This window comes from Streptomyces cyaneofuscatus (genome assembly GCF_000718135.1).
Classification (GTDB): Bacteria; Actinomycetota; Actinomycetes; order Streptomycetales; family Streptomycetaceae; genus Streptomyces; species Streptomyces cyaneofuscatus.
This window is the reverse complement of sequence record NZ_JOEM01000034.1, coordinates 1-41639: the sequence shown is the minus strand read 5'-3', so window position 1 is coordinate 41639 and position 41639 is coordinate 1. Positions and strand designations below refer to the sequence as shown.

Below are 41639 nucleotides of genomic sequence, written 5' to 3'. Positions count from 1 at the left end.
CACCGAGGCGTAGAACTTCAGCGCCCGGCCACCGGTCGTGGTCTCCGGCGAACCGAACATCACGCCGATCTTCACCGCCGAGCTTCTGCGCGTTCGCCACGGCGTGCAGCGTCAGCGTCGTCTTACCGGAGGACTCCGGCCCGTACACCTCCACCACACGGCCACGCGGCAGACCGCCGACGCCGAGCGCGACATCGAGGGCGGTCGATCCCGTCGGGATGACCTCGATGGGCTCGTTGGGCCGCTCACCGAGGCGCATCACCGCGCCCTTGCCGAACTGTCGTTCAATCTGTGCGAGTGCGGCGTCCAGCGCCTTCTCGCGGTCGGTTCCTGCCATGGGTTCCACCCGATTTGCTTGAGTCGATCGCTTCACGTCAAAGACGCTAACCCCTGCCACTGACAATGGGCCTCGACGTCCTCCCGGCCTGTGGACAACTCCACGGTCGGGCCCCGGAAAAACCCGGCCGAAATCCATGAGAATGGATGTTCGATTTTGGTGTCAAGCGCACCACGCGGGGACTGGCAGGCCGGGATGCGGCTCGTCCGTCGCCGGGCAGCGTCGGTGATCAGCCCGGGCAGCACCGGTAGTCAGCCCTGGGCGGTGTCGGTGATCGCCGCCGCCGGCAGCTCGGCCTCCGTCTCCTCGTAGGGGAGGTAGATGCCGAGCTCGTCCTCCAGGAACCGCAGGAACGCCACGTCGCCCGTCCCGGAGTCAGGGGGGACGAAGCCGAGCGACGCGTCCGCCGGGACACCGTCCGCCAGGTGCGGCAGGCCCGGCTCGAACCACGTCACGGCCTTGCCGTGGAGGCCGTAGCCGACGTGGCTGAAGCCCTTCGCGTTGCGATGCACGACGAACGCCCGGCCCCGCTGGGACAGCGCCGGGAGGTAGGTGTCCGTATGGCAGCCGAACTCCTCCAGCGCGTACGCCCAGCCCGCCACCGAGCCCGCTCGCACGATGGTCTCCGGCGGAGCGGGCAGGAAGCCTCCACTCGTCAGCCGGGCCACCTCCGCCTCGTCCTCCCAGTCCAAGAAGTCGAGGTCGCTGAGGTGGCCGTCCTCGTCCCTGACCAGCAGTTCGTACGCCGCGGAGCGGGTCAGCGGGACGATGTGCCGTTCCTCGGCGCCCACGCTGCGCAGCAGTTCCTCCGGTGAGAGTCCCTCGGCGAGCGTGAGGGTGAAGCTGATGTCGTAGGCGTCCGCTATCCAGCGCAGCCCGTTCTCCCCAGGTCCCTGGTTCATGAAGCCCCCTGTCCAGCGGCTCGCCACCATGGCGTCCTCGCGAGCAGAACCTATCCCCACGCCGGGCCCGGACAGCCGGGAACGGTTGGGTACACCTACGCATTGTTCGACCTGCCCCCAGGGATCGATTCTTCCTGAGGCGGCGGTGGCTCCGCCCCTCGTGCATCTGCCGGCCCCCCAAGTTCGGCATCCGCCGTACGAGGCCGACGTCGCAATCGTCCGGAGCCTCCGCCGTGCCCCTTCCTTCCGCCCGTGCCCGGTGTTCGCCGTGCGCGGGCCCAGCCCGGACCGAGCCGGTCCGGGCCAACCCCTCAGGAGGAATCGCATGGTGTCTCAAGCTGCGGTGTGGCGTGTCGCCGCTGCCGCGTGTGCCGTCGGCGCATTGATAGCCGGCGCCGGAACGGCCGGGGCCGCACCCACGCCCCCGCCCTCCGAAGGCCGCATCCTGGGCGCCGACCGGGCCGGCGCGGTGAAGGGCTCGTACATCGTCACGTTCAAGGACTCGGTGGCGCGGACCGACGTCGACAGGACGGCGAAATCCCTCACCGGACGGCACGGCGGCACGATAGGCCACACCTACACCGCCGCCCTGCGCGGCTTCTCCGTGAAGGTGGACGAGGAGCAGGCCCGGAAGCTGGCCGCCGATCCCTCCGTCGCCCGGGTGGAGGCCGACGGAGTCGCGTACGCCCTGGGTACCCAGAACGACCCGACCTGGGGCCTGGACCGCATCGACCAGCGTGACCTGCCGGGCGACCGGAAGTTCACGTACCCGAACACCGCCTCCAACGTGACGGCCTATGTCCTCGACACCGGGATACGCACCTCGCACCAGGAGTTCGGCGGCCGGGCGGTCAGCGGCTACGACTTCATAGACAACGATTCCGTCGCCCAGGACTGCAACGGCCACGGCACCCATGTGGCGGGCACGGTCGGCGGCGCCACGTACGGCGTCGCCAAAGCGGTGAAGCTGGTGGGCGTACGGGTCCTGAACTGCCAGGGCTCCTCCGGCTCCACCTGGGCCCCGGTGCTGGCCGGCATCGACTGGGTGACGAAGAACGCGGTCAAGCCGGCCGTCGCCAACATGAGCATCGGCGGCGGGCGCACCTCCTCGGTCGACGACGCGCTGGCCGCGTCGATCGCCTCCGGCGTCAGCTACGTCGTCGCCGCGGGCAACGACGGGGCCAACGCCTGCAACACCTCCCCGGCGGCCGTGCCGAGCGCGGTGACGGTCGGCGCCACCGACAGCCGTGATGCCCGGTCGATCTGGCCGAGCGGCAAGTCCTCCAACCACGGCACCTGCCTGGACCTGTTCGGCCCCGGCTCCGACATCGTCTCGGCCTCCCACCTCAACGACACCGGCTCCCGCTCCGACGGCGGCACCTCCATGGCCTCCCCGCACGTGGCGGGCGCGGCGGCCCTCATCCTCTCCGCCAACCCGTCCTGGACGCCCAAGCAGGTCCATGACCGGCTGATCGCCGACGCCACCCCGAACAAGGTCACCGACGCGAAGACCGGGTCGCCCAACCGCCTGCTGTACGTCCCGAACGACGGCACCACGCCTCCGCCCACCGGCAAGACCTTCGAGAACACCACCGCCTACCCGATCCGCGACAACGCGACCGTCGAGTCCCCGGTCACCGTGAGCGGCATCACGGGCAACGCGCCCGCGGCGCTCTCCGTCACGGTCGACATCCGGCACACCTTCCGCGGCGACCTGCGGGTCGACCTCGTCGCCCCCGACGGCGGTGTCTTCCGGCTCAAGGACTACAACGCCAACGACAGCGCCGACGACGTACGCGGCACCTTCACCGTGAACGCCGCGTCCAAGCCCGCCAACGGGTCCTGGAAGCTGCGGGTGAGCGACAACTGGGTCAACGACACCGGGACGCTGAACTCCTGGTCGCTGAAGTTCTGACCAGCACCCTTCAACAACGCTGGTAACACCGGTAACACCCCACCGAACTGCCGGTGATCCATGTCCCGAACCCTGCTGGATCCCGGCACACCCGGCCGGTGAGACCTCTCCGCGAACCTCACCGGCCGGACGGGGAGTGATGTCCGCGGCGCCCGCACATGCGCCGCGGGCGTCGCTCCCCTTTTCCAGCACCCTCGCGCCCCTTTTCACCACCCTCACGAGGGGCCATCATGCGCGGAGAGCCATCACGAGGCCGCCGGGCGGCCGGGACGAACCGCCCGTCCGTCAGGCCCATGCTGCCCACGGGTGCGGAAGGAAGCCGTGAACGCCGACCCGCCGATCCCTCTCCCCGCTGCCCTGACCGGGCGTTCCGCGCTCCTGGACGGCCTTCGTCCGGTGCTCGGCCGTCGGCCCTCCGTCGTGGTGATCACCGGTGAGGCGGGGGTGGGAAAGAGCCGACTGGTCCGCGAACTCCTCGCGGGGACGCGATCGTCGGGCACCCTCACCCTGGCCGTCCGCTGTCAGGAGTCGCACGCCGCCTTCCCGTACGCTCCGATCCCGTACGCACCACTCATCGAGGCGCTGAGCCGCTGCCGGCCCCGTCCGGAAGACCTGCCGCCGGTGACCGGGGCGCTGCGCGGGCTGCTGCCCGAGCTCGCGGACCTCCTGCCGCCCGCACCGCCTCGCGCGGACGATCCGCTCGCCGGACAGCACCGCGTTCTGCGGGCCCTGTGCGCGTTGACCGCATCCCTGGGGAGGGTGGTTCTGGCCGTGGAGGACCTCCAGTGGGCCGACGGGTCCACGGCCGCCTTCCTCCATGCGATCGTCGCCGACCCGCCGCCGGAGCTGGGACTCGTGCTCACCGCGCGCCGCCACACCCTTCCTCACACCGGCACGGAGGGAGGCGGCGGGCTCCCCTTCCCGATGCGCCCGCCCGCCCATGTGGTGGTGGCCGAACGGCACCTAGCTCCGCTGTCGGTGGCGGAGACGGGCGTGATGGCCGCCGGGCTGCTCGGTGCGCGGGCGGTGCCGGAGGAGTTCGCCGACCGTCTGCACCGGTGGACGGGCGGACTCCCCTACGTGATCGAAGAGGTGCTGCGGGAGTGGCCGGACTCCACGACGGGGGTGCGTGAGCCTCCTCTGCCCGCGTCCGTACGCCGTGTGGTGGTGGAGCGGCTGCGTCACCTTCCTTCGGACGCGCGGCGGGTGGTCGCCGCGGCAGCGGTTCTCGGTGACCCCGCGCCCGTACACCTGCTGGGGGCGGTCGCGGGGCTGGCCGAGCAGGAGACCCGTCGTGCGCTCGCCGCGGCTCTGAAAGAAGGCGTCGTCCGCGCTGGGGACGGCACCTACGCCTTCCCTTACGAACTGGCGCGCAGAGCCGCGTACGAGGCGGTCACCGAACCGGAGCGGCCCGTACTGCACCTGCGCGCGGCCCGCGCCCTCACCCGATGTACCGGCCCCCTCCCCCTGGTCCGGGTCGCCGAGCACTACCGGTGCGCCGGCCTCGGTACCCAGGCGGTGCGATGTCTGGAGGCGGCTGCGGACCGCGCCGCCCGGGGCGGGGACGCCGGTACGGCCACGGACCGCTACCTCGACGCCCTGCGCGGGGGCCCCTCCGCCGTCGTCCGCGACCGGGTCGCGCTGAAGCTGGCCCGCGTCGCGCTGAACGCCCGCACCGGGCCGCAGGTGCCCGCCGCCCTGCGGGAGGTTCTCGACCGGAGCTCCCTGGGCCCCGGGCCGAGCGGCGAGATCCGGCTCCTCCTGGGTCTGCTGCTGCGCAACCAGTCGGGTTCCGGTCTTGAGGCGCTGGAGGAGATAGCGCGTGCCGTTCCCGATCTTCTCGCCGTCTCGACGGGACAGGCCGCGCGGGCGTTGGCGATCATCGCGATCCCCTCCCTCAAGGGCTGGCCGGTCGGTGAGCACCGGCGGCTGCTGGCCGAGGCGGAACGGCTGCTGCCCCAGGTCGACGAGGAGGACCTGCGCTCGGCCGTGCTGGCCAACCGCGCCACCGCCCTGGCGCTGATGGGCGACCCGTCGGCGTGGGACGCGGTGGCCGATCTGCCCGAGGCCATCACCGTCGAGGCGGCGGCGAGGGTGCACGCCAATCTGGCGGGCGCCGCGACCGCCCTCGGCCATCCGGAACGCGCCCGCGCCTTCCAGGACCGGGCGTGGCAGGCCGTCCGGACGAACCAGGCCCCGTATCTCGAAGCGTTCGTCGAGACCACGGACATGCTCGCCGCCTTCACGAGCGGCCGGTGGGCGGGGCTGCTGGAGCGGGCCGAACGCGCCGAGGAGCAGTACCAGGACGTGCCCGACTTCCACGCGGAGGCCCTCCTGGTCTGCGGCCTGTTGCGCCTGCACACCAAGGGGCAGACCGATGTGGCGCGTCGCCTCCTGGACCGGGCCGTCAGCACGACCGCACTGGACACCGGCATCGTGCTGACCTCCGCCGCGGCCGCCGTGGTGCGGGTCCACCTGGCCGCCGACCGCCCCGCGCAGGCCGTCCAGGCGGTGGAGGGGGTGCTGCACCACGTCCGCCGTACCGGTGCGTGGGTGTGGGCGAGCGCCCTCGCGCCGCCGGCCGTCCAGGCGCTGATCCGGGACGGCCGGGACGGGGAGGCCCACCGCCTCGTCGCGGAGCTGGCCGACGGCATCGCCCGCCGGGACGCGCCGGCCGCCCGGGCCGCCCTGCTGACCTGCCGGGCGCTGCTCACCGCGACCACCGGCCCGCAGACCGGGGCGGGCGGGTCCGACGACCTGCACGTGGCCGCAGCGGACGCCTGGGCGGCCCTGGAGCGGCCCTACGAGGCCGCGTACGTCAGGGAGGCGTGGGGGCTGCGGCTGCTGGCCGCCGGCGCGGCGGGCGGCCGCACGGTGCTGCACGAGGCCATCGCGGCCTACCAGGACATCGACGCCGTCTGGGATGTGCTGCGCTGTCAGCGCGGGCTGCGGGAACACGGCCAGGTCACCGTCCGCAGGCCCGGCGCCCTGGGGTACGGCGACCATCTCTCGCCCCGGGAGCGAGCGGTGGCCCGGCTGGCCTCGCTCGGCCTCTCGAACCGCGAGATCGCCCGCGAGCTGGTCCTCTCGCACCGGACGGTGGAGCACCACGTGGCGCGTGCCCTGCGGAAGCTGGGGCTGTCGTCCCGTACCGAGATCGGCTCGCAGCTCGGGCCCTGACGGAACGGGTGCCCTACATTAAGGCGATATGGGACCCTCTTCGACACCGGAAGCGCCGGACAGTTCCCCTGTACCGGACAGCTCTCCCGTACCGGACAGCGCACCTCTCACGGGCTCCGATCTCGCCGGCCGGGTGGCGCTCGTCGCCGGAGGCACCCGCGGGGCGGGCCGCGGGATCGCCGTACAGCTCGGCGCCGCCGGGGCGACCGTCTACGTCACCGGGCGTACGAGCGGCTCCGAGCGCTCCGAGATGGACCGGCCCGAGACGATCGAGGAGACCGCGGCCCTGGTCGACGCGGCGGGCGGCCGCGGGATCGCCGTCCAGGTCGACCATCTGGTCCCCGACCAGGTCAGCGCGCTCGTCGCCCGTATCTCCGGCGAGCAGGGGGCCCTGCACATCCTGGTGAACGACATCTGGGGCGCCGGGATCGAGTGGAACAAGTCGGTCTGGGAGTCGTCCCTCGACACCGGGCTGCACACCCTGCGGCTGGCCGTCGACACGCACGCGATCACCAGTCACTTCGCGCTGCCGCTGCTGATCGAGACCCCGGGCGGCCTGGTCGTCGAGATGACCGACGGGACGGACGAGTACAACGCGGACAACTACCGCGTCTCCTTCTTCTACGACCTGGCGAAGGCCGCCGTGAACCGGATGGCCTTCGCGCTCGCCCATGAGCTCGCGCCGCACAGTGCGACCGCCGTGGCGCTCACCCCCGGCTGGCTGCGCTCCGAGGCGATGCTCCAGGCCCACGGCGTCACCGAGGCCACCTGGCGCGACGCGATCGCGCACGCGCCGCACTTCGCGATCTCCGAGTCCCCCGCCTATGTGGGCCGGGCCGTCGCCGCCCTCGCCCGCGACCCGGAGGTGGCGCGCTGGAACGGCAGGTCGCTCTCCAGCGGGCAGCTGGCCCAGGTGTACGGCTTCACCGACGTGGACGGCAGCCGCCCCGACGCCTGGCGGTATCTGACCGAGGTCCAGGACCCGGGGCTGCCCGCCGACGTCACGGGCTACCGCTGACCGCTGACCTCCGGCAACCGCCGTGTCGCGCTCCACGCCTATCCTTCCTGACATGTCCCTCCCTTCCGGTCCACGCGGTGGCGGCCTGTCCGCGCGTACGGCCGACATCGGGGTGGCCGCCGCCGTCACGCTGCTGGTGGTCGTCTGGACGCTGCTGACCATGCGGTACGAGAGCGAGCCGCTGAACCGTACGGTGATCGGCTGGGCCCTCATCGCGGTGGGCTGCGGCGCCCTGTACTTCCGCCGCCGCGCACCCGTCGCCGTGGCCGTCGTGACGCTGGCCGTGTGCGTCGTCTATTACCCGCTTTCCGTGTACGACGGTCCTCTTATGGTCACGTTCGCGCTCGCGCTCTATACGGCGGCCGCCGAGGGGCGGTTCACCGCCGCGGTCGCCCTCGGTGTCGTCACCCTGATCGCCGTAGGCTTCGGCGAGGCGCGCCAGCACGACGGCAACCGGCAGATCGACGACATGTCGCTGTTCATGCTCGCGGGCTGGCTGGTCAGCCTCGTCGCCGTGGGCCGGGCCCAGTGGACCCGTAGCGCCTATCTCGGCGAGGTGGAGCAGCGGGCGCTGGCCGCCGAGCGGGAGCAGGAGGCGCGGGCCGAGCAGAGCGCGACCGAGGAGCGGCTGCGGATCGCCCGGGAGCTGCACGACGTCCTGGGGCACAGCATTTCGCTGATCAACGTCCAGTCGGGCGCGGCCCTGCACAAGTTGAGCAAGAAGCCGGAGCCCGCCGCGGCCCTGTCCGCCGCCGAGGAGGCCCTGGAGGCGGTCAAGGCCACCAGCAAGGACGCGCTGCGCGAGCTGCGCTCCACCCTCGGCGCGCTGCGCAAGCCCGACGAGACGGCCCCGACCTCGCCCGTCTCAGGGCTCGACCGGCTGGACGAACTCGTCGCACGCGCCCGCTCCACCGGCATCGAGGTCCGCCTCCGCACCGAGGGCGAACGGCGCCCCCTGCCGCCCCCGGTCGACCTGGCGGCGTACCGGATCGTGCAGGAGTCGCTCACGAACGTCACCCGGCACGCCCGGGCGACCGGCGCGGTGGTGACGGTCGACTACACCGACGAACGAGCCGTACGGGTACGGGTCGACGACGACGGAGAGGGCGCCCCGGAGGGCTCACCGGCCGGCAGCGGCATCCGGGGCATGGCCGAGCGGGCCAGGGCCTTCGGCGGCGAGCTGACGGCGCAGAACACCGCAGAGGGCTTCGGCGTGAGCGCCCGGCTGCCGACCGAGCCGATCGAGGGGACCGGATGATCCGGGTAGTGCTGGCCGACGATCAGACGCTGGTACGGGCGGGCTTCCGCTCGATCCTGTCCGGCGAGGACGACATCGAGGTCGTCGGCGAGGCGGCCGACGGCGAACAGGCCGTCGCGCTGGCCCACGAACAGCGCCCGCACGTGGTCCTGATGGACATCCGGATGCCCGGCACCGACGGCCTGGAGGCCACCCGCCGCATCACCACCGACCCGCGGCTGGCGGCCGTCCGGGTCGTCATCCTGACGACCTTCGACATGGACGACCACGTCTACGGAGCGCTGCGCGCCGGAGCCTCCGGTTTCCTGGTCAAGGACACCGAGCCGATGGAACTCCTGCACGGCGTACGGGTGGTGGCGCGGGGTGACGCCCTGATCGCCCCGGCCGTGACCCGGCGGCTGATCTCGGAGTTCGCGAACCGCCGGAAGCAGCCCTCGCCGAGCCCGCGCCTGAACGCCCTGACCGAGCGGGAGCTGGAGGTCATGGGGCTGGTCGGGTCCGGGCTCTCCAACGACGAGATCGCCGCCCGGCTCGTGCTCAGCCCCGCCACCTCCAAGACCCATGTCAGCCGGATCATGACGAAGCTCGGCGTGCGCGACCGGGCCCAGCTGGTGATCCTTGCCTACGAGTCGGGCATGATCACGCCCGGCTGGATGACCTGAGCGACGTTCCGGGCGTGGTCCTGGGCCCGGCCCGAGGCGTCAACTTCCGTAGCCCGAGGCGTCAACTTCCGTAGTACGCGGACGGCTGCGCCCACAACTCCCGTGGTAGGCCCGTTGTCCTCCCCGGGCCGACGCGCGCCACCGGACCGTGCCCCGAGGCTCCTGGGGTGGATCCGGAGACCCTCGACCTCGCGCGGCTGCAGTTCGCCCTCACGGCGGGCGGCCACTTCCTCTTCGTCGCCCTGACGCTGGGGATGGCGCTCGTCGTGGCCTGCCTCCAGACAGCTGCCACGGTCACCAATGGGGCGCCGCATCAACGTATGGTGCGCTTCTGGGGCCAGCTGTATGTCATCAACTACGCGGTCGGCATCATCACCGGGCTGGTGATGGAGTTCCAGTTCGGACTGAGCTGGAGCGGGTTGACGCACTACGCGGGCAATGTCTTCGGCGCCTCGCTGGCCGTCGAGACGATCGTCGCGTTCTTCGTGGAGTCGACGTTCCTGGGGCTGTGGATCTTCGGCTGGCACCGGTTCAACCGCTGGGTCCATCTGGCGACGATCTGGGTCGTCGCCCTGACCGCCTGCGTGTCCGCGTACTGGATCCTCGTCTCCAACGGCTTCCTCAACAACCCCGTGGGCCACCGCACCGAGGACGGCACGCTGGTCCTCGCGGACGCCGGGGCGCTGCTGACCAACCCCAGCTCCCTGCTGGCCTTCGGGCACATCCTCGGCGGTGCGCTGCTGACGGCCGGCTTCTTCATGGCGGGCGTCAGCGCCTACCACCTCTTCCGGCGCACCGACGAAGTCGCGTTCTTCGTACGGAGTCTGCGCATCGGGGTGTTCGTCTCCTTCCCTGCCCTGTGGGTCACGGCGGGGTTCGGCGGAGTCCAGCTCGCCTCACTGACGGATCTGCAGCCGATGAAATCCGCTGTCTTCAGCGGGAAGAGGGCGGAGATCGCCGAACTCCAGGCGGAGATGGTGACCCGTTTCGGCCCCGGCGACTACGTCCCGTCCGAGGTGTGGACGCGGGGCGGCGCCCTGGTGATGCTGATCGCGTTCGCGCTGATGATGTACCTCAGCCTGGCCGGGGTCGTGCTCGCCTGCTTCCGCAAGGCGGTTCAGCGCTTCCGGCTCTGGCACGTGGTGCTGATGGCCGCCGTGCCGCTGCCCTACCTGGCGATGATCAGCGGCTGGGTCTTCCGGGAGGCCGGCCGCCAGCCCTGGGTGGTGTACGGGCTGCTGAAGACCGAGGACGCCGTCTCCGGCCACTCCCCCGGCACCATGCTCGCCTCGCTGATCACCTTCACCGTGCTGTTCGCGGCGCTGGCCGTCCTCAACGGATGGCTGCTCCTGCGGCACGCGCGTCTCGGGCCGGTGGAGACGGGGCTCGGCCACGACGAGCGGGCCCGTGCGGAACCCGCCACCGCCGGGCCGCCGCCCTTCACCCCCCGCTACTGAGGAGCCGTCGTGGACACCCTGGCCGTCTGCCTGCTCGCCTTCTTCGCCGCCGGCTACTTCGTCCTCGCCGGTGCGGACATCGGCACCGGCATGCTGCTGCCGTACCTGGGCGGGGACGACGGCGAACGACGCCTGGTGATCGCCGCCTTCGCGCCGTTCTTCCTGGGCAACGAGGTCTGGCTGGTCGCCACCGCCGGCGTGCTCGTGGGCTGCTTCCCGGTCCTGGAGGGCGAGCTGCTGAGCGCCCAGCTCACCGTGGTCGTGCCGCTGATCGCCGGGTGGATGGTGCGCGACGCCGGGCTGTGGCTGCGCGGGCGGGGCGGCGGGCGGCGGTGGCGGGCGGGGTGCGACGGCGCGGTGGTGTGCGGGAGCTGGGCGGTGGCGCTGGCCTGGGGCTGGCTGCTGGCCGCGCTCTTCTCGGGTACGCCGGAGCGTACGGCCGCCACCCCGGTCGGGGCCGTGACCGCGCTCGCCGTCGCCGCGCTGTTCGCCGCACACGGTCTGGGCTTCGCGGCCCTGCGGCTGACCGGGCGGCCCTGGGCCCGCGCGCACCGGCTCGTCGGGCGTACCGGCGCGGGCAGGTCCTTCACCCTGACCGCCGTCCTGATGGGCGCCCTGCCGCTGTTCGCGGGTCCGGCACTCCATCCGGCGGCGCACGCGGCGGACCGGGCGACGCTCACCCTGCTCGTCCCCGTCCTGCTCGCGTTCTGCCCGCTGCTGGTCGCCGCCCAGGCGTGGACCTGGCACACCTTCCGACACCGGGTGACGCACCCCTCGTACCTCTGACCCAGGCCGTATCTCTGACCCAGGCCGTGCCTCCGACCTACGCAGCGCCTCCGGCTCAGCTCTGTCCGCCCGCTCCTCCGCCGCCCGTCCGGCCGGACCCGCCCAGCGCCCGGCGTATCCGGGAGAGGGCGGGCCCCCCGCGCCGCGGTCGGTGGCCGCCGTGCACCCGGGGGTCGTCGGTGACGTCGTACCGCTTCACGTAGGCGCCCAGGAACGCCTGGAGCGTGGCGACGGCGGGGATGGCGATCAGCGCGCCGACGGCTCCCAGCAGGGCCGTCCCCGCGACCACAGAACCGAACGCGACCGCCGGGTGGATGTCGACAGTCCTGGCGGTCAGCTTGGGCTGGAGGACGTAGTTCTCGAACTGCTGGTAGACCACGACGAAGCCCAGCACCCACAGTGCGTACCAGGGGTTGACCGTGAAGGCGATCAGCATCGGCAGGGCGCCCGCCAGATACGTACCGATGGTGGGGATGAACTGGGAGACGAGCCCCACCCAGACCGCGAGCGCCGGAGCGTAGGGCACGCCGAGGACGACCAGCAGGATGTAGTGCGCGACGCCGGAGATCAGTGCCATCAGGCCGCGCGAGTAGATGTAGCCGCCGGTCTTGTCGACCGCGATCTCCCAGGCGCGCAGCACCTCGGTCTGGCGGGCCGGCGGCAGTACGGAGCAGAGCGCGCGGCGCAGCCGGGGGCCGTCGGCCGCGAAGTAGAACGAGAACAGGAAGATCGTCAGCAGCCGGAACAGCCCGCCGAGGACCGTGGTGGAGACGTCGAGCACCCCCGTGGCGCTGTTCTGGACGTACTTCTGCAGCCAGTCGGAGTGCAGAAGGCTGTCCTGGACCTGGACCCGGGAGAGCTCGGTGTGGAAGGTCTGGTTGACCCAGTTGATCACCGAGTCGATGTACTCGGGGAAGTCGTCGACCATGTCCACGATCTGGCCGGCCAGCATCGACCCCAGGAGGACGACGAACCCGGCGCTGAAGATCATCAGGCCGATGAAGACGAGGAACGTGGCCAGCCCCCGGCGCATCCCGCGCGCCGACATCCGGCCCACCGCGGGCTCGATGGCGAGCGCGAGGAAGAAGGCGATCAGCACATTGGTCAGCAAACCGATGACCTGGTCGAACGCCCAGCTGCCGAGCTGGAAGCAGGCGTAGAGCGCCAGGGCCAGGACCATCGCGCGCGGCAGCCAGCCCGGCATGCGGGCGGGCCCCGGGCCGGACGGTGGCGCGGGGGGCCCGGCGGGCGGGGCGTCGGGCGGCCGGGGCGGAACGGTCTCGTCTGTCGATGACACGGGACAAGTCTCGCCTACGCCACCGACAGCCGGTCCCCCGGCCGGGAGACGCCCGGGGAACGGCGGAGGTCAGCGCCGGCCGCCGAGGACGTCCGCAGGCCTCAGCGCTTGTCCGCGGGCACGTCCATCGACGTGCAGACCGCGCGCCAGACGTCCTTCGCGTCCCAGCCCGCGTCCAGCGCCTGATGCACCGTACGGCCGCCGAGTTCGGCCATCACATGGTCACGGGCGAAGGAGTCCGCGTACACGGCGCCGAAGTGGTCCGCCATCCGCTCCCAGAAAATCGTCAACCGCATGCCCTCAGTATCGCGCTCCTGAGAGTGCAGCCGGTCCGCGGGGCATGTGCCAGGGCCCCTTTCCCCTCTACGGTCGGTCCATGGCTGGAACCGGAGCACATCCCCTTGTCCGAGCCGAGCACTTCATCTGGCTCACCGCCCGCGTCCTCGAACAGCGGAGGTTCGCCCACCGCTTCCTCGACGGCGACCCGGACCCCGTCGAGACGGCCCTCGCCGCCTACCGCAACGAGGACGGCGGCTACGCCCACGCGCTGGAACCCGATCTTCGCGGTCCGGTCAGCCAGCCGCTGCACGCCGCTCACGCGCTCAGCGTCCTCGACTCCATCGGCCGCTGCGACGGCCTGCGGGTGGAGCGGATCTGCCGCTATCTGAGCGACGTGTCGACCAAAGAAGGGGCGCTTCCCGCGCTGCTCCCCACCCGGCGTGGATATCCCGCCGCCCCGTTCGTCCCCGTGGTCGACGACCCGCCCGCCGAACTGCTCGCGACCGGTCCGATCGTCGGACTGCTGCACCGCAACGAGGTGTGGCACGCCTGGCTGTTCCGGGCGACGGACTTCTGCTGGAGCGCCGTCGACGCACTGGAGCAGTCGCACCCCTACGAGATCGAGGCCGCGATCGCCTTCCTGGACGGGGTGCCGGACCGGGCCCGCGCCGAGCGGGCGGCGGACCGGCTGGGCCGGATGGTGCGCGGGCAGCGGCTCGCGGTGCTCGATCCGGCCCGGCGGGCGGAGTACCCGGTGGCGCCGGGCTACGCACCGGGCGAGCACCACTTCCCGCACGACTACGCCCGTACGCCCGGGTCACTGGCCCGCCGCTGGTTCACCGACGAGGAGCTGGAGTGCTCGCTCGACCATCTGGCGGCCGAGCAGCAGGAGGACGGCGGCTGGCCGGTGAACTGGCGGCAATGGGCACCGGGCACCGCCCTGGAGGGGAGGCCCCTGGTGACGCTCAGAGCCCTGGAGACGTTACGGGCCTACGGCCGCCCCCCGGGCTAGGACCGGAGCCCCGCTCACCCCAGGACGCGGACGCCCGCCGTGACGACCACGGCCGCGCCGACGACCACCAGGAAGGGAGCGCGCAGGACCAGCGCGAGCGCCGCGGCGGCGAGTCCGGCGGCCCGGGCGTCCAGGACGAGCTGCTGCCCGTCGCCGAAGGTCTGCTGGGCGGTGAGGGCCGCCAGCAGCGCCACGGGCAGCAGGACCGCCATCCGCCGCACGAGCGGTCGCTCCAGCACTCCGGCGGGGACCAGCAGGCCCGCGTACTTGGCGAGGTAGCAGCCCGCCGCGGTCAGTCCGATGGCTATCCAGACGTTCATGCGTCCCGTCCGCCCTTCTCTACGGTCTTCTCCCGCGACGTCGTGCCGCTCTCCACGGCCGGTCCCCGCTTGCGCCGTCCCATCAGGAAGAGGACGACGGGGGCCGCGAGCGCGGACAGCAGGACCGGCACGCCGGCCGGCAGGACGGGCAGCAGCGTCAGGGCCAGCAGCACGGCGAGACCGGCGGTGACGCGTTCGGTGGTGCTCCTGAGCATCGGGGCGAGCAGGGCGAGGAAGACGGCGGGACTCGCCGCGTCCAGGCCCCAGGCCTCGGTGTCGCCCAGCGCCTCGGCTCCCATCGCACCCACCAGGGTGGTGAGATTCCACAGCACGTAGAGGGTGAGGCCGGTGACGGTGAATCCCAGGCGCGCGGACCGCCGGTCGGGCTGGGCCACGGTCACCGCGGTCGTCTCGTCGATCACCCAGTGGGCGGCGAAGGGGCGCAGCGCGCGGGGAAGGGCCAGCAGTTGGGAGAGCCGCAGGCCGTAGAAGGCGTTGCGGACGCCCAGAAAGAACGCTCCGGCCGCCGCGGTGTACGGGTTGCCGCCCGCTGCCAGCGCGCCGACCAGGGCGAACTGCGAGGCGCCGGTGAAGACGAAGAGGCTCAGGGCGCAGATCTGGAGCAGGCTGAGCCCGGAGCCGGCGGCGGTGACGCCGAAGGCGAAACCGGAGAGCCCGACGGCGATGCCGACGGCGAGCGCGTCCCGGACGACGGCCGCGTCGGGCTTGCCCGGTGAGGTACCGGGCGGTCCGTCCGGCGGGGCGCCGGGCGCCGTCGAGCCGGGCGGCCCGACGGATATGGCACCGATCGCGCCGGTGCTCTCTGGGGGTGCTGTCTGTTCTGCCACGCGCCGCACGTTACGGGGACGGCTGGGGCGGGGTCTTGTACGTTCTTGCGCCCTCGCACCGCCTGGGGCACGTGCCGCGCTTCTAGGACACGTCCGCACCCCCTAGGACACTTCCCGCACTCCTAGGACACGCCCTGCCCGCGCCGGTACACGCCGCGCTCGCGCTGGTACGCGCCGGGCGGCACCCCCACGATCCGGGTGAAATGCCGGTTGAGGTGCGGCTGGTCGGTGAAGCCGACGGCGACCGCGGCCTCGGCGGGGGCGATGCCCTCGTCGAGGAGGCGGCGGGCGCGCCGCACCCGGGCGTCGGTGAGCCAGGTGTGCGGTGGCATCCCGTACTCCTTCTTGAAGGCCCTCAGGAGCGCGAACGGGCTGGTGCCCAGCTCGGCGGCGAGCGTCTCCAGGGTGGGCGGCGCGTCCATCCGCCCCTCCAGCGCGCGGCGGGCGCGTTCGGCGTCCCGCGCGCCCCCGGCCCGGGGCGTCACGCCGGGGAGCGAGCTGCCGTGCCGGGTGAGCAGGCGGACGACCAGGACCCGCAGCAGGGTGTCGGCGGCCAGCGCGTTGCCCTCCTCCGCGGCCCGGTGCACCTGGGTGATCAGCCGGGCGGCGTACGGGTCGGTCACCCGCGTCTCGCCGAACCCCACCGTGCCGCGCAGGTGCGTCACGTCGGCCGCGATGTCGTTGACGACCTGGGAGGAGGGGTAGAGCGTGTCGTACGTCCAGCCCTCGGGCCGTCCGGGACGGGCGGTGTGCGGCACCTCCGGGTTGATCATCACGACGGTGCCGGGGATCGCGTGCACCATGCCGCCCGGCAGCCCCACGTCCTCCACCCCGCCGGTGACCGCGCCGAACACGTACCCCTCGTGGCTGTGCCGGGGGAAGGTGTGGCGGACGTACCGGGCGCGCAGGAGGTCGAGGTCGGGCAGCTCCGCGTACGTCCAGTGGCGTGCCCACTCCTTCGCCCGATCCGCTCCCGCCATGGCCACATTCTCGCAGGTCCCGGCGGTGCGCCGCAGGGTGAGGGGGCGGCTCCGGGCGGTGTCGCGGGCCCGTTGTCAGTGGCGGGGTGCACGATGGGGGACATGACCGGCTCAGCTCTCGACGCCTTCTCGCCCGCGACCCGCAGCTGGTTCGCCGGCGCCTTCAGCGCGCCCACCGCCGCGCAGGAGGGTGCCTGGCGTGCCATCGGCGAGGGCAGCGATGTGCTGGTGGTCGCGCCGACCGGTTCCGGCAAGACGCTGGCCGCGTTCCTCGCCTCACTGGACCGGCTGGCCTCCGGTCCGCCGCCCGCCGAGGCGAAGAAACGCTGCCGCGTGCTGTACGTGTCCCCGCTCAAGGCGCTCGCCGTCGACGTGGAGCGCAATCTGCGCTCGCCGCTCACCGGCATCCGCCAGGAGTCGGTGCGGCTCGGCCTCCCTGAGCCGGAGGTGCGGGTGGGCATCCGGTCCGGTGACACCCCGCCCGCCGAGCGGCGCTCCCTGGTGACCCGGCCGCCGGACATCCTGATCACCACACCCGAATCGCTGTTCCTGATGCTCACGTCCTCCGCCCGGGACGCGCTCGCGGGCGTCGAGACGGTGATCCTCGACGAGGTGCACGCGGTCGCCGGGACGAAGCGCGGCGCCCATCTCGCGCTCTCCCTGGAGCGCCTGGACGAGCTGCTGCCCCGGCCCGCCCGCCGTATCGGGCTCTCCGCGACGGTCCGGCCGGTCGACGAGGTCGCCCGGTTCCTGTCGCCGCAGCGCAAGGTGGAAATCGTCCAGCCGCCGTCCACCAAGGAGTTCGACCTCTCGGTGGTGGTCCCGGTCGAGGACCTGGGCGAGCTGGGCGGCTCCCCCGCCACCGACGGGGACGCCGCGCAGGCGGAGAAGCCGTCGATCTGGCCGCATGTCGAGGAGCGCATCGCCGACCTCGTCCAGTCGCACCGCTCCACCATCGTCTTCGCCAACTCCCGCCGGCTGGCGGAGCGCCTGTGCAACCGGCTCAACGAGATCGCGTACGAGCGGGCCACCGGCACCGCCTTCGACCCCGACAACCCGGACAACCCCGCTCTCGACCTGCCGGAGGCGCACGCCCCCGCCGAGGTCATGGCCCAGTCCGGCGCGGCCCGGGGCGCCCCCGCCCTGCTGGCCCGCGCCCACCACGGGTCGGTCTCCAAGGAGCAGCGGGCCCAGGTGGAGGAGGACCTGAAGGCGGGGAGACTGCCCGCCGTGGTGGCCACCTCCAGCCTGGAGCTCGGCATCGACATGGGCGCCGTCGACCTGGTGGTCCAGGTCGAGTCCCCGCCCTCCGTCGCCTCCGGCCTCCAGCGGGTCGGCCGGGCCGGGCACCAGGTGGGCGCGGTCTCCACCGGCGTGGTCTTCCCGAAGTACCGCGGCGACCTGGTGCAGGCCGCCGTCGTCACCGAGCGGATGCGGACCGGGGCGATCGAGGCGCTCCGCATCCCGTCCAACCCGCTGGACGTCCTGGCCCAGCAGCTGGTCGCCATGGTGGCGCTGGACAGCTGGCAGGCGGACGACCTGCTGGCCCTGGTCCGCCGGGCCGCCCCGTTCGCCTCGCTTCCCGAGTCGGCGTTCACCGCCGTGCTCGACATGCTCGCCGGCCGCTATCCCTCCGACGCCTTCGCGGAGCTGCGCCCCCGGGTCGTCTGGGACCGGGTCGGCGGTACGGTCACGGGCCGCCCCGGCGCGCAGCGGCTCGCCGTCACCTCGGGCGGCACCATTCCGGACCGCGGCCTCTTCGGGGTCTTCCTGGCCGGCGCGGACCCGAAGAAGGGCGGCGGCCGGGTCGGCGAGCTGGATGAGGAGATGGTCTACGAGTCCCGCGTCGGCGACGTCTTCACCCTGGGCACCACGTCCTGGCGGATCGAGGACATCACCCGGGACCGGGTCCTCGTCTCCCCCGCCCCGGGCGTCCCGGGAAGGCTGCCGTTCTGGAAGGGCGACCAGCTGGGCCGCCCCCTGGAGCTCGGCCGCGCCCTGGGGGCGTTCCTCCGCGAGATCGGCGGCCTCTCCGAGGAGGACGCCCGGCTCCGGCTGCTCGCCGCCGGGCTGGACGCCTGGGCGGCGGACAACATCCTGGCCTACCTGGACGAGCAGCGCCGGGCCTGCGGCCATGTCCCGGACGACCGGACGATCCTGGTCGAGCGGTTCCGCGACGAGCTGGGCGACTGGCGGGTCGTCGTCCACTCCCCCTTCGGCGCCCAGGTGCACGCCCCCTGGGCGCTCGCCCTCTCCGCCCGCCTCGGTGAGCGGTACGGGATGGACGCCCAGGTCATGCACGCCGACGACGGGATCGTGCTGCGGCTCCCCGACGCGGACATGATGGGCCTGGACCTGCTCGACTTCGACGCCCCGCCCGCCGGGGACGCGGCGAACGACGGAGCGACCCCACAGACCTTTTCGTACGACAGCGAGCAGCCCCCGGTCGGTGCCACCGATGTGGTCTTCGACCAGGGCGAGGTGCAGCAGATCGTCACCGACCAGGTCGGCGGGTCCGCGCTGTTCGCCGCCCGTTTCCGGGAGTGCGCCGCCCGCGCCCTGCTGCTGCCCCGCCGCTCCCCCGGCAAGCGCACCCCGCTCTGGCAGCAGCGTCAGCGCGCATCCCAGCTGCTCCAGGTGGCCTCCGAGTTCGGTTCGTTCCCGATCGTCCTGGAGGCCGTCCGCGAGTGCCTCCAGGACGTCTTCGACGTCCCCGGGCTCACCGAGCTGATGGGTGACCTGGAGGCGCGCCGGGTCCGCCTGGTCGAGGTCACCACCCAGGAGCCCTCCCCGTTCGCCCGCTCCCTCCTCTTCGGTTACGTCGCCCAGTTCCTGTACGAGGGCGACTCACCGCTCGCCGAGCGGCGGGCCGCCGCACTCTCCCTGGACTCCCACCTCCTGGCCGAGCTGCTGGGCCAGGCGGAGCTGCGCGAGCTGCTCGACCCCGAGGTCCTCACCGAGCTGGAGCGGGAGCTCCAGTGGCTCACCGAGGAGCGCCGGATCAAGGACGTCGAAGGCGTCGCCGACCTGCTGCGCGTGCTCGGCCCCCTGACCGACGCCGAGCTGGCCGAGCGGGGTGCCGAGCCCTCCTGGGCGCCGGAGCTGGCCACGACCCGCCGGGCCATCCAGGTCCGGATCGCCGGGGCGGACCACTGGGCGGCGATCGAGGACGCCGGGAGGCTGCGCGACGCCCTGGGCACCGCGCTCCCGGTCGGTGTCCCCGAGGCGTTCACCGAGCCGGTGAAGGACCCCCTCGGCGATCTCCTCGCCCGCTTCGCCCGCACCCACGGCCCGTTCACCGCCGCCCGGGCCGCCGAGCGGTTCGGCCTCGGCACCGCCGTCACGGACGGCGCGCTGCAACGGCTCGCCGCCTCCGGCCGGACCGTCCAGGGCGAGTTCCACCCGGCGGGCATCGGCCAGGAGTGGTGCGACGCCACCGTGCTGCGCCGGCTCCGCCGCCGTTCGCTGGCCGCGCTCCGCCAGGAGCTGGAGCCGGTGGAGCCTGCCGCGCTCGCCTCCTTCCTCCCTCAGTGGCAGCACTTCGGCTCCCACCGCCTGCGTGGCATCGACGGGCTGGCCCGCGCCGTCGAACAGCTCCAGGGGGCGCCCGTCCCCGCCTCGGCCCTGGAGAAGCTGATCCTGCCGAGCCGGGTGATGGGCTACACCCCGGCGATGCTCGACGAGCTGACGACCACGGGCGAGGTCGTCTGGGCCGGAGCGGGAGCACTGCCCGGCAAGGACGGCTGGCTCTCCCTCTACCCCGCCGACAGCGCACCCCTGCTCCTGCCCGCCCCGCACCCCTTGGAGCTGTCGGCGCTCCACGAGTCCCTGCTCACCACCCTCTCCGGCGGGTACGGCCTCTTCTTCCGGCAGATCGCCGACCAGGTCCGCGCCACCACCCACCCGGACGCCTCCGACCAGCAGCTCGCCGACGCCCTCTGGGAGCTGGCCTGGTCGGGCAGGCTCACCAACGACACCCTCGCCCCGCTGCGCTCCCTCCTCGGCTCCGGCCGGACAGCGGGCTCCACCGCCCATCGGGCCAGACGCAACGTGCCCCGCGGGCGGTACGGATCCCTCACCGCGGCCGCCCGGCCCGCCTCCCGCACCGGCCCCCCGACGGTCTCGGGCCGCTGGTCCCTGCTGCCCCCGCGCGAGCCGGAGCCGACCCACCGCGCCCACGCCCTGGCCCGCACCCTCCTCGACCGGCACGGCGTGGTCACCCGCGGCGCGGTGCAGGCCGAAGGAGTGGAGGGCGGCTTCTCCGCGACGTACCGCATCCTGGCCGCCTTCGAGGACAGCGGGCAGGCCCGGCGGGGCTACGTGGTGGAGGGCCTCGGGGCCGCCCAGTTCGCGATGGACGGGGCGGTGGACCGGGTGCGGGCAGCAGCCACGGCCCGCGACCGCCGGGACCCGGGCACCGCCCCCCAGGCCCTGGTGCTCGCCGCCGCCGACCCGGCCAACGCGTACGGCGCCGCCCTGCCGTGGCCGGAGTCCCCGGACGGCGCAGGCCATAAGCCGGGGCGCAAGGCGGGGGCCCTGGTGGTCCTCGTCGACGGCGAGCTCACCCTCTACATGGAGCGCGGCGGCAAGTCCCTGCTCGCCTGGCCCACCGACCCCGAGTCCCCGGCGCTCCTGGCGGCGGCCGAGGCCCTGGCCGCGTCCGCCCGCGCCGGAGCACTCGGCACCGTGACGGTGGAGCGGACCAACGGGGCCTCCTCCCTCACCTCCCCGCTGGGCCGGACCCTGGAGGCGGCCGGCTTCCTCGCCACCCCGAGAGGCCTGCGCCTGAGGGCATGAGAGGTCTGAGACATGAGATCTGAGGTCTGAGGTCTGAGGGCCCGAGAGCATGACCCGGCAGGCGGGAGCCCAACCGGCCCGCCGGGCCCATCATGGAGGTATGCCCGAAGGAGACACCGTCCTGCAGACCGCCGCCCGGCTGCACGCAGCGCTGGCAGGGCGGGTCCTGACCCACGCCGACCTGCGCGTCCCCCGGTTCGCCACTGCCGACCTCAGCGGCCGCACCGTCCTCGACGTCACCGCACGCGGCAAGCACCTGCTGACCCGGGTCGAGGGCGGGCTGACCCTGCACAGCCACCTCCGGATGGACGGGGCCTGGCGGATCTACGCACCGGGCGAGCGCTGGCGCGGCGGCCCCGGCCACCAGATCCGCGCGGTCCTGACCAACACCGACCACACCGCCGTCGGCTACCGCCTCCCCGTCCTCGAACTGCTGCGCACCAGCGAGGAGAGCAAGGCCGTCGGCCACCTCGGACCGGACCTGCTGGGCCCGGACTGGGACCCCTACCTCGCCGTGGAACGCCTCCTCGCCGCACCCGACCGCCCCCTCGGCGAGGCCCTCCTGGACCAGCGCAACCTCGCGGGCATCGGCAATGTCTACAAATGCGAGCTGTGCTTCCTGGCCCGCGTCACCCCCTGGCTCCCCGTCGGCGCCCTCCCCGACGGAACCCTCCCCCGGCTGGTCGCCCTGGCCCACCGCCTCCTCGACGCCAACCGCGACCGCCCCACCCGCACCACCACCATCCGAGCCGAGCGCCGCCCCCGCCCGGGCACGCCGCCCCCCGCACCCGCCGGAAGGCCTGTCCGGCCCCTCCGGGTGCCAGAGCCCCTCTACGTCTACGGCCGGGGAGGCCGCCCCTGCCTGCGCTGCGGCACCCCGATCCGGAAGATCGACCAGGAGGACCGGCCCACGTACTGGTGCCCGGCCTGCCAAGCGGGCCCGACGCCCTGAACAGTTCAAGGTCCGCACGCCAGTTGACGACCCGTCAGGTCCAGCCGTACGGTCCCGTCATGCCCCTCTCCGCGTACGACGCGTACGACCTCACGGGCCGCTCCGCGTTCATCACCGGCGCCGCGAGCGGTATCGGCCGGGCCTGCGCCGTACTGCTGGCCGAGGCCGGAGCCACGGTCCACTGCGCCGACCGCGACGAGACCGGCCTGCGGAGGACGTACGAGGTGATCACGAGCGCGGGCGGCTCTGCCCGCACCCACCCGCTCCACGTCACCGACCGGGACGGGGTCCGCGCGGCCGTCCGGGCGGCGGGAGAGGTGGACATCCTGGTCGCCGTGGCCGGGATCATGCACACCAGCAGCGTCCTGGAGACGGAGGACGACGACCTGGACCGGGTGCTGGCGGTCAATTTCAAGGGGGTGCTGTACGCCTGCCAGGAGGTCGCCCGCTCCATGATCGCCCGCTCCGCGCCCGGTTCGCTGATCACGATGGCGTCCGGCGCCGTGGACTTCGCGACCGCGGGCCTGCTCTGCTACAGCGCGGCGAAGGCGGCCGTGGTCCAGCTCACGAAGACGCTCGCCACCGAGCTGGGCCCGCACGCCATACGGGTGAATGCGGTGGCCCCGGGCTGGATCCGTACGCCGATGACCGACCGGCACGGAGCCGGACAGCAGCAACGGACGGTGGCCACCATGGCCCGGATCTCGCCGCTGGGCCGGGTCGGCGAACCCGAGGACGTCGCCCACACCGTGCTGCACCTGGCGTCCGAGGCGTCGGCTTTCATGACCGGCCAGATCCTCCGCCCGAACGGCGGCGTCGCCATGCCCTGGTGAGGCCCGCCACAAGCCGCCCCGAGGCCACCACGAGCCGTCCAGGGGCCGCCGCAAGCCGCCGTGGCCGGCCCCGTGAAGCCTCCCCCTCCGGCCCCGCATACCCGACCGGCTCCCCCACACCCCCCGACGAACCTCCGAGGACACCCGAGACCCCCGACGCCACATGGACCGGCAGCAGGCTCAGCCCCCAGCCCCCGGCCGCCACCGCCCCCTCCACCGCACCGGCCTGCTCCGGCTGGAGCACCAGCCGCAGCACCGCCCACCACCACAACCCGCCGAGGACCAGCGCCGGTATCCACCGCCGTACCATCGCTGCCCTCCTGCGGCCGACGTCCTTTCGGGCAGTTTCCCCTGGCAGCGGCACCACTGCATCCAGAACGGACGACCGAAGGGGCACCCGCCCCCAAACCCCGAGTGCCCCCGCCGATGACCGGCGGGGGCACTCGGGGCAGGGGGGCGCGAGGCGCCACCGGCCGCTACTTGTCGTCGCGGAGCGAGTCCGTGACGCCCTTCGCGCGGTCGCCGGCCCCGTCGACCTTGTCCTTGGCCGAGGCCTTGGCCTGGTCGGCCTTGCCCTCGGACTCCTTGCGGCGGTCGCCGGTCAGCTTGCCGACGGCCTCCTTGCCCTTGCCCTTGAGCTTGTCCATGGCGTTGTCACCAGTCACGATGTCGGTTCCTTCCGCTCAGGCACTTTCGGCCTGGAACATCCAGGCGTGCTTTTCGAGGTCTGCTGTCAGTGAGATCAGGATGTCCTGGGTGACGGGATCCGGCGCGTCGGTCACCTCGATGCGCTCCCGCATCCGGCCGATGACCACACCCAGGGCGTCCACGAGCGCCTTCACGGCGTCGGTGTCCTTGATCCAGCCTTCGGGGACGGACCGGATGGCGGTCTCCTTGGCCACGGTCGCGGAGCGGCCGTCCGGGTTGACCCCGATCGCGGAGGCTCGCTCGGCGACCGTGTCGGAGTGCTGCCGGGCCGTGACGACCACGTCGTCGAGCTGGAGGTGCACGGACCGGAAGCGCGGGCCGACCACGTTCCAGTGGATCTGCTTCGCCACGAGGGAGAGGTCGACCAGATCGACCAGCGCGCCTTGCAGCGCTTCTCCGACGAGCTTGAGATCGCTCTCGGACAGTGGGCTCTTCACCACAGACATGCACAACTCCCATCCGTCAGGCGTACTGCTGACCGTCGTCAGGCGTTTCGCTGACCGTTTCGGCGCATCACTCACGATGGCACAAAAGAAACAAAACAGTCATGTTGGCCTCAACCTCCGTCTGCCCGCTTCCTCGCGCCTCACACACGAAAGCACCACACGAAAGCCGCACGCGAAGGGACACAGGAGAGCCGCACACGCGAAAGTCCCGGCCGGCCCCTGTAGGAACCGACCGGGACTCCGGTCGAGCACTGTTGCCGCGCGCGGGTCAGGCGGCGACGACGTCCACCGCTTCCGCGGGCGCCTTGATGGTCACCCGTCCCGACGGCACTCCTGCGACCGACGACACGGAGACGGAATTGAGCATGGGACGAACCGGTACTGGGACCGGATCACTGGCAGCTGCCGACTCGGCCAGCTCGGCGAGCGAGAGCTCGTCGCTCACTTCCCGCATGAGCTCGGACATCCGTACGTCAAGCGCGTCGCAAATCGCGGAGAGCAGCTCGGAGGATGCCTCCTTCTGCCCCCGCTCCACCTCGGACAGATAACCGAGCGAGACCCGGGCGGACGAGGAGACTTCGCGCAGAGTACGGCCTTGGCGCTGGCGCTGCCGACGCAGCACGTCACCCAGCAGGCGACGGAGCAGAATCATCGGTGGCTCCCTCCTCGGACCGCGTAGCCGCATCCTTCACGCCCTACCGTACCGCCTTGTGCTGCGGCCGTGCGGGGAGCGATGTCGTGTTCACTCAGGGCTGCAAACATCAATTCCCCCCGATCTGTTCCGTATCCTGTGCCCGCGCATTCTCTCCGAGTTCGCCGGCCAGCAGATCGAGGGCGCTTCGTACACTCTCTCTACGGATGTCCGCCCTCGAACCATTCAATCGCAGAGCGGACACTTTCTCGACGCCGGAAGGTCCCGCGACGGCCACGTAGACCGTCCCGACGGGCTGCCCGTCCTGCGGTTCCGGGCCCGCGACGCCGGTCGTGGCGACACCCCAGTCCGCGCCCAGGGTACGGCGCACCCCGGCCGCCATCTGCCCCGCGACCTCGGGATCGACCGCCCCGCGCTCCGCCAGCAGGGTCCCGTCCACGCCGAGGATCTCGCCCTTGAGGGCCGTGGCGTACGCCGTGACCGATCCCCGGAAGGACCGGGAGGCACCGGGTACGGAGGTGAGCTCGGCCGCCACCAGGCCGCCCGTCAGCGATTCGGCGACGGCGAGCGTCTCACCGCGCTCCACGAGCAGCTCCAGCACCCGGGCAGCAACGGCAGCGGCTGTCACCGCTCGGCCTCCGCGCCGTCACGCGCGCGCACGGCGGGCTCCACAGCCGTCGAACCACCGGAGACCCGCACCGCCGCCCCGGGAACACCGGCATCCGTCACACCGGCGGCACCGGCGTCCGTCGCACCAGAGGCACCGGCGTCCGCCGCAACGGCACCAGGAGACCCGGCCGCCTCGTTCAGCGCCTCCGCGGTCCGGCCCACGGCGGCCCGCTCGGCGGCGAGGCTCCTGCGGCGCAGGACGACGGCCTGGCGTACGTAGTCGAGACCGGTGACGACCGTCAGCACGACGGCCACCATCATCATCCAGAAGCGCAGGGTGGCCAGGGGTCCGGTGAGCACCAGGACGTACATCCCGGCCGCCGTCCCCTGCGCCAGGGTCTTCAGCTTGCCGCCTCTGCTGGCCGGGATCACCGCGTGCCGGATCACCCAGAACCGCATCAGCGTGATGCCCAGCTCACGGGCGAGGATCACCCCGGTGATCCACCACGGCAGGTCGCCCAGGACGGAGAGGGAGACCAGCGCGGCACCCATGATCGCTTTGTCGGCGATCGGGTCGGCGATCTTCCCGAAGTCCGTGACCAGGTTGTACGCCCGCGCCAGATGACCGTCGAACAGGTCGGTGATCATGGCGATGGCGAAGGCCGCCCAGGCGAAAGAGCGCCAGACCGGGTCGTACCCGCCGTTGTGGAACAGCAGCAGCACGAAGCCGGGGACGAGCAGCAGCCGCACCATGGTCAGGATGTTGGCGATGTTCCAGAGGCTGGCCTGGTTGACGGCCGCGGTGCCCAGCTTGCCGCCGCGGACCGGCTTCGCGCCGGAACCGCCTGCCGCGGATGCCGGGGCTCCCGTCATCTGGCCGCCTCCGCAAGCTCGTGGTGTTCGGCCACCAGGTCGACGCCCTCGGTGCCCACTGCCTTTGCCTCGACCATACGGCCCGGCACGAGTCCCTCGCGTGTGGTGAAGACCACCTGGCCGTCCGTTTCCGGGGCCTGGTGCGCGGCGCGGCCGATCGCGACCTCGCCGTCCTCGTCCGACTCGATGGACTCCACGAGCACCTGGAGGGTCTCGCCGACGCGCTCCTCGGCCCGCTGCGAGGTCAGCTCCTCGGCCAGCTGGGAGATGTGGGCGAGCCGCTCGGCGATGGTGTCGGCGTCGAGCTTGTTCTCGTAGCCGACGGCCTCGGTGCCCTCCTCGTCGGAGTAGCCGAAGACGCCGATGGCATCCAGGCGCGCGCCGGTGAGGAAGCGTTCCAGCTCGGCGAGGTCCGCCTCGGTCTCACCGGGGAACCCGACGATGAAGTTGGACCGGGCGCCTGCCTCGGGGGCCTTGCTCCGGATGGTGTCCAGGAGCTCCAGGAAGCGGTCGGTGTCACCGAAGCGGCGCATCGTACGCAGCACGCTCGGGGAGGAGTGCTGGAAGGAGAGGTCGAAGTACGGGGCGACCTTCGGCGTCGAGGTGAGGACGTCGATGAGACCGGGGCGCATCTCGGCGGGCTGGAGGTAGCTGACCCGGATCCGCTCGATACCGTCCACGTCGGCCAGCTCGGGCAACAGGGTCTCCAGGAGGCGGATGTCGCCGAGGTCCTTGCCGTACGAGGTGTTGTTCTCGGAGACGAGCATGACCTCCTTGACGCCCTGCTCGGCCAGCCAGCGGGTCTCCTGGAGCACGTCCGAGGGACGGCGGGAGATGAAGGAGCCGCGGAAGGAGGGGATGGCGCAGAAGGAGCAGCGGCGGTCGCAGCCGGAGGCGAGCTTCACCGAGGCGACGGGGCTGGTGCCGAGCCGGCGGCGCAGCGGGGCGCGCGGCCCGGAGACCGGAGCGACACCTTCCGGCAGGTCCGCGGGGGCCGGGGCGGGCATCTCCTGGGCGTGGCCGGGCAGCGCCACGGCGGCGTCCTGCCGCTCGGCGGGGCTGATCGGGAGCAGCTTGCGGCGGTCGCGCGGGGTGTGCGAGGCGTGGATGCCGCCGTTGAGGATGGTCTGGAGCCGGTCGGAGATGTCGGCGTAGTCGTCGAATCCGAGGACGCCGTCCGCTTCCGGCAAGGCCTCGGCGAGGTCCTTGCCGTAGCGCTCGGCCATGCAGCCGACGGCGACGACGGCCTGGGTGCGGCCGTGGTCCTTGAGATCGTTGGCTTCGAGCAGGGCGTCGACGGAGTCCTTCTTGGCGGCTTCGACGAACCCACAGGTGTTGACGACTGCGACATCCGCGTCCGAGGCGTCCTCGACGAGGTCCCAGCCGTCCGCTGCCAAGCGGCCTGCAAGCTCCTCCGAGTCCACCTCGTTACGGGCGCAGCCAAGAGTGACAAGGGCGACGGTACGGCGTTCGGGCATGGACTCAAGACTACTTCGTCCCGGCGGCCCTCCCGCCGAGCAGGGTTGCCTGCCCCTCCGCCTGTTACTCCCCGTAGCAGGCGCGCAAGGTGCGCAGAACGCCGACGGGCGCCCGGCACGAGGCCGGACGCCCGTCGAAGGGGTGGGAAGGCGCGGGGTCAGCCGGCCTCGGGGTCACCCTTGGTGTACGTGAGCCGTTCGACCTGACCCGGCTCGAAACGGTCCTGCAGCTTCTTCCCGTTCACGAAGAGCTCGATCGCCCCGGCGTTGCCGAGGACGAGGTCGATGCGCTCCTTGTCCTGGAAGGTCTTGGACTCACCTTCGAGCAGCAGCCCGTCGAAGAGCAGCCGGCCGTTGTGGTCCTTGACGGAGATCCAGCTCTTGCCCTGGCTCGCGCCGAGCTTGACCGTCACCTTGTCCCGGGGGGCGGCGGCGATGGCACTCTCGGACGGCACGGGCGCAGGGTCGGCCGGCTTGGTGGTGGTGGGTTTGGCCGCGGTCTTGTCGGGCTTGGAGCCCTCCGCGACCGTGGCGGTGTTCGAAGGCTTGTCGTCGCCACCGTTGAAGAGGGTGAAGCCGACGAAGCCGATGACGGCGACGATGGCCGCGACCATGGCCGCGGTCCAGTTGGGCCGCCGCGGTTCGGAACGGATGCGCTCCGCATCGAACAGCGGAGCCGCGGGGGTCGGTGCGGGACGGCCGCCGTGGTCTCCGTCGTAACGCTCGACCAGAGGTTCCGGGTCGATACCGACGGCACGGGCGATGTTGCGGATGTGGCCGCGTGCGTAGACGTCGCCGCCACAGCGCGAGAAGTCGTCCTCCTCGATCGCGTGCACGATGGGGATGCGCACCCGGGTGGAGCTGCTGACTTCCTCGACCGTCAGACCTGCGGCGATACGAGCCTGCTGAAGGGCACGACCGATCGAAGGCCGGTCGTCTTCGGGGGAGTTGCCGATGGACACGGGGGCGCCTTTCGAGCGTGAGCCACCTGCTGGATGTTCAGTCTAGGGGGGGTACGAAAGGGAGGGGCAACCGGGAGGGACGGCTTTGTACGCCATCGGGTTCGCCGGACGGCCCCGCGGACCGCTCCGCGGGCGGAGCGGGGACGGGACCGTGCCCCGATCGAGGACTGGGCAACCTGGAGTGGGCCGAACAGGGTGGGGGACAACGGGCTGGGCGGGAGGGAGGAACATCGTTCCCCCCTCCCTCCAACTTGACGTACGACCGCACGAAACGGTTGCCCACGAAACCTTTACGGGTGGATTACCCCTCTGGAGCGGATTCCCCTCGGATGACGGCCAACACCCCGTCGAGCTCGTCCGGTTTCACCATGACGTCGCGCGCCTTGGATCCCTCGCTGGGGCCGACGATGTTCCGGGACTCCATCAGGTCCATCAGCCGCCCCGCCTTCGCGAAGCCGACCCGCAGCTTGCGCTGGAGCATCGAGGTGGACCCGAACTGGGTGGAGACGACCAGCTCGGCGGCCTGGCAGAGCAGGTCGAGGTCGTCGCCGATGTCCTCGTCGATCTCCTTCTTCTGCTTCGTACCGACCACGACGTCGTCCCGGAAGACCGGGGCCATCTGGTCCTTGCAGTGCTGGACGACGGCCGCGACCTCGTCCTCGGTGACGAAGGCGCCCTGCATACGGGTGGGCTTGTTGGCGCCCATCGGGAGGAAGAGCCCGTCGCCCTTGCCGATGAGCTTCTCGGCACCGGGCTGGTCGAGGATGACCCGGCTGTCGGCGAGGGAGGAGGTGGCGAAGGCGAGCCGGGAGGGCACGTTCGCCTTGATCAGACCGGTCACCACGTCGACCGAGGGCCGCTGGGTGGCGAGCACCAGGTGGATCCCGGCGGCGCGGGCCAGCTGGGTGATGCGGACGATGGAGTCCTCGACGTCGCGTGGGGCGACCATCATCAGGTCGGCCAGCTCGTCGACGATCACCAGGAGGTACGGGTACGGGGACAGCTCCCGCTCGCTGCCCTCGGGCGTCTTGCACTTGCCGGTGCGCACGGCGTGGTTGAAGTCGTCGATGTGCCGGTAGCCGAAGGCGGCGAGGTCGTCGTAGCGCAGGTCCATCTCCCGCACGACCCACTGGAGCGCCTCGGCGGCCTTCTTGGGGTTGGTGATGATCGGGGTGATCAGGTGCGGAATGCCCTCGTACGCGGTGAGCTCGACGCGCTTGGGGTCGACGAGGACCATCCGGACGTCCTCGGGGGTGGCCCGCACCATGACCGAGGTGATCAGGCAGTTGATGCAGGAGGACTTACCCGATCCGGTGGCGCCGGCGACCAGGACGTGCGGCATCTTCGCCAGGTTGGCCATCTCGTAGCCGCCCTCGACGTTCTTGCCGAGCGCCACGAGCATGGGGTGGTCGTCCTCGGCCGCGTCCGCGAGGCGCAGCACGTCACCGAGGTTGACCATCTCCCGGTCGGAGTTGGGGATCTCGATGCCGACGGCCGACTTCCCCGGGATCGGCGAGATGATCCGCACGTCCGGACTGGCGACGGCGTACGCGATGTTCTTGGCGAGCGCCGTGATCTTCTCGACCTTCACGGCCGGGCCGAGCTCGATCTCGTACCGGGTGACCGTCGGGCCCCGGGTGAAGCCGGTGACGACGGCGTCGACCTTGAACTCGGTGAACACGTTGGTCAGCGAGGCGACGACGGCGTCGTTGGCGGCGCTGCGGGTCTTGCCGGGCCCGCCGCGCTCCAGCAGGTCGAGCGAGGGCAGCGAGTACGTGATGTCGCCGGAGAGCTGGAGCTGCTCGGCGCGGGCGGGCAGGTCCCCCGTCCGCTCGGGAGCGGGCTTGGTCAGATCCGGTACGCCACCGGGGTCGACGGGCCCGGAAGCGGCAGCCCCCGCCTTGCCCGCGTTCCCCCGGTCCTTGCCCGCGCCGCCGTGCTGTCCGGCCTCCCGGGCTCCGGGCACGGGCGTCGAGCCGGTACGGTCCCGGTCCCGGTCCACCGAGACGCCCTGGGTCAGGTCGGCGACGACCGGCGAGGGCGAAATGCCGTTGAGTACGGCCCCGTCGAGTGCGGCGGCCGCGGCCGCCGCGACGTCCACCGCGTCCATGGTCCGGTTCATCGCGGGCTGAGCGGCGGGCCGGCGGGGCCGCCTGCGCTTGGTGAGCGCCTCGGCCTCGGCATGGTCGTGGTCGTAGACGGCGTCGTCGGCGTCAGGGGCCTGCCGGCGCCCGGAGCCGCGCCGCGTCCCGGCGGGCAGCGCCTCGCGCCACTGCTCGTCGTACCGCTCGTCGTCGTCCTCGTACACCTCGCCGGGCTCGTACGCGGGTTCCACGATGCCGAGGCGGACGCCGAGCTGCCGCAGCCGGCGCGGGATGGCGTTGACCGGGGTCGCGGTGACGACGAGCAGGCCGAAGACGGTGAGCAGCACCAGCAGCGGTACGGCGAGGACCTCGCCCATCATGAAGATCAGCGGCTTCGACGCGGCCCAGCCCACCAGCCCGCCCGCGTCCTGCATCGCCTCCGTGCCGTCCTCGCGGCCCGGCGAGCCGCAGGCGATGTGGACCTGGCCGAGGACGCCGACGACGAGGGCGGAGAGCCCGATGACGATCCGGCCGTTGGCGTCGGGCCGCTCCGGATACAGGATCAGCCGTACGGCCATGGCGCCGAGCAGTATCGGCGCGAGCAGATCGAGGCGGCCGAACGCCCCGGTCACCAGCATCTCCACCAGGTCGCCGACCGGCCCCTGGAGATTGGACCAGGTGCCCGCGGCCACGATCAGCGCGAGGCCGAGAAGCAGGAGGGCGAGGCCGTCCTTGCGGTGGGCGGGGTCAAGTCCCTTCGCACCGCGCCCTATGGAGCGGAACACCGCGCCGACGCCGTGGGCCGTGCCGAGCCAGATGGCGCGCACCAGCCGGTAGATGCCGTTGGTGGGGGACGGTGCGGGTTTCGGCGCGGGCCTCTTGGCCGCCACCTTCTTCGCCGGCGCCCTCTTCGCGGGCGCGGTCGACTTCTTGGGGGCGGTCTTCCTGGCGGGCGCGGCTTTCTTCGCCGGCCCCGGTGTACGGCCGACGCGCTTCGCGGTGCCCGCCGTGCCCTGGGAACCCTTGCCGGACGTACGTGAGGCCATGGTGCCGAGGTTACCGGTGTCGACGCCCGTGAACACGTTCGCCTACCGGTTCACCCGACCGTGTCGCCTCCGGACGGCCGGGAACTGACGCGCCCTCATGGCGAGGAGCGCCCCGGGCCCGGTCCGATCCACCCTGATCGGCCGATCCCTACGGAAAGCCCTGGTCTGACGGGAAAGCCCTGGTTCTGACGGGCGGAAGGCCCTACTGCTGAGCGGGCAGGATTCCGGCGCCGCCGCCCGTGCCCGGCTCCAGCGCGTCGAGCGCGCGGCGCAGGCCGGTCAGCTTGCGTTCGAGATGGGCCGCCGTGGCGACGGCCGCGGCATCGGCGGACTCGTCGTCGAGCTGCTTGGAGAGGGCTTCCGCCTGCTCCTCGACCGCCGCGAGCCGCGCGGAGAGTTCGGCCAGCAGACCGGCCGGCTCCTTCTCGTGCTCGCCGCCCGCGTGGCCGTCGCCCTCCAGCTGGAGTCGCAGGAGCGCGGCCTGCTCGCGGAGCTTGCAGTTCTTCATGTACAGCTCGACGAAGACCGAGACCTTCGCCCGCAGCACCCACGGGTCGAACGGCTTGGAGATGTAGTCCACCGCGCCGGCCGCATATCCGCGGAAGGTGTGGTGCGGACCGTGGTTGATCGCGGTGAGGAAGATGATCGGGATGTCCCGCGTCCGCTCCCGCCGCTTGATGTGGGCGGCGGTCTCGAAACCGTCCATGCCCGGCATCTGGACGTCCAGCAGAATGACCGCGAAGTCGTCCGTGAGCAGCGCTTTGAGCGCCTCCTCCCCTGACGATGCCCGGACCAGTGTCTGATCGAGCGCAGAGAGGATGGCCTCCAGCGCCAGCAGATTCTCCGGCCGGTCATCGACCAGGAGGATCTTGGCCTTCTGCACCATGGCCCGTCCTCCTCGCCCCGGAAATGCACCGGGTGCCGCCCCAGGGGACGACTCCCTTACGCCGTCCGTCCTTGTGCCGGTCATGGTAGCCGCACCCCGCCCGTCACCACACCCTGTCACCGCGATGTCACTGTGCACATACCGCAAACGCGGTGGGAGACCAGAAGGTTCCCCGGATACAGGGCGTTCACACCCGTTCGCGCACAGCCGATCAGCAACTCACGCCGATTCGCTCAGTATCCCATCACTCTCCGTGCATCCACTGCTCCATCACCGCCAGCAGGTGATCAGGATCGACCGGCTTCGTCACATAGTCGGAAGCCCCGCAGTCGATCGCCTTCTCCCGGTCGCCCTTCATCGCCTTCGCGGTGAGCGCGACGATCGGCAGCCCGGCGAACTGCGGCATCCGCCGGATCGCGGTCGTGGTCGCGTACCCGTCCATCTCGGGCATCATGATGTCCATCAGCACGACCGTCACATCGTCGTGCTGCTCCAGGACTTCGATCCCCTCGCGGCCGTTCTCCGCGTACAGCACGGCGAGACCGTGCTGCTCCAGCACGCTGGTGAGCGCGAAGACGTTACGGATGTCGTCGTCGACGATGAGCACCTTCTCGCCGCGGAACCGGAACGTCCGTCGGGGCGCCGGAGCCTCCTCCGTACCGGCCGGGCTCCCCTGCACCCACTCCTCCTGCGGCGCGCTCTCGCCGGCCGGCCGCCCGGCGGGCAGTGCGGGCCGTCGGGCCGCGTCCCCGAGGGCCTTGCGCCGCCGCCGGAAGACCCCGGCGGAGTTGGCCGGGTCCCCCAGCGGGGCCGAGTCGCCGTTGGGCGACCCCTGCCCGTTCTCGGACCCGCCGCCCAGCCCCTCGGAAGAACCGGAACCCACCTGCGGGTAGCCCTGGGGCGGCAGTTCGGCGCGGTGCAGCGGCAGGTACAGCGTGAAGGTGGAGCCCCGGCCCGGCTCGCTCGCCGCGTGGATCTCGCCGCCGAGCAGCCGCGCGATCTCCCGGCTGATGGAGAGCCCGAGACCGGTACCGCCGTACTTGCGGCTCGTCGTACCGTCCGCCTGCTTGAACGCCTCGAAGATCACCAGCATCTTGCTGGACGCGATCCCGATCCCGGTGTCGGTGACCGAGAAGGCGATCAGATCGGCATCCGCGTCCCGCAGCGACCCCGCCTCCAGCAGGTGCTCCCGGATCGCGTTCGGCACATCGGCGCCGGCCGGCCGGATCACCAGCTCCACCGCCCCACTGTCGGTGAACTTCACCGCGTTCGACAGCAGGTTGCGCAGCACCTGGAGGAGCCGCTGCTCGTCGGTGTGCAGCGTCGCGGGAAGCTCCGGCGACACCCGTACGGAGAAGTCGAGGCCCTTCTCCGCGGTGAGCGGGCGGAAGGTCGCCTCCACGTAGTCGACCAGCTGGACCAGCGCGATCCGGGTCGGGCTGACGTCCATCTTGCCCGCCTCGACCTTCGACAGGTCCAGGATGTCGTTGATCAGCTGGAGCAGGTCGGAACCGGCCCCGTGGATCGTCTCGGCGAACTCGACCTGCTTGGGCGACAGGTTGCCCTCGGCGTTGTCCGCCAGCAGCTTGGCGAGGATCAGCAGCGAGTTGAGCGGCGTGCGCAGCTCGTGCGACATGTTCGCCAGGAACTCGGACTTGTAGCGCATCGAGACCGCGAGCTGCTCGGCGCGCTCCTCCAGGACCTGCCGCGCCTCCTCGATCTCGGTGTTCTTGACCTCGATGTCGCGGTTCTGCTGGGCCAGCAGCTCGGCCTTCTCCTCCAGTTCGGCGTTGGACGCCTGGAGGGCCTTCTGCCGGTTCTCCAACTCCTGCGAGCGGTCCCGCAGTTGCTCGGTCAGCTCCTGGGACTGCTCAAGAAGCTTCTCCGTCTTGGTGTTGACGCTGATCGTGTTGACGCTCGTCGCGATCATCTCGGCGAGCTGGTTGAGGAAGTCCCGCTGGATGTGCGTGAACGGCTGGAACGAGGCCAGTTCGATCACACCGAGCACCTTGCCCTCGAAGAGCACCGGCAGCACGATCACATGCGCGGGCGGCGCCTCGCCGAGCCCGGAGGAGATCTTCAGATACCCCGGCGGAACGTTGTCGACCTGGATCGTCCGCTTCTCCTCGGCCGCCGTTCCGATGAGCGTCTCACCGGGACGGAACGAGGTCGGCATCGACCCCGCGGAGTAGCCGTAACTCCCCCGCATCCGCAGCTCGTACGCGTTGTCGTCGGCGTGGTCCGGACCCACTTCGTCCGAGTCGCCCGGCGACATGGCCAGGAAGAACGCGCCGTGCTGCGCCGAGACCACCGGCGTCAGCTCGCTCATGATCAGCGAGGCCACGTCGTCCAGATCGCGGCGGCCCTGCATCAGACCGGAGATCCGGGCCAGGTTGCCCTTCAGCCAGTCCTGCTCCTTGTTGGCGAGGGTGGTGTCGCGCAGGTTGGCGATCATCGTGTTGATGTTGTCCTGGAGGACCTGGATCTCGCCGGCCGCGTCCACGTCGATCTTCAGATTCAGATCGCCGCGGGTCACCGCGGTGGCGACGGCCGCGATGGCGCGCACCTGACGGGTCAGGTTCCCGGCCATCTCGTTCACCGACTCGGTGAGGTCGCGCCAGGTGCCGTCCACGTCGCGCACCCGCGCCTGACCGCCCAGCTGCCCTTCCGTGCCCACCTCGCGGGCGACCCGGGTCACCTGGTCGGCGAACGAGGAGAGCTGGTCGACCATCGTGTTGATGGTGTTCTTCAGCTCCAGGATCTCGCCCCGGGCGTCGATGTCGATCTTCTTCGTCAGGTCGCCTTTGGCGATGGCCGTGGTGACCGTGGCGATCTGCCGCACCTGGCCGGTCAGGTTGGAGGCCATCGAGTTCACGGACTCGGTGAGGTCCTTCCACGTACCGGAGACTCCCGGCACCCGTGCCTGGCCGCCCAGCTCACCTTCCGTACCCACCTCACGGGCCACACGCGTGACCTCGTCGGCGAAAGAAGACAGCGTCGTCACCATGGTGTTGACGGTGTCGGCCAGCTCGGCGACCTCGCCGCGCGCCTCCACGGTGACCTTCTTCGTCAGGTCGCCGTTGGCGACCGCGGAGGAGACCCGGGAGATGTTCCGCACCTGGCTGGTCAGGTTGTTGGCCATCAGGTTGACGTTGTCGCTGAGGTCCTTCCAGATGCCGGTCGCCCCGCGCACCCGCGCCTGGCCGCCGAGGATGCCCTCGGTACCCACCTCGCGGGCCACCCTGGTCACCTCGTCGGCGAAGTTGAGCAGCTGGTCGACCATCGTGTTGACGGTCGTGACCAGTTCGAGGATCTCGCCCTTGGCATCGACGGTGATCTTCTTGGAGAGATCGCCCTTGGCGACCGCGGTGGTGACCTCGGCGATGTTGCGGACCTGGAGGGTCAGGTTGTTCGCCATGCCGTTGACGGACTGGGTGAGGTCCTTCCACGTACCGGAGACGCCCTGCACCTCGGCCTGTCCGCCGAGGATGCCCTCCGTACCCACCTCGCGGGCGACCCGCGTGACCTGCTCGGCGAAGTTGGAGAGCTGGTCCACCATCGTGTTGAGGGTGTTCTTGAGCTCCAGGATCTCGCCGCGCGCGTCCACGTCGATCTTCTGCGACAGGTCACCGCGCGCGACCGCCGTGGCGACCTGCGCGATGTTACGGACCTGGGCGGTGAGGTTCCCCGCCATGCCGTTCACCGAGTCGGTGAGATCGCGCCATACTCCGGCCACACCGGGCACCTGCGCCTGACCGCCGAGCCGGCCGTCCGTGCCCACCTCGCGGGCGACGCGGGTCACCTGGTCGGCGAAGGCGGAGAGCTGGTCGACCATCGTGTTGATCGTGTTCTTGAGCTCCAGGATCTCGCCCCGGGCGTCCACGTCGATCTTCTGCGACAGGTCGCCCCGCGCCACCGCCGTCGTCACCTGGGCGATCTGCCGCACCTGGGAGGTGAGGTTCCCGGCCATGAAGTTGACGGAGTCCGTGAGCTCCTTCCACGTACCCGAGACGCCGTCCACCCGCGCCTGACCGCCGAGGCGGCCCTCGGTGCCCACGTCCCGGGCCATCCGCGTCACCTGGTCGGCGAAGCTGGACAGCTGCGCCACCATCGTGTTGACGGTGTTCTTCAGCTCCAGCATCTCCCCGGCCACGTCCACGGTGACCTTCTGGGAGAGGTCACCGTTGGCGACCGCCGTGGTGACCTGCGCGATGTCCCGGACCTGACCGGTCAGGTTGCGGAAGGCGGTGTTCACCGAGTCGGTGAGGTCCTTCCACGTCCCGGCCGCGCCCGGCACCTCGGCCTGGCCGCCGAGCCGGCCCTCGACGCCGACCTCCCGGGCCACACGGGTCACCTCGGAACCGAACGACTGGAGCTGGTCCACCATCGTGTTGACGGTGTTCTTCAGCTCCAGCATCTCCCCGGCCACGTCGACCGTGACCTTCTGCGACATGTCACCGCTGGCCACCGCAGTCGTCACCTGCGCGATGTCTCGCACCTGTGTGGTCAGGTTCCGGAAGACCGTGTTCACCGAATCGGTGAGGTCCTTCCACGTCCCCGCGGCGCCCGGCACCTGCGCCTGGCCGCCGAGGAGCCCCTCGCCACCGACCTCGCTCGCCACACGTGTCACTTCGTCGGCGAAGGTGCGCAGCGTCTCGGTCATCTGGTTGATCGTCTCGGCGAGCTGGGCGACCTCGCCGCGCGCGCTCACCGTGACCTTCTGCGTCAGGTCACCACTGGCGACCGCCGTCGTCACCTCGGCGATGCCACGCACCTGGGAGGTGAGGTTGCCCGCCATCGTGTTGACGGAGTCGGTGAGGTCCTTCCAGACCCCGGCCACGCCCGGCACGGTCGCCTGACCACCCAGCTCGCCCTCCGTACCCACCTCACGGGCGACGCGCGTCACCTCGGAGGAGAACGAGGACAGCTGGTCGACCATCGTGTTGACGGTGTTCTTCAGCTGGAGCATCTCGCCGGCCACATGGACGGTGACCTTCCGCGACAGATCACCCTTGGCGACCGCCGTCGTCACCAGCGCGATGTCGCGGACCTGGGCGGTGAGGCGGTACGCCATGGTGTTGACGGAGTCCGTCAGGTCCTTCCAGGACCCGGACATCCCGCGCACCTGCGCCTGGCCCCCGAGCTTGCCCTCGGTACCCACCTCGACGGCGACCCGGGTCACCTGCTCGGTGAAGACCGACAGCTGGTCGACGAGGTTGTTGACCGTACGGGCGACCTTCAGGAACTCGCCGCGCAGCGGCCGTACCGTCTCGTCCGTCGTGTGCGACCGCAGCTCCATCCGCTGCTCCAGGTCACCGTCGGCGACCGCCGACAGCACCCGGCCCACCTCGGAGACCGGTCGCGCGAGATCGTCGACGAGCTCGTTGGAGGCGTCGATCGCGGCGGCCCAGGAGCCCTCGCAGGCCCCCGTCTCCAGCCGCTCGGTCAGCTTGCCCTCACGCCCGACCACCCGCCGTACCCGCGCCAGCTCACCCGTGAGGTGGAGATTGCGGTCGGCGACCTCGTTGAAGACCGCCGCGATCTCCGTCATCACGCCGTCGCCGGAGACGGTGAGCCGCCTGCGGAAATTGCCGTCGCGCATCGCGACGAGTCCCGCCAGCAGTCTGTTCAGAGCTGCCGCGTCGACCTCGACGGTGCCATTGCGCTGCTTTTTCACGGACTGCCCGCCTTTTGTACGCGTTTCTGAACCCCGCGCCGCCACGCCAGACTCCACCGTGTCCCTCCCGCAGGGGTTGACCGTTTCGCTCGGGCCTATCCGGAAGCTTGCCCAGCTCCACTGTGGACCACCGCCACAGCACACCGTCAACGGGTGGCCGGGCGGACGTCAAATCGTTGCAACGTACCAGGCCGGAACAGGTCGGCGGGCAACCTCCCCCGCTTGCACCCCGTCACTCCTACCGGAAGACATACTCGTGCGCCCGCGCACAACTCCTGCGGCGTCCTGTCCCGATCTCGGCCCTCGTGTACCCGGCACCCTTGAGATACGTCTAGCCTGGCAAGCGAATCGAAGCGGCGAGAAACGGGCACAGGACTCGGGGAAGCGACGAGACACCAATATGGGGAGTGCTGTGATCACCGCGCGCGCGGCCGCCACCTTCGAACCGGTCGGGCGCTCGGTCGCGACCGCCCGCGCCTTTGTCCGGGACACCCTCCAGGGGTGGGGATACAACGATGTCGTCGACGACGCCGTCGTCCTCACCAGCGAGCTCGTCACCAACGCCGTGGTCCACGCGGGGACGGCGGCCGACGTCCTCTGCCTCCGCACCGAGGACGGCGTACGCGTCGAGGTCGCCGACCACTATCCGGAGCGTGAGGTCCCGCTCCAGAGCAACGGACTCGACTTCGGCTCCCCGGACCGCGAGAACGGCCGGGGCCTGCTCCTCTGCGCCGCCCTGGCCTCCCGCTGGGGCGTCGAGTACACCCCCACCCGCAAACATGTCTGGTTTCAGCTGGACCTCCCCGAGCGCCCGGTCGGCATCCGCTCCGCCGGACCGCTCCTGCCCACCGCGCTGCTGCCCGTGGCGGACCAGCGCGTACGGGTCGCGGTCGTCCAGATCGACCACTCCGGCTCGATCGCCGCGTGGAACGACGACGCGGCCTTCCTCTTCGGGCACGGGGCGGACGAGGTCGCCGGCAAGCAGCTCACCGACTTCGTGGCCTGGCCGCACACCCCCGGCACCAACACCGGCATCGCGGACGCGCTCCGGCTCTCCCGCTGGGAGGGCAGCTACGGGATCCGCTGCGCCGACGGCCGCGTCACCCCCGTCTACGCCTCGCACCTGCGGGTCCGCGACACCGACGGCGAACCGTCCACGGTCTGCCTCCTCGTCCGCGACTACGAACGCGCCGTCCTCCAGTCCCCGGTCCGCGCCCCGGTCTCCGACTCCTCGTCCGAGAACCGCTCCGCGGACCCGTTCGAGGTCTTCATCGGCTCCCCCGCCCCCGACGACCTGGACGGCCTGCTCCAGCGCACGGTGGAGCGCGCCCGCGACATGCTCGACGCCGACGCGGCGTTCCTCCTCCTCGCCACCGACGACGAGACGGAGCTGGAGGTCCGCGCCACGACGGGCCTCCCCTCGGCCCGTCAGCGCTTCGCGAGAGTCCCCGTCGAAGCCGGAACAGGCCGGTACGGCTCCGCCCGGATGCCGGCGGTCCACGAGGACCTGACCGCCGTCCCCGGCGCCGTTCCGCTCCTCACCGACACCGGGATGCGCTCGGTCGTCACGGTCCCGCTCAAGGTCGAGGGCCGCCTCACGGGCTCCCTGGGCGTCGCGGCCGAGGCCCGCGGCCGCTACTCGAACGAGGAGGCCCTGCGCCTCCAGTTCGCCGCCGACCGCATCGCCCTGGCGGTGGAGTCCGCGCGCCTCGGCGAGCTGGAACGGCTGCGCCGCGGCTCCCTCTCCTTCCTGGTGGAGGCCTCCGACCTGCTGGCCGGCACACTCGACCGCGACCAGACGCTGGCGCTGATGGCCCAGATGACGGTCCCGACCCTGGCCACCTGGTGCGCGGTCTACACGATCGCGGACCAGTCCTCGGACCCGTACCTCTCGTACGTGCTCCACGAGGACGAGGACCTCATCGACGGCCTCAAGACCCTGCTCTCCAAGATCGCCCCGCCCGACCCGGTCCCGACGCCGGGCGCCCGCATCTGGGCCGCCCCGTCCGAGGCCGGTCACCGCGCGGCGCTGTCCACCTCCAGTCGCAGCCTGGCCCACGACGCACCGCTGAGCATGTCCACGGCCACCCGCACCATCCTCGCCACGGCCCAGGCCGTCGGCGGCGAGACGGTGGTCCTGCCGCTGGTCGCCCGCAACCGCGTGATCGGCATGCTGACGCTCGGGAAGCCCTCGGACGACCACTTCCGCCAGGAGATCCTGGAACTGGCCGAGGATCTCTCCCGCAGGGCCGCCCTGGCCCTGGACAACGCCCGCCTGTACTCGGAGCGCATGGCGATCAGCCAGTCCCTCCAGCGCAGCCTGCTGCCCCCGGGCCTCCCCGATGTCCCGAACGTCGAGATCGAGGTCATCTACCGTGCCGCGGGCGAGGGCAACGAGGTCGGCGGCGACTTCTACGACGTCTTCCCGATCCACGACGGTGCGTACGGCTTCGCCATCGGCGACGTCTGCGGTACGGGCCCGGAGGCGGCGGCCGTCACGGGCCTGGCTCGCCACGCTCTGCGCCTGCTCGCCAAGGAGGGCTTCCCCGGCCCGGCGGTCCTGGAGCGCCTCAACGCGGCGATCCTCGACGAGGGCGCCCGCAGCCGCTTCCTCACGCTCCTGTACGGCGAGCTGTGGCCCCAGGAGGACGGCAGCGCCCTCCTGAAGGTGGTCTGCGCCGGCCACCCGCTGCCGCTGCGCCTGCGCCAGGACGGCTCCGTGGAGTCCGCGGCCGAACCGCAGCCCCTGCTCGGCGTCCTGGAGGACCTGGAGCTGTACGAGCAGGAGGTCACCCTGAACCCGGGCGACGTCCTCCTCTGTGTCACCGACGGCGTCACCGAGCGCCGCGAGGGTACCCGCATGCTCGGCGACGACGGCCTCGCGGACGTCCTCTCGACCTGTACGGGCCTGACGGCCGGAGCGGTCGCCGCACGCATCCTGCGAGCCGTGGAACGCTTCGCCGCGGAGCCCGCCTCGGACGACATGGCGATCCTGGCCATGCGCGTCCCGGAGCCGCCCCGCGCCTGATGTAAGGCCACCAACGCGAAAGGCCCCCGCCAGTGGCGGGGGCCTTTCGCATTCTCTCTGATTCTCTCTGAGCCCCAATGCGGAATCGAACCGCAGACCTTCTCCTTACCATGGAGACGCTCTACCGACTGAGCTATTGGGGCCTCGCTGCGCTGTGGCAACAAGGTAAACCATACACGGGATCCGGGGATGTTCATAATCGCGGCCGGCGCGACTTTTGCGGGCTTGCGGGCACTGCCGTCGGCCGGGAGGGAAGGGTCCGGTCGCCTGGGCCCGGAACGCAGAAAAGCCCCGCACCATACGGTGCGGGGCTTTCCCGGAAAAATTGTTCGGCGGCGTCCTACTCTCCCACAGGGT

Annotated in this window: 29 protein-coding genes, 1 tRNA gene and 1 pseudogene; 12 read left to right on the top strand and 19 right to left on the bottom strand. The window is 71.6% G+C overall.

The window, feature by feature from the left end:
• From IF17_RS1000000140455 to IF17_RS0134545, 3 genes and pseudogenes are all read right to left on the bottom strand, one after another.
• Positions 1 to 60, bottom strand: a 60-nt coding sequence (locus IF17_RS1000000140455) for a hypothetical protein (protein WP_157851194.1), incomplete at its 3' end; no start/stop codon positions are given.
• 10 nt (positions 61 to 70) lie between these two features.
• A pseudogene (locus IF17_RS0134550) lies at positions 71 to 337 on the bottom strand (recombinase RecA); the annotation flags it as partial.
• Positions 338 to 588: 251 nt separating this feature from the next.
• Positions 589 to 1239: a DUF6461 domain-containing protein gene (locus IF17_RS0134545; protein WP_030574940.1), complete on the bottom strand. Its 651-nt coding sequence runs from the start codon at positions 1237 to 1239 to the stop codon at positions 589 to 591.
• Positions 1240 to 1564: 325 nt separating this feature from the next.
• On the opposite strand from IF17_RS0134545, the gene IF17_RS0134540 reads away from it, so the two are divergent.
• From IF17_RS0134540 to IF17_RS0134510, 7 genes are all read left to right on the top strand, one after another.
• A complete protein-coding gene (locus IF17_RS0134540; RefSeq protein WP_030574938.1) occupies positions 1565 to 3154 on the top strand; it encodes a S8 family peptidase in 1590 nt (529 codons plus the stop codon).
• 321 nt (positions 3155 to 3475) lie between these two features.
• Positions 3476 to 6334 (top strand): ATP-binding protein, encoded by a 2859-nt coding sequence (locus IF17_RS0134535; protein ID WP_030574936.1) that lies wholly within the window; start codon positions 3476 to 3478, stop codon positions 6332 to 6334.
• Positions 6335 to 6362: 28 nt separating this feature from the next.
• Positions 6363 to 7352 (top strand): SDR family oxidoreductase, encoded by a 990-nt coding sequence (locus tag IF17_RS0134530; protein ID WP_076968961.1) that lies wholly within the window; start codon positions 6363 to 6365, stop codon positions 7350 to 7352.
• A 52-nt stretch (positions 7353 to 7404) separates the two neighbouring features.
• Positions 7405 to 8610 carry a sensor histidine kinase gene (locus tag IF17_RS0134525; RefSeq protein WP_051884204.1) on the top strand — a complete coding sequence of 402 codons (1206 nt, stop codon included), beginning with the start codon at positions 7405 to 7407 and terminating at the stop codon, positions 8608 to 8610.
• A complete protein-coding gene (locus IF17_RS0134520; protein ID WP_030574929.1) occupies positions 8607 to 9272 on the top strand; it encodes a response regulator in 666 nt (221 codons plus the stop codon). The genes IF17_RS0134525 and IF17_RS0134520 overlap by 4 nt, the downstream gene beginning before the upstream one ends.
• Positions 9273 to 9439: 167 nt before the next feature.
• Positions 9440 to 10729, top strand: coding sequence for a cytochrome ubiquinol oxidase subunit I (locus IF17_RS0134515; protein ID WP_030574926.1), 1290 nt, complete (start codon positions 9440 to 9442; stop codon positions 10727 to 10729).
• Positions 10730 to 10738: 9 nt separating this feature from the next.
• Positions 10739 to 11515, top strand: a complete 777-nt coding sequence (locus IF17_RS0134510; RefSeq protein WP_030574924.1) for a cytochrome d ubiquinol oxidase subunit II — start codon at positions 10739 to 10741, stop codon at positions 11513 to 11515.
• Between the two features lie 55 nt (positions 11516 to 11570).
• On the opposite strand, the gene IF17_RS0134505 is transcribed toward IF17_RS0134510, so the two are convergent.
• Positions 11571 to 12719, bottom strand: a complete 1149-nt coding sequence (locus IF17_RS0134505) for an AI-2E family transporter (protein ID WP_032773033.1) — start codon at positions 12717 to 12719, stop codon at positions 11571 to 11573.
• Between the two features lie 194 nt (positions 12720 to 12913).
• A complete protein-coding gene (locus tag IF17_RS0134500; RefSeq protein WP_030574919.1) occupies positions 12914 to 13108 on the bottom strand; it encodes a DUF3046 domain-containing protein in 195 nt (64 codons plus the stop codon).
• Between the two features lie 80 nt (positions 13109 to 13188).
• Here IF17_RS0134500 and IF17_RS0134495 point away from each other — a divergent pair, with 80 nt between their 5' ends.
• Entirely contained in the window at positions 13189 to 14103 is a 915-nt protein-coding gene (locus IF17_RS0134495; protein ID WP_030574916.1) for a hypothetical protein, read from the top strand.
• A 14-nt stretch (positions 14104 to 14117) separates the two neighbouring features.
• Here IF17_RS0134495 and IF17_RS0134490 read toward each other — a convergent pair whose 3' ends face one another.
• From IF17_RS0134490 to IF17_RS0134480, 3 genes are all read right to left on the bottom strand, one after another.
• Entirely contained in the window at positions 14118 to 14423 is a 306-nt protein-coding gene (locus IF17_RS0134490; RefSeq protein WP_030574914.1) for an AzlD domain-containing protein, read from the bottom strand.
• A complete protein-coding gene (locus IF17_RS0134485) occupies positions 14420 to 15271 on the bottom strand; it encodes an AzlC family ABC transporter permease (protein ID WP_030574912.1) in 852 nt (283 codons plus the stop codon). The genes IF17_RS0134490 and IF17_RS0134485 overlap by 4 nt, the downstream gene beginning before the upstream one ends.
• A 122-nt stretch (positions 15272 to 15393) precedes the next feature.
• Complete coding sequence (locus IF17_RS0134480) at positions 15394 to 16251, bottom strand: AraC family transcriptional regulator (protein WP_030574909.1); 858 nt, start codon at positions 16249 to 16251, stop codon at positions 15394 to 15396.
• Between the two features lie 102 nt (positions 16252 to 16353).
• Here IF17_RS0134480 and IF17_RS0134475 point away from each other — a divergent pair, with 102 nt between their 5' ends.
• The 3 genes from IF17_RS0134475 to IF17_RS0134465 all read left to right on the top strand — a co-directional run bounded on the left by IF17_RS0134475 (position 16354) and on the right by IF17_RS0134465 (position 22833).
• Positions 16354 to 21048 carry an Lhr family ATP-dependent helicase gene (locus IF17_RS0134475; protein ID WP_030574907.1) on the top strand — a complete coding sequence of 1565 codons (4695 nt, stop codon included), beginning with the start codon at positions 16354 to 16356 and terminating at the stop codon, positions 21046 to 21048.
• A 100-nt stretch (positions 21049 to 21148) separates the two neighbouring features.
• A complete protein-coding gene (locus IF17_RS0134470) occupies positions 21149 to 22000 on the top strand; it encodes an Fpg/Nei family DNA glycosylase (RefSeq protein WP_030574904.1) in 852 nt (283 codons plus the stop codon).
• Between the two features lie 59 nt (positions 22001 to 22059).
• Complete coding sequence (locus IF17_RS0134465; RefSeq protein ID WP_030574902.1) at positions 22060 to 22833, top strand: SDR family NAD(P)-dependent oxidoreductase; 774 nt, start codon at positions 22060 to 22062, stop codon at positions 22831 to 22833.
• A 476-nt stretch (positions 22834 to 23309) separates the two neighbouring features.
• Here the strand turns inward: IF17_RS0134465 and IF17_RS0134460 are convergent, their stop codons facing one another.
• From IF17_RS0134460 to IF17_RS0134415, 10 genes are all read right to left on the bottom strand, one after another.
• Complete coding sequence (locus tag IF17_RS0134460; RefSeq protein ID WP_030574899.1) at positions 23310 to 23480, bottom strand: CsbD family protein; 171 nt, start codon at positions 23478 to 23480, stop codon at positions 23310 to 23312.
• 36 nt (positions 23481 to 23516) lie between these two features.
• Positions 23517 to 23987, bottom strand: a complete 471-nt coding sequence (locus IF17_RS0134455; protein ID WP_026242283.1) for a Dps family protein — start codon at positions 23985 to 23987, stop codon at positions 23517 to 23519.
• Positions 23988 to 24255: 268 nt separating this feature from the next.
• Positions 24256 to 24639, bottom strand: coding sequence for a helix-turn-helix domain-containing protein (locus IF17_RS0134450; protein ID WP_003965837.1), 384 nt, complete (start codon positions 24637 to 24639; stop codon positions 24256 to 24258).
• A 109-nt stretch (positions 24640 to 24748) separates the two neighbouring features.
• A complete protein-coding gene (locus IF17_RS0134445; protein WP_030574897.1) occupies positions 24749 to 25240 on the bottom strand; it encodes a CinA family protein in 492 nt (163 codons plus the stop codon).
• A 23-nt stretch (positions 25241 to 25263) separates the two neighbouring features.
• Positions 25264 to 26121 carry a CDP-diacylglycerol--glycerol-3-phosphate 3-phosphatidyltransferase gene (gene pgsA / locus IF17_RS0134440; protein WP_030574895.1) on the bottom strand — a complete coding sequence of 286 codons (858 nt, stop codon included), beginning with the start codon at positions 26119 to 26121 and terminating at the stop codon, positions 25264 to 25266.
• Complete coding sequence (gene rimO, locus IF17_RS0134435; RefSeq protein ID WP_030574893.1) at positions 26118 to 27599, bottom strand: 30S ribosomal protein S12 methylthiotransferase RimO; 1482 nt, start codon at positions 27597 to 27599, stop codon at positions 26118 to 26120. The genes pgsA and rimO overlap by 4 nt, the downstream gene beginning before the upstream one ends.
• Before the next feature lie 158 nt (positions 27600 to 27757).
• Positions 27758 to 28561 (bottom strand): helix-turn-helix domain-containing protein, encoded by an 804-nt coding sequence (locus IF17_RS0134430; protein WP_030574890.1) that lies wholly within the window; start codon positions 28559 to 28561, stop codon positions 27758 to 27760.
• A 301-nt stretch (positions 28562 to 28862) separates the two neighbouring features.
• Positions 28863 to 31691: a DNA translocase FtsK gene (locus IF17_RS0134425; protein ID WP_030574888.1), complete on the bottom strand. Its 2829-nt coding sequence runs from the start codon at positions 31689 to 31691 to the stop codon at positions 28863 to 28865.
• A gap of 202 nt (positions 31692 to 31893) precedes the next feature.
• The gene (locus IF17_RS0134420) at positions 31894 to 32577 is read right to left on the bottom strand and encodes a response regulator (RefSeq protein WP_030574886.1); all 684 of its coding nucleotides are present in this window, start codon (positions 32575 to 32577) and stop codon (positions 31894 to 31896) included.
• A 244-nt stretch (positions 32578 to 32821) separates the two neighbouring features.
• Complete coding sequence (locus IF17_RS0134415; RefSeq protein ID WP_030574882.1) at positions 32822 to 38254, bottom strand: HAMP domain-containing protein; 5433 nt, start codon at positions 38252 to 38254, stop codon at positions 32822 to 32824.
• 400 nt (positions 38255 to 38654) lie between these two features.
• Here IF17_RS0134415 and IF17_RS0134410 point away from each other — a divergent pair, with 400 nt between their 5' ends.
• Entirely contained in the window at positions 38655 to 41282 is a 2628-nt protein-coding gene (locus IF17_RS0134410) for a SpoIIE family protein phosphatase (RefSeq protein ID WP_030574880.1), read from the top strand.
• 70 nt (positions 41283 to 41352) lie between these two features.
• On the opposite strand, the gene IF17_RS0134405 is transcribed toward IF17_RS0134410, so the two are convergent.
• Positions 41353 to 41425 (bottom strand) — tRNA-Thr (locus IF17_RS0134405).
• Positions 41426 to 41639: the final 214 nt, after the last annotated feature.

Coding starts and splice junctions, on each gene's coding strand:
- IF17_RS0134520 (WP_030574929.1), top strand. CDS start 8,607: ATGATCCGGGTAGTGCTGGCCGACGATCAGACGCTGGTACGGGCGGGC.
- IF17_RS0134450 (WP_003965837.1), bottom strand. CDS start 24,639: ATGATTCTGCTCCGTCGCCTGCTGGGTGACGTGCTGCGTCGGCAGCGC.
- IF17_RS0134475 (WP_030574907.1), top strand. CDS start 16,354: ATGACCGGCTCAGCTCTCGACGCCTTCTCGCCCGCGACCCGCAGCTGG.
- IF17_RS0134480 (WP_030574909.1), bottom strand. CDS start 16,251: ATGGCGGGAGCGGATCGGGCGAAGGAGTGGGCACGCCACTGGACGTAC.
- rimO (WP_030574893.1), bottom strand. CDS start 27,599: ATGCCCGAACGCCGTACCGTCGCCCTTGTCACTCTTGGCTGCGCCCGT.
- IF17_RS0134420 (WP_030574886.1), bottom strand. CDS start 32,577: ATGGTGCAGAAGGCCAAGATCCTCCTGGTCGATGACCGGCCGGAGAAT.
- IF17_RS0134540 (WP_030574938.1), top strand. CDS start 1,565: ATGGTGTCTCAAGCTGCGGTGTGGCGTGTCGCCGCTGCCGCGTGTGCC.
- IF17_RS0134500 (WP_030574919.1), bottom strand. CDS start 13,108: ATGCGGTTGACGATTTTCTGGGAGCGGATGGCGGACCACTTCGGCGCC.
- IF17_RS0134455 (WP_026242283.1), bottom strand. CDS start 23,987: ATGTCTGTGGTGAAGAGCCCACTGTCCGAGAGCGATCTCAAGCTCGTC.
- IF17_RS0134495 (WP_030574916.1), top strand. CDS start 13,189: ATGGCTGGAACCGGAGCACATCCCCTTGTCCGAGCCGAGCACTTCATC.
- IF17_RS0134525 (WP_051884204.1), top strand. CDS start 7,405: ATGTCCCTCCCTTCCGGTCCACGCGGTGGCGGCCTGTCCGCGCGTACG.
- IF17_RS0134505 (WP_032773033.1), bottom strand. CDS start 12,719: ATGCCGGGCTGGCTGCCGCGCGCGATGGTCCTGGCCCTGGCGCTCTAC.
- IF17_RS0134470 (WP_030574904.1), top strand. CDS start 21,149: ATGCCCGAAGGAGACACCGTCCTGCAGACCGCCGCCCGGCTGCACGCA.
- IF17_RS0134425 (WP_030574888.1), bottom strand. CDS start 31,691: ATGGCCTCACGTACGTCCGGCAAGGGTTCCCAGGGCACGGCGGGCACC.
- pgsA (WP_030574895.1), bottom strand. CDS start 26,121: ATGACGGGAGCCCCGGCATCCGCGGCAGGCGGTTCCGGCGCGAAGCCG.
- IF17_RS0134465 (WP_030574902.1), top strand. CDS start 22,060: ATGCCCCTCTCCGCGTACGACGCGTACGACCTCACGGGCCGCTCCGCG.
- IF17_RS0134490 (WP_030574914.1), bottom strand. CDS start 14,423: ATGAACGTCTGGATAGCCATCGGACTGACCGCGGCGGGCTGCTACCTC.
- IF17_RS0134460 (WP_030574899.1), bottom strand. CDS start 23,480: ATGGACAAGCTCAAGGGCAAGGGCAAGGAGGCCGTCGGCAAGCTGACC.
- IF17_RS0134545 (WP_030574940.1), bottom strand. CDS start 1,239: ATGAACCAGGGACCTGGGGAGAACGGGCTGCGCTGGATAGCGGACGCC.
- IF17_RS0134530 (WP_076968961.1), top strand. CDS start 6,363: ATGGGACCCTCTTCGACACCGGAAGCGCCGGACAGTTCCCCTGTACCG.
- IF17_RS0134410 (WP_030574880.1), top strand. CDS start 38,655: ATGGGGAGTGCTGTGATCACCGCGCGCGCGGCCGCCACCTTCGAACCG.